At 59.1% G+C, this 56,606-nt stretch carries 55 protein-coding genes (2 of these 55 cut by a window edge); 38 read left to right on the forward strand and 17 right to left on the reverse strand.

All coding sequences use genetic code 11. The features are described 5' to 3' along the window. The 4 genes from CHU94_RS09740 to CHU94_RS09755 form a co-directional block, all read right to left on the reverse strand. On the reverse strand, window positions 1-387 hold the 5' portion of the coding sequence (locus CHU94_RS09740; RefSeq protein ID WP_094479136.1) for a YebC/PmpR family DNA-binding transcriptional regulator. Its footprint begins 327 nt before the window's first position; only the first 387 of its 714 coding nucleotides appear in the window; the start codon lies at window positions 385-387; its stop codon lies off the left edge, out of view. Window positions 388-418: 31 nt separating this feature from the next. Further along, window positions 419-1,483: an acyltransferase gene (locus CHU94_RS09745; protein ID WP_094479138.1), complete on the reverse strand. Its 1,065-nt coding sequence runs from the start codon at window positions 1,481-1,483 to the stop codon at window positions 419-421. 43 nt (window positions 1,484-1,526) lie between these two features. Then, window positions 1,527-2,450 (reverse strand): CoA transferase, encoded by a 924-nt coding sequence (locus CHU94_RS09750; protein WP_094479140.1) that lies wholly within the window; start codon window positions 2,448-2,450, stop codon window positions 1,527-1,529. Between the two features lie 72 nt (window positions 2,451-2,522). Next, a complete protein-coding gene (locus CHU94_RS09755) occupies window positions 2,523-2,981 on the reverse strand; it encodes a flavodoxin domain-containing protein (protein WP_094479142.1) in 459 nt (152 codons plus the stop codon). A 106-nt stretch (window positions 2,982-3,087) separates the two neighbouring features. Here CHU94_RS09755 and CHU94_RS09760 point away from each other — a divergent pair, with 106 nt between their 5' ends. The 9 genes from CHU94_RS09760 (at window position 3,088) to CHU94_RS09800 (ending at window position 13,084) form a co-directional block, all read left to right on the forward strand. Then, window positions 3,088-4,164: a 3'-5' exonuclease gene (locus tag CHU94_RS09760; RefSeq protein ID WP_255033895.1), complete on the forward strand. Its 1,077-nt coding sequence runs from the start codon at window positions 3,088-3,090 to the stop codon at window positions 4,162-4,164. An 8-nt stretch (window positions 4,165-4,172) separates the two neighbouring features. Next, on the forward strand, window positions 4,173-4,766 hold the full coding sequence (locus tag CHU94_RS09765) for an MOSC domain-containing protein (protein ID WP_255033896.1): 594 nt from the start codon (window positions 4,173-4,175) through the stop codon (window positions 4,764-4,766). A gap of 4 nt (window positions 4,767-4,770) precedes the next feature. Beyond that, on the forward strand, window positions 4,771-5,637 hold the full coding sequence (locus CHU94_RS09770; RefSeq protein WP_094479144.1) for a DMT family transporter: 867 nt from the start codon (window positions 4,771-4,773) through the stop codon (window positions 5,635-5,637). 189 nt (window positions 5,638-5,826) lie between these two features. Continuing rightward, the gene (locus CHU94_RS09775; RefSeq protein WP_094479146.1) at window positions 5,827-6,513 is read left to right on the forward strand and encodes a response regulator transcription factor; all 687 of its coding nucleotides are present in this window, start codon (window positions 5,827-5,829) and stop codon (window positions 6,511-6,513) included. Further along, window positions 6,510-7,610, forward strand: coding sequence for a HAMP domain-containing sensor histidine kinase (locus CHU94_RS09780; RefSeq protein WP_094479148.1), 1,101 nt, complete (start codon window positions 6,510-6,512; stop codon window positions 7,608-7,610). Before CHU94_RS09775 ends, CHU94_RS09780 begins: the two co-directional genes overlap by 4 nt. Then, window positions 7,607-8,698 carry an ABC transporter ATP-binding protein gene (locus CHU94_RS09785; RefSeq protein WP_094479150.1) on the forward strand — a complete coding sequence of 364 codons (1,092 nt, stop codon included), beginning with the start codon at window positions 7,607-7,609 and terminating at the stop codon, window positions 8,696-8,698. The genes CHU94_RS09780 and CHU94_RS09785 overlap by 4 nt, the downstream gene beginning before the upstream one ends. Next, window positions 8,695-9,720, forward strand: coding sequence for an ABC transporter substrate-binding protein (locus CHU94_RS09790; protein ID WP_094479152.1), 1,026 nt, complete (start codon window positions 8,695-8,697; stop codon window positions 9,718-9,720). The genes CHU94_RS09785 and CHU94_RS09790 overlap by 4 nt, the downstream gene beginning before the upstream one ends. A gap of 74 nt (window positions 9,721-9,794) precedes the next feature. Continuing rightward, a complete protein-coding gene (locus tag CHU94_RS09795) occupies window positions 9,795-11,996 on the forward strand; it encodes an iron ABC transporter permease (RefSeq protein ID WP_094479154.1) in 2,202 nt (733 codons plus the stop codon). A gap of 23 nt (window positions 11,997-12,019) precedes the next feature. Beyond that, the gene (locus CHU94_RS09800; protein ID WP_094479156.1) at window positions 12,020-13,084 is read left to right on the forward strand and encodes an ABC transporter ATP-binding protein; all 1,065 of its coding nucleotides are present in this window, start codon (window positions 12,020-12,022) and stop codon (window positions 13,082-13,084) included. Between the two features lie 83 nt (window positions 13,085-13,167). On the opposite strand, the gene CHU94_RS09805 is transcribed toward CHU94_RS09800, so the two are convergent. Then, window positions 13,168-14,016, reverse strand: a complete 849-nt coding sequence (locus tag CHU94_RS09805; RefSeq protein ID WP_094479158.1) for an IclR family transcriptional regulator — start codon at window positions 14,014-14,016, stop codon at window positions 13,168-13,170. Between the two features lie 148 nt (window positions 14,017-14,164). Between CHU94_RS09805 and CHU94_RS09810 the strand changes: the two genes are divergently transcribed. From CHU94_RS09810 to CHU94_RS09855, 10 genes are all read left to right on the forward strand, one after another. Then, window positions 14,165-14,926 carry an SDR family oxidoreductase gene (locus CHU94_RS09810; protein WP_094479160.1) on the forward strand — a complete coding sequence of 254 codons (762 nt, stop codon included), beginning with the start codon at window positions 14,165-14,167 and terminating at the stop codon, window positions 14,924-14,926. A 28-nt stretch (window positions 14,927-14,954) separates the two neighbouring features. Continuing rightward, the gene (locus CHU94_RS09815; RefSeq protein WP_094479402.1) at window positions 14,955-16,448 is read left to right on the forward strand and encodes a sugar ABC transporter ATP-binding protein; all 1,494 of its coding nucleotides are present in this window, start codon (window positions 14,955-14,957) and stop codon (window positions 16,446-16,448) included. A 24-nt stretch (window positions 16,449-16,472) separates the two neighbouring features. After that, window positions 16,473-17,474 carry an ABC transporter permease gene (locus tag CHU94_RS09820; RefSeq protein ID WP_094479162.1) on the forward strand — a complete coding sequence of 334 codons (1,002 nt, stop codon included), beginning with the start codon at window positions 16,473-16,475 and terminating at the stop codon, window positions 17,472-17,474. A 95-nt stretch (window positions 17,475-17,569) separates the two neighbouring features. After that, window positions 17,570-18,511 (forward strand): ABC transporter substrate-binding protein, encoded by a 942-nt coding sequence (locus tag CHU94_RS09825; RefSeq protein ID WP_094479164.1) that lies wholly within the window; start codon window positions 17,570-17,572, stop codon window positions 18,509-18,511. 130 nt (window positions 18,512-18,641) lie between these two features. Then, on the forward strand, window positions 18,642-19,496 hold the full coding sequence (locus CHU94_RS09830; protein WP_094479166.1) for a fumarylacetoacetate hydrolase family protein: 855 nt from the start codon (window positions 18,642-18,644) through the stop codon (window positions 19,494-19,496). A 1-nt stretch (window position 19,497) separates the two neighbouring features. Beyond that, window positions 19,498-20,793 carry an L-fuconate dehydratase gene (locus CHU94_RS09835; protein WP_094479168.1) on the forward strand — a complete coding sequence of 432 codons (1,296 nt, stop codon included), beginning with the start codon at window positions 19,498-19,500 and terminating at the stop codon, window positions 20,791-20,793. After that, on the forward strand, window positions 20,790-21,677 hold the full coding sequence (locus CHU94_RS09840) for an amidohydrolase (RefSeq protein WP_094479170.1): 888 nt from the start codon (window positions 20,790-20,792) through the stop codon (window positions 21,675-21,677). The genes CHU94_RS09835 and CHU94_RS09840 overlap by 4 nt, the downstream gene beginning before the upstream one ends. 21 nt (window positions 21,678-21,698) lie before the next feature. Next, on the forward strand, window positions 21,699-22,475 hold the full coding sequence (locus tag CHU94_RS09845) for an SDR family oxidoreductase (protein ID WP_094479172.1): 777 nt from the start codon (window positions 21,699-21,701) through the stop codon (window positions 22,473-22,475). Continuing rightward, on the forward strand, window positions 22,472-22,825 hold the full coding sequence (locus CHU94_RS09850; RefSeq protein WP_094479174.1) for an L-rhamnose mutarotase: 354 nt from the start codon (window positions 22,472-22,474) through the stop codon (window positions 22,823-22,825). The genes CHU94_RS09845 and CHU94_RS09850 overlap by 4 nt, the downstream gene beginning before the upstream one ends. 143 nt (window positions 22,826-22,968) lie before the next feature. Beyond that, on the forward strand, window positions 22,969-25,920 hold the full coding sequence (locus tag CHU94_RS09855) for a Tn3 family transposase (RefSeq protein ID WP_094479176.1): 2,952 nt from the start codon (window positions 22,969-22,971) through the stop codon (window positions 25,918-25,920). Between the two features lie 521 nt (window positions 25,921-26,441). Here the strand turns inward: CHU94_RS09855 and CHU94_RS09860 are convergent. The 3 genes from CHU94_RS09860 to CHU94_RS09870 all read right to left on the reverse strand — a co-directional run bounded on the left by CHU94_RS09860 (window position 26,442) and on the right by CHU94_RS09870 (window position 29,945). Further along, entirely contained in the window at window positions 26,442-27,476 is a 1,035-nt protein-coding gene (locus CHU94_RS09860; protein ID WP_094479178.1) for a DNA-binding protein, read from the reverse strand. Between the two features lie 391 nt (window positions 27,477-27,867). Beyond that, window positions 27,868-29,262 (reverse strand): heavy metal sensor histidine kinase, encoded by a 1,395-nt coding sequence (locus CHU94_RS09865; RefSeq protein ID WP_094479180.1) that lies wholly within the window; start codon window positions 29,260-29,262, stop codon window positions 27,868-27,870. Then, window positions 29,259-29,945, reverse strand: a complete 687-nt coding sequence (locus CHU94_RS09870; protein WP_094479182.1) for a heavy metal response regulator transcription factor — start codon at window positions 29,943-29,945, stop codon at window positions 29,259-29,261. The genes CHU94_RS09865 and CHU94_RS09870 overlap by 4 nt, the downstream gene beginning before the upstream one ends. A 140-nt stretch (window positions 29,946-30,085) precedes the next feature. On the opposite strand from CHU94_RS09870, the gene CHU94_RS09875 reads away from it, so the two are divergent. The 10 genes from CHU94_RS09875 to CHU94_RS09920 all read left to right on the forward strand — a co-directional run bounded on the left by CHU94_RS09875 (window position 30,086) and on the right by CHU94_RS09920 (window position 42,940). Beyond that, window positions 30,086-31,195 carry a TolC family protein gene (locus CHU94_RS09875; protein ID WP_141211434.1) on the forward strand — a complete coding sequence of 370 codons (1,110 nt, stop codon included), beginning with the start codon at window positions 30,086-30,088 and terminating at the stop codon, window positions 31,193-31,195. Between the two features lie 15 nt (window positions 31,196-31,210). Beyond that, window positions 31,211-32,623 (forward strand): multicopper oxidase family protein, encoded by a 1,413-nt coding sequence (locus tag CHU94_RS09880; RefSeq protein WP_094479186.1) that lies wholly within the window; start codon window positions 31,211-31,213, stop codon window positions 32,621-32,623. Window positions 32,624-32,661: 38 nt separating this feature from the next. After that, window positions 32,662-33,147 (forward strand): plastocyanin/azurin family copper-binding protein, encoded by a 486-nt coding sequence (locus tag CHU94_RS09885; RefSeq protein ID WP_094479188.1) that lies wholly within the window; start codon window positions 32,662-32,664, stop codon window positions 33,145-33,147. Between the two features lie 56 nt (window positions 33,148-33,203). Beyond that, window positions 33,204-33,545, forward strand: a complete 342-nt coding sequence (locus CHU94_RS09890; protein ID WP_094479190.1) for a copper-binding protein — start codon at window positions 33,204-33,206, stop codon at window positions 33,543-33,545. Between the two features lie 122 nt (window positions 33,546-33,667). Continuing rightward, window positions 33,668-34,141 carry a DUF411 domain-containing protein gene (locus tag CHU94_RS09895; RefSeq protein WP_094479192.1) on the forward strand — a complete coding sequence of 158 codons (474 nt, stop codon included), beginning with the start codon at window positions 33,668-33,670 and terminating at the stop codon, window positions 34,139-34,141. A gap of 55 nt (window positions 34,142-34,196) precedes the next feature. Then, window positions 34,197-36,545, forward strand: a complete 2,349-nt coding sequence (locus CHU94_RS09900; protein WP_094479194.1) for a heavy metal translocating P-type ATPase — start codon at window positions 34,197-34,199, stop codon at window positions 36,543-36,545. Between the two features lie 144 nt (window positions 36,546-36,689). Beyond that, window positions 36,690-36,962: a hypothetical protein gene (locus CHU94_RS09905; RefSeq protein WP_217901299.1), complete on the forward strand. Its 273-nt coding sequence runs from the start codon at window positions 36,690-36,692 to the stop codon at window positions 36,960-36,962. Window positions 36,963-37,044: 82 nt separating this feature from the next. Then, on the forward strand, window positions 37,045-38,325 hold the full coding sequence (locus CHU94_RS09910; RefSeq protein WP_094479199.1) for a TolC family protein: 1,281 nt from the start codon (window positions 37,045-37,047) through the stop codon (window positions 38,323-38,325). After that, a complete protein-coding gene (locus CHU94_RS09915) occupies window positions 38,322-39,818 on the forward strand; it encodes an efflux RND transporter periplasmic adaptor subunit (RefSeq protein ID WP_094479201.1) in 1,497 nt (498 codons plus the stop codon). Before CHU94_RS09910 ends, CHU94_RS09915 begins: the two co-directional genes overlap by 4 nt. Next, window positions 39,815-42,940, forward strand: a complete 3,126-nt coding sequence (locus CHU94_RS09920) for an efflux RND transporter permease subunit (RefSeq protein ID WP_094479203.1) — start codon at window positions 39,815-39,817, stop codon at window positions 42,938-42,940. Before CHU94_RS09915 ends, CHU94_RS09920 begins: the two co-directional genes overlap by 4 nt. A gap of 16 nt (window positions 42,941-42,956) precedes the next feature. Here the strand turns inward: CHU94_RS09920 and CHU94_RS09925 are convergent, their stop codons facing one another. Together CHU94_RS09925 and cadR are read right to left on the reverse strand one after the other, a co-directional pair. Further along, the gene (locus CHU94_RS09925; RefSeq protein WP_094479205.1) at window positions 42,957-44,018 is read right to left on the reverse strand and encodes a DMT family transporter; all 1,062 of its coding nucleotides are present in this window, start codon (window positions 44,016-44,018) and stop codon (window positions 42,957-42,959) included. A gap of 50 nt (window positions 44,019-44,068) precedes the next feature. Then, window positions 44,069-44,500, reverse strand: coding sequence for a Cd(II)/Pb(II)-responsive transcriptional regulator (cadR, locus tag CHU94_RS09930; protein ID WP_094479207.1), 432 nt, complete (start codon window positions 44,498-44,500; stop codon window positions 44,069-44,071). Between the two features lie 74 nt (window positions 44,501-44,574). Here cadR and CHU94_RS09935 point away from each other — a divergent pair, with 74 nt between their 5' ends. From CHU94_RS09935 to CHU94_RS09950, 4 genes are all read left to right on the forward strand, one after another. Next, a complete protein-coding gene (locus tag CHU94_RS09935; RefSeq protein WP_094479209.1) occupies window positions 44,575-46,869 on the forward strand; it encodes a heavy metal translocating P-type ATPase in 2,295 nt (764 codons plus the stop codon). A 25-nt stretch (window positions 46,870-46,894) separates the two neighbouring features. Continuing rightward, window positions 46,895-47,386, forward strand: a complete 492-nt coding sequence (locus CHU94_RS09940; RefSeq protein ID WP_255033911.1) for a TlpA disulfide reductase family protein — start codon at window positions 46,895-46,897, stop codon at window positions 47,384-47,386. Between the two features lie 68 nt (window positions 47,387-47,454). Next, a complete protein-coding gene (locus tag CHU94_RS09945) occupies window positions 47,455-47,829 on the forward strand; it encodes a DUF3703 domain-containing protein (RefSeq protein WP_094479213.1) in 375 nt (124 codons plus the stop codon). Between the two features lie 29 nt (window positions 47,830-47,858). Beyond that, a complete protein-coding gene (locus CHU94_RS09950; RefSeq protein ID WP_094479215.1) occupies window positions 47,859-48,317 on the forward strand; it encodes a copper chaperone PCu(A)C in 459 nt (152 codons plus the stop codon). Between the two features lie 107 nt (window positions 48,318-48,424). Here CHU94_RS09950 and CHU94_RS09955 read toward each other — a convergent pair whose 3' ends face one another. The 7 genes from CHU94_RS09955 to CHU94_RS09980 form a co-directional block, all read right to left on the reverse strand. Continuing rightward, on the reverse strand, window positions 48,425-49,660 hold the full coding sequence (locus CHU94_RS09955; protein WP_094479217.1) for a murein L,D-transpeptidase family protein: 1,236 nt from the start codon (window positions 49,658-49,660) through the stop codon (window positions 48,425-48,427). 11 nt (window positions 49,661-49,671) lie between these two features. After that, window positions 49,672-50,256, reverse strand: a complete 585-nt coding sequence (locus tag CHU94_RS09960; protein WP_176451996.1) for an SCO family protein — start codon at window positions 50,254-50,256, stop codon at window positions 49,672-49,674. Between the two features lie 55 nt (window positions 50,257-50,311). Beyond that, window positions 50,312-50,968 (reverse strand): thioredoxin domain-containing protein, encoded by a 657-nt coding sequence (locus CHU94_RS09965; RefSeq protein ID WP_094479219.1) that lies wholly within the window; start codon window positions 50,966-50,968, stop codon window positions 50,312-50,314. Next, window positions 50,965-51,381, reverse strand: a complete 417-nt coding sequence (locus CHU94_RS09970; RefSeq protein ID WP_094479221.1) for a disulfide bond formation protein B — start codon at window positions 51,379-51,381, stop codon at window positions 50,965-50,967. The genes CHU94_RS09965 and CHU94_RS09970 overlap by 4 nt, the downstream gene beginning before the upstream one ends. Continuing rightward, window positions 51,378-51,896: a signal peptidase II gene (lspA, locus tag CHU94_RS09975; RefSeq protein ID WP_176451988.1), complete on the reverse strand. Its 519-nt coding sequence runs from the start codon at window positions 51,894-51,896 to the stop codon at window positions 51,378-51,380. The genes CHU94_RS09970 and lspA overlap by 4 nt, the downstream gene beginning before the upstream one ends. A 127-nt stretch (window positions 51,897-52,023) precedes the next feature. Then, entirely contained in the window at window positions 52,024-52,377 is a 354-nt protein-coding gene (gene czcI, locus CHU94_RS19345) for a cation efflux protein, CzcI family (protein WP_141211436.1), read from the reverse strand. 30 nt (window positions 52,378-52,407) lie between these two features. After that, window positions 52,408-52,863 carry a hypothetical protein gene (locus tag CHU94_RS09980; protein WP_094479225.1) on the reverse strand — a complete coding sequence of 152 codons (456 nt, stop codon included), beginning with the start codon at window positions 52,861-52,863 and terminating at the stop codon, window positions 52,408-52,410. Between the two features lie 65 nt (window positions 52,864-52,928). Here CHU94_RS09980 and CHU94_RS09985 point away from each other — a divergent pair, with 65 nt between their 5' ends. The 5 genes from CHU94_RS09985 to CHU94_RS10005 form a co-directional block, all read left to right on the forward strand. Next, window positions 52,929-53,228: a helix-turn-helix domain-containing protein gene (locus CHU94_RS09985; RefSeq protein WP_094479227.1), complete on the forward strand. Its 300-nt coding sequence runs from the start codon at window positions 52,929-52,931 to the stop codon at window positions 53,226-53,228. An 88-nt stretch (window positions 53,229-53,316) separates the two neighbouring features. Continuing rightward, window positions 53,317-53,811: an HAD domain-containing protein gene (locus tag CHU94_RS09990; protein WP_094479229.1), complete on the forward strand. Its 495-nt coding sequence runs from the start codon at window positions 53,317-53,319 to the stop codon at window positions 53,809-53,811. Between the two features lie 54 nt (window positions 53,812-53,865). Then, window positions 53,866-54,822, forward strand: a complete 957-nt coding sequence (locus CHU94_RS09995) for a tyrosine-type recombinase/integrase (RefSeq protein WP_094479231.1) — start codon at window positions 53,866-53,868, stop codon at window positions 54,820-54,822. Beyond that, window positions 54,815-56,014, forward strand: coding sequence for a hypothetical protein (locus CHU94_RS10000; protein WP_094479233.1), 1,200 nt, complete (start codon window positions 54,815-54,817; stop codon window positions 56,012-56,014). Before CHU94_RS09995 ends, CHU94_RS10000 begins: the two co-directional genes overlap by 8 nt. A 10-nt stretch (window positions 56,015-56,024) precedes the next feature. Then, window positions 56,025-56,606 carry the 5' portion of a hypothetical protein gene (locus CHU94_RS10005; RefSeq protein WP_094479235.1) on the forward strand. Its footprint extends 183 nt past the window's final position, so the window shows 582 of its 765 coding nt (coding positions 1-582); its start codon is at window positions 56,025-56,027; its stop codon lies beyond the right edge, outside the window.

Genomic DNA, 56,606 nt, shown 5'->3' on the forward strand with positions numbered 1-56,606 from the left:
GTTGAAGTCCCAGGCCACCGAGCCGCTGGTGCCGAGCTGGCCCTTGCGGAACAACACGCGCATCTCGGGGGCGGTGCGCTTCACGTTGTCGGTCAGGCATTCCACCATCACGGCCACTTGGTGCGGGGCAAAGCCTTCGTAAATCACGTGTTCGTAGTTGACGACTTCACCGGTCAGGCCTGCCCCCTTTTTGATGGCGCGGTCCAGCGTGTCCTTGGGCATGGAGACCTTGCGGGCCTGCTCCACCACCAGGCGCAGCTTGGCGTTGGCGGCGGGGTCAGCACCGCCGCGAGCGGCCACCGTAATTTCTTTCACCAGCTTGGTAAACAGCCGGCCTTTGGCATCGGCCACCAGGGCCTTGCCCTTTGCTTTCCATTGCGCGCCCATAGCGAGTCTTTCTGAGTTGTTCGGGGGAATTTTACTTGGCAGGCTGCGCGGGCAGAGCCGCGCTGCTGCTGCGCCACTGGGCGATGCGCAGCTCCACCTGCGTGTGGAAGGCGTAGCTGGCCAGCAGCGCCAGCGCCCAGGCCACCGCGGTGAAGGGCAGGGCCCAATCGGTGTCGCCAATCTCCAGCACCGCCCACAGTGCGTTCGCCAATAGCAACACCGAGAAGTGCACCAGAAACAGCGCGTAGGAGCTGTTGCTGAGGCGGCGCACCCAGGCGTCCACCCGGCGCGGCAGGTGCATTGGTGTGCTGCCAAAACTGGCTAGCACAGTGGACACGCCCAGGGCCAGCGCAATGCGCTCGCGGAACTCCAGTGCCAGCGCACCCAGCCCGGCGGACACGGTGCCCAGGTACAGCGCCAGCGCGTAGCCGCTGTGGCGTGTGCGCAGCCCAGCCCACCACGCCAGCGCGCCCAGGCCGTAGGCGCCAAAGAAGTACAGGGCCCAGACGTCGTAGTCCGCATCCAGGTTGAACCAGGTGAGCGAGGCCACCGCCATAGCGGCCACCAGCGCACAGGCGACCCAGCGATTGCCGCGCGACAACCACAGGAGCAGTGCCAACAGGGCGTAGAGCTGGAAGTCGATGGCCACATACCAGACGCCGGCCGACAACGAGTCCACCCCCAGCACGCTGTGCAGCAGGCTGGCGTGGGCCAGCCACTGGGCCAACTGGGGGGAGGCGGGCACCAGGTCGCCGTCCAGATGCGGGCGGGCCAAGGCCGAGCACAACACGGTGATCAGCAAGGCTGCCACAAAGGGCAGCACCAGCCGTTCGTAACGCTGCCACAGGGTGCGCAGCAGGCCTTGGCGCAGGCCACCCTGGCCCAGGCTGCGTGCTGCCAGGTAGCCGGCCACGACCAAAAACACCTGCACCGCCATGCGGGCGTAGTCGATGAACCAGGCCGCTACCTCGGGGGCGGCTTGGGCGGTGGCGTCAGAAAGGGGGCCGTAGAGAGCGAAGTGGTGCAGGACGATGAACTGGGCAGCCACAATTTTGAGCAGGTCGATCAGGCGGTAGGCAGGGCGTTGCAGCGGCATCAAATCAAAAAAACAAAGCGCGCGCCTGCAAAAGCGCAGGCGCCTAGTTCATCGTGTACAGGGGGATGTCCTTGGCCGTGGCCAGGGCGTCCAGTTGTTGGCGGGTTTTGCCGGCCAGGTAGGCGGCGATGGCCGTGTGCGTCTCGGGGGCGAACATGGCCAGAATGTGCGATTGTCGCAGACCCACTTCGGCCGCCAGCGCCGCGGCAAAGTGCGGCTCCAGCGCGGCCAGCGCCACACGGCCGTCTTGGCAGGGGTAGACCCGGTAGCCCGCATGGCCGCCACCCACCGCGGCGCCGGGGGCTGTCAGGCCCCAGGTGCGCGGCAGCGCCAGGTAGCCCGCCGCCGCCGACAGCGCTACCTCTTGAACCACGCCCTTGCCCTTTTGCAGCTGCAGAAGCCGTGCCTGCAGCACGGCTTCTGAGGCCATGAGCGAGCCCGCCATGTCCGCATACAGCGTGGGCGGCAGGTCCAGGCCGGTGACCAAATCGTTTTCGGCCAGGTAGGTCAGGTCGTGGCCGGGCTCCTCAGCGCGGGCGCCGGGGGCGCCCACGATGGCTACCAGGCTGAGCTGGGGGTACTGCTTGTGTAGCGCTTTCCACTCCAGCCCCAGCTTCTTCAGGGCCGAGGGGCGAAACGATGTGAGCAGCACATCGGTCTTGGCCAGTGCCCGGTGCAGGGCCTTTTGGCCGGCTTCGGTTTTGAGGTCGGCGTGGCTGACCTTCATGCCTGCGTGCATCACGTCGTAGGCGGCGCGGTTGTACAGGCCCATGGGGTCGCCACTCGTGCCCTTGGGGGCGCTGGGGTGGGGCGGCGGCTCCAGCTTGGTGCAGCTCGCGCCCATGTCGCGGCAGCGCATCAGGGCGGCGGGCCCCGGCAGGTTCAGCGCCAGGCTGAGGATGCGCACGCCCTTGAGCGGGCGCAGGGCGGACGTTTTGGTGGCGGCGATGGGGGGCTTGGTGTTCATGAATTTGCTATCAAAATAGAAGCTGCTTGCGCAGGGGGTGCGGGCTTTGGAGGCTATTTTGATACCAAAACGCTAGCCCGCTGTCGCCAGTTGGACTGCCCAGGCTTTGAGCCAGGCCACGGCATCGTCTTCGGGCTGGCTGGTTTCCATGGCGTCCAGCCCGCAGATCTCGCCCACGCGCTGGGCGCCCAGGTCACGCAGGCGCTCGTCAAACTGCTTGCCGCCGCCCAGGTAGCTATCACCATAGCTGCTGTCACCCAGCGCCACCAGGCCGTAGCGCACATGGCCCAGGTACTTGGCCTGCGCGTCCAGCGAATGGAACAGCGCCTGTGCGTTGTCGGGCACATCGCCCACGCCGGTGGTGCTAGTGCAAATGATAAAGGTGCCGGGCTGGTCGAACACGGTGATGTCCAGCCCGTCCATGGGCAGCACGTCGATAGTGGCGCCTATGTCGTCGGCGCAGAACTGCAGGGCTTGGGCGACGCTGCTGGCATTGCCATGCATGGTGCCCACGAGGATGGTGATCTGCATACGAAGAGGTGAAAGAAGCAGAGGAAAGGGGGATTGGCGCCGATGGTAGCGGCAATAATGTCGGCCTACCCGGCAACGGGATTCCCGTCATTTGCAGGTGCCCCCCGTGACCCAACCCCAAGATTCGCAGCTGGGCTTTGCCTTTTTGGCCGAGCTGCCCACCCTGGACCTCGCGCCGCCCAAGCGCACAGCCCGCGCGGCCAAGGCCGCCCCCAAAGCCCCAAGCAGCAAAGCCGCCCCTGCACCCACCCCGTCAGCACCAGCCGCACCGGCTCCCGCGCTGGACGCCGAAGCCATGGCCCAGGCGCTGGAAGCCCACCCCGACTACCGGGTGCAGCGCCGCCTGGTGCCCCGGCTCGATTGGCCCGGTACGGCGCAGGGCGAGGTCAAACGCATCCTGGTGCTGGACACCGAAACCACCGGCTTGGATCAGGCACGCGAAAAAATCATCGAACTCGCGTTGCTGCGCGTGGACGTGGACACCGCCACCGGCCTGCCCGTGGGCGCGGTGAAGGTGTACGACGGTCTGGAAGACCCGGGCAAGCCGATTCCGCCCGAGGTGGTGGCGATCACCGGCATCACCGATGCCGATGTGCAAGGCCAGGCGCTGGACGAAGCCCGTGTGGCGGAGCTGCTAGAGGGCGTGGACGTGGTGATTGCCCACAACGCGGGCTTTGACCGCCCCTTTGTGGAGAGCCGCCTACCCGCGTTTGCCAAGGTGGCCTGGGCCTGTTCGTTTGCCGATATCGACTGGAAAGCCCAGGGCCGCAGCTCGGCCAAGTTGGAGAGCCTGGCCCAAGCGCTGGGCTTGTTTTATGACGCCCACCGGGCCGAGATGGACTGCCACGCGCTCTTGGCGGTGCTGGCCGCACCGTTGCCGCAAGGGCGTTGCACTGCGCTGGCCCACCTGCTGGAGGCGGCCCGCAACCCCAGCTACCGCCTGAGCGCAACCAACGCCCCCTTCGAGGCCAAAGACCTGCTCAAAGCGCGCGGCTACCGTTGGAACGCCGACCAGCGCGTCTGGGCCACGCGGCTGAGCGATGACGCCGCGCTGCATGCCGAATTCGACTGGCTGCGCGGTGAGGTCTACAACCACCGCCACGCTGCGGTACAGATCGAGAAGCTGGACGCGCTGGCCAAGTACTCGGCCCGCAGTGGCCTCACCAGCCACCATCAGCTCTAGGCGCTGCCGTGGCTGACCCCCAACAAGGGCTGCTGCAGAGCGTGCAGCTGGGCGTGGCCCGCAAGGTGCAGATCAGCAGGCGCAGCATCCTCACCGCCATCCACAAGACCCCGGTAGCCGGCCCGGTACCCGTGCAGCCGCTAGGTTTGCTGGGCGATGAGCAGGCCGACCTTTCGGTGCACGGCGGGCTGGACAAGGCGGTGTATGCCTACCCCAGCGAGCACTACGCCTTTTGGCAGCAGGCCCGGCGCGAGGCCGGCGTGGCCGACATGGACGATGCCTTGCCGTTTGGCAGCATGGGCGAGAACCTCACGCTGCGCGGCCTGCTGGAGACCGATGTGTGGGTGGGCGACGTGCTGCGTTTTGCCCACTGCGCGCTGCGCGTGGTGCAGCCGCGTGAACCCTGCTTCAAGTTCAACGCCGCCATGGGCTTCAACACCGCCGTCAAGGCCATGGCGCTGAGCGGGCGCTGTGGCTTCTACCTGGCGGTGAACGAGCCTGGCAGCGTGCAGGCGGGTGAATCCTTCACGGTGGAGCCTGGCCCGCGCCAGATGGGCATTCCAGAGCTCTTCAAAGCCAAACTTTTCAAACATCTGCGCTGAACGCATGGGCTCCCTCGCTTCTTTCACCCCCTTGTTCTTTGTGGCGCTGTGGAGCACCGGCTTCATCGGTGCCAAGTTTGGCCTGCCCGATGCGCAGCCGCTGACGTTTCTGAGCCTGCGCTACGCCATCGTGTTGGTGCTGATGGGGGCGCTGGCCTGGGCCACGCGCGCGCCCTGGCCGCGTACAGCGCGGGAGTGGCTGCACATCGGTGTGTCGGGCCTGCTGGTGCATGCGGTGTACCTGGGGGGTGTGTTCATTGCCATTGGCCACGGCCTGCCAGCTGGTGTGACGGCGCTGGTGGTGGGGCTGCAGCCGGTGCTCACGGCACTGGGGGCCGGTGCCTTGTTGGGCGAACGGGTGCGACCCGTGCAGTGGCTGGGTCTGGCGCTGGGCTTTGTGGGGGTGGGTTTGGTGGTGGCGCACAAGGTGGGGGCCGGTGCAAGCGGTGATGCCTTGCTCGGCATGCTGCTGCCGGTGGTGGTGGCGTTGCTGGCGATCACTGCGGGCACCCTGTACCAGAAGCGCTATTGCCAGTCGTTTGATCTGCGCACCGGCTCCGTGATCCAGTTTCTGCCGAGCTTGGTGGCCACGCTGCTGGTGGCCGGCCTGACCGAGACCCTGCAGGTGCGCTGGACGGGTGCGTTTGTGTTTGCGCTGGCCTGGCTGGTGCTGGTGCTCTCGCTGGGCGCGGTGAGTCTGCTCAATGTGTTGATTCGCAGTGGCAGCGCGGTCAATGTCGCCAGCCTGTTTTACCTGGTGCCACCGTGCACGGCGCTGATTGCCTGGGCCCTGTTTGGCGAAACGCTGACCGGCCTGGCTCTGCTGGGCATGGGCGTGACGGTGTTTGGCGTGTGGCTGGCGCGCAAGTGATGGTGTCTTAGTGAAAGTCGGCTCTAGCCCTTGTGGAATATGCGCGAACAGCTATTGAATAAATAGCAAATTGGTGCCACTCGGCCGGTGCGCAGTAGAGCGCCTGGCGCCAGGGTTTCAGTTTCCTTTCACTGCTTTACCTAGCTTTCCCTATTGCGGCAGCGGCGGGCACCGCGCACCATTCTTCCCATGCAGTTGTTATTGGTGGAAGACGATCTGGACCTGGTGGATGCGCTGAGCCGCGTGCTCGCCTCGCGCGGCCTGGCGCCGGTGTGCTGCGCCGATGGGCAGGAGGCCCTGGCCCTGGTGCGCAAGCGCAGCTTCGACGTGATCGTGCTGGACCTGAGTCTGCCGGGCATGGACGGGCTGGAGGTGCTGCAGCGCATCCGCGACGCAGGCATGCGCGTGCCGGTATTGGTCGTCACCGCCCGGGGCACCCCGGTCGAGCGTGTGCAGGGCCTCACCGTGGGTGCCGACGACTACCTCACCAAACCCTTTGACACTGAAGAGCTGGTGGCCCGCATCAAAGCCCTGGTCCGGCGCAGCCAGGGCGTGGAGGAATTCCGCTGCGGCCATCTGCAGCTGGATACAGTCACCGGAGCCGTGTTGCGCTCGGGCCGCCCGCTGGACATTGCCCCGCGGGAGGCCGCCATGCTGCGCACCCTGATGACCCGTCCGGGCCGCCCGGTCTCGCGCGATGACCTGTTTGCTGCCGTGTTTGGCGACGACGCCAGCCAGCAGGCCGACGCGGTGGACGTGCTGGCCCACCGCCTGCGCAAGCGCCTGCTGGGCACGGGCACCACGTTGCTCACCATGCGGGGCGTGGGTTACCTGCTGGTCGACGAGCTGGCCAGTCCGGCGCAGGAGCCCGCATGAACGAAGCGCCCATGCCCGGCCGGCAGGGTGCGTCTATGCGCCTGCGCATGACCGCAGCTGCCAGCGCCCTGGCTTTGCTAGCGGCGCTGGGCGGTGCCATGCTGGCCGGAGCTTTGCCGCATACCGAGGCCGCTTCTTGGTGGCTCGCGCTGCTGGCGGGCGTGGGTCTGCTGCTGGCGCTGGCCTGGTGGCTGGCCGGGCGCAGCCTGGCGCCGGTGCACCGATTGGCTGCGACCGTCGCCGCGCGCCGCCCCCATGAGACGGCCTTGCTGGAGCGCGCACCGGCGCCCGAGCTGGAGGCCTTGGTGCGCGGGCTCAACAGCCAGTGGCAGCAACAACAGACGGCGCTGGACCAGCAGCAGCGCTTCATTGCCGAAGCCTCGCACCAGCTGCGTACGCCGCTTGCCGTGCTCAAGACCCAGCTGCAGGGCACGATCGCTGGCGAGCTGCAGACGGCCGAGACCCTGCCCAAGATGTTGCGCACCGTGGACCGCGCCTCGCACCTGGCCAACCAGCTGCTCTCCAAGGCCAAGGTGGACCAGAAGCTGCAGAACGCGCAATGGGCCGATGTGGATCTGCAACAGATTGCCAGCGAGGTACTGGTGGAGTGCGCACCGCTGGTGGCACGCAAGCGCCTGGACGTGTCGCTGGAAGCGCTGCCGGTGCGCCTGCACACCGACGGCTGGTTGGTCGGTGAGCTGCTGCGCAACCTGGTGGCCAACGCGATTCACCAGAGTGCCCCGGGGAGCAGCCTGGGCGTGGTGATCCGCTACCTGCCCACCGAGGTGGAGCTGCTGGTGTGGGACAACGCGGGCGGCATTGACGAAGGCGTGCGCGAGCGCCTGTTCATGCCCTTTGAGTCCGCCAGCGGCGGCACAGGCGTGGGCCTGGGCTTGTCGATCTGCAAGCAGATTGCAGTGTCCATGCAGGCCAGCCTGGACCTCTACAACCGCATGCAACACGGTGTGGTGGTGGGCGTGGATGCCGTGGTGCGCTGGCCCTTGCCCGAGGGGCAGGCACCGGGCGCGGCGCCGTCACCAATGGCAGCCGTGCATTCACAGCCGCTCTCGCACGCCGCGCTGCGGGTGCCCGCATGAGCCAGGGGCTGCACTTGCTGGGCATTGAAAAAACCTATGCCAATGGTTACCGCGCGCTGCGCGGCGTGCACCTGCGTGTGCCCGAGCGTCGGCTGACTACCTTGCTGGGGCCGTCGGGTTGCGGCAAGAGCACCTTGCTGCGCCTGATTGCCGGGCTGGAGCGGCCTGATGCCGGCCAGATCGTGTTTCGCGGCGAAGACTTGACCCATTGCCCGGCCGACCAGCGCGATATGAGCCTGGTGTTCCAGAGTTATGCCTTGTTTCCCTATTTGTCGGTGCAAGACAACGTGCGCTACGGCCTCAAGGCACAAGGCCTGTCTGCCGCCGCGCAGGCGGAGCGGGCGGCGCAGGCCCTCGCGCTGGTGGGCTTGGGCGGGTTCGAAGACCGTATGCCGCACGAACTGTCAGGCGGTCAGCAGCAGCGCACCGCGCTGGCGCGTGCACTGGCCCTGCAGCCCGCACTGGTGTTGCTGGACGAGCCGCTGTCCAACCTGGATGCCAACCTGCGCCGCCATATCCGCGAAGACATTCGCCAGCTGCAGCAGCGGCTTGGGCTCACGGTGCTCTACGTCACCCACGACCATGCGGAGGCCATGTCGGTCAGCGACCAGGTGGTGGTGATGCAGGAGGGCCGGGTGGTGCAGATTGGCTCGCCGCGCGAGATTTACGAGCAACCCCAGACCGAGTTTGTGGCTGGCTTCATGGGCGACTCTGCGGTGTTTGAAGCGCACTGCGATGGCGCAGGCCAGATTCGCCTGGGGCCGCTCACGCTGGACCTAGGGGTACCACTGCGGCAGGGCGCGGTGCGCCTGATCGTGCGCCCGCAGGCCTGGTGCATGGCCCCGGCAGGCGCGCAAGGCCTGGCGGGCAAGGTGGAGCGCAGTGCGTACCTGGGCCGCAGCACCGAGACCTGGGTGCTCACCGCCCTGGGCAGCCTGTTGGTCATTTCCGATCAACAGGCTGCCTGCCACGCGGTGGGCGCGCCGGTCAGTCTTTTTCTTTCCCGCAAAGGGGTGAGCGTGCTCTTGCCCCAAACCCTTTCGACCCCCCAGACCATCCCGGTCTTTCAATCCAGGAGACATCCATGAAAAAAAACCAATTGCTCGTACTAGCCGCCATGGCCACGGCCGGCGTGTCTGCCCACGCCCAGGCGGGTGGCGAAGTCAACATCATTTGCTCGGGGCAGGCCCCCTGGTGCAGCATGGTGGCGGTGACGTTTGAGAAGAGCCAGGGCATCAAGGTCAACATGACACCCAAGGGTTCGGGGGAAGCTGTGGCCCAGCTCATGGCCGAGCGCGCCAACCCCAAGACCGACATCTTTTTTGGTGGCACGGGCGACCCGCATTTGGTGGCGGCCGAGCAAAACCTGACGCAGGAGTACAAGTCGCCCCTGTTGCCCAAGCTCTATGACTGGGCCCAAAGGCAGGCAGCACAGTCCGGTTACAAAACCGTGGGCATTTATTCCGGCCCACTGGGCTTTGGCTACAACACCGAACTGCTGGCCAAGAAAAAGCTGCCCGTTCCCAAGACGTGGGCGGACCTCATCAAGCCCGAGTACAAGGGCGAAATCCAGTCCGCCAACCCATCGTCCAGTGGTACGGCCTACACCATGATCGCCACGCTGGTGCAACTGATGGGCGAGGACAAGGCCTATGACTACCTGGGCAAGCTGCACAAAAACATTGCGACCTACCAGCGCTCGGGCGTGGGCCCCATCAAGGCGGTGGCGCGCGGCGAGGCGGCCATTTCCATCAGCTTTGTGCACGACGGCCCCGGTGAGAAGGCGCAAGGTTTTCCGCTGGAAACCATCACCCCCAGCGATGGTACGGGCGCAGAGATTGGCTCCATGTCCATCGTGCGTGGTGCGCGCAATCTGGAGAATGCCAAGAAGTTCTACGACTGGGCGCTGACCCCGGGCGCCCAGGCTCTTGGTGCGGCCACGCTGCAGTTCCAGCTGCCATCCAACCGCGAAACCAAGGTAGACCCGCGTGTGCCAGACTTCCGCAAGATCAAGATGATTGACTACGACTACGCCAAGTACGGCCAGGCGGCCGAGCGCAAGCGCCTGATCCAGCGCTGGGAGCGTGACGTCAACGGCCAGGGCCGCTAAGCCGCGCCAGCGCACTGCCTCCTCGCCCCCGCCGCGCCAAGCGGCGGGCTGTGCCCTGTAATTCATCGATCTCCATGACACATACACACCCGTGGCGCCTGCGCCGCGCGATCGCCCTGTGGGCGGCGCTGGGCTTGGTCGCCTTTATGCTGCTGCCCTGGTACTTCCTTCAAAACGGCGGCTTGTGGGGCGCCATGCCCGGCATCTGGGGCAAGGCAGACACCGCCAGTGCCTGGGTGCAGGCTTGGAGCCACCACCGCGTCTGGCTCTGGTCGGGCCTGGCCGGGCTGCTGCTGGCCGGTGCGGCCGCGCTCAGTGCTGAGCCACGTAGCCAAGGCCTGCTGCTGTGCAGCGGTGCCACGGTGGGCCTGGCCGGGGTCTTGCTGAGTGGCTTTGCCATTGGCATGGTGGGCTGGTCCTGGGACTGGCTCAATGCCATGTGGGGTTCCACGGAGTGGACCCAACCCGGCATGGGCTGGGGCGGTTTTGTGGTGGTGCTGAGCCTGCTGGCACTGCTGGCCATCGGCGTGGCGCGGCTGGGGGGCTTCAAGGGCGATGCCTTTGTCGCTGGCGCGGTGCTGGTATGTGCCGCGCTGCTGGCGCTGTTTGTGGTCTACCCGGTCATCAAGTCGCTCATGGGCAGCGTGCTGAATGACGAAGGCCAGTTTGCACTGGGCGCCTTGTGGGAGCGTATTGGCACGGCGCGCATCTGGGGGCTGGGCTGTGTGACCGGAGGCGGGCGCTGTGGCGTGGCCTGGAACACGCTGGGCCTGGCCTTGATGACGGCGGCCGGCACCACGTTCTTGGGCACGCTGATTGCGCTGTGGGCCGAGCGCGAGGCCAAGCGCTTGGCGCGTCCACTTAACATCCTGGCCATGTTGCCCATCATCACGCCGCCCTTTGTGGTGGGCTTGGGTCTCATCCTATTGTTTGGCCGCGCCGGGCTCTACAACCAGTTCATGGAGTGGGCCTTTGGTATTGAGCCTACGCGCTGGTTCTACGGCTTTTTTGGCGTCTGGCTGGCTCAGCTGTTTGCCTTCACACCGATTGCCTTCATGATCATGCGCGGCGTGGTGCAGGGCGTAAGCCCGTCCATGGAGGAGGCCTCGCAAACCCTGCGCGCCAACCGCATGCAAACCTTTTGGAGCGTGACGTTGCCGCTGCTCAAGCCGGGCTTGGCCAACGCCTTTCTGGTCGGCTTCATCGAGAGCATGGCGGACTTTGGCAACCCTATCGTGGTGGGCGGGCAGTTTGCGGTGCTGTCCACCGAAATCTTCTTTGCCATCGTTGGCTCCTCGCTGGACCCTGGTATGGCCGCGGCCCTCTCGCTGATCCTGACGCTGTTTGCGTTGGCGGTGTTCTTCATCCAGCGCCGGGTGCTGGGCAAGGGCAGCTACACCACGGTGGCGGGGAAAGGCGACGCTGGTTTGCCCATGCCGCTGCCAGACGGCATCCGCAAGCTGTGCCTCGGGGTAGCGGGGCCGTGGTTGCTGTTCACGCTGGTGGTCTATTTGTTTGCCTTTGCGGGCGGCTTTGTGCAGACTTGGGGGCGCGACTACACGCTCACGTTGAACCACTTCCGCACCGCGTTTGACGTGCAGTGGGGCGACTATGGCTGGGTTTGGGCCGGAACGGCCTGGAACTCGCTGTTCACTACCTTGTCATTGGCCGCCATGGCGGCGCCCATCTGCGCCGGTATGGGCCTCTTGATTGCATGGTTGCTGGCACGTACCGAGTTTCGGGGCAAGGCGACGTTTGAGTTTTCCGCTTTGCTGACCTTTGCGGTGCCGGGTACGGTGCTGGGGGTGAGCTACATCCTTGCCTTCAATGTGCCACCGGTGGAGCTGACGGGGACTGGCCTCATCATCGTGCTGTGCTTTGTGTTCCGCAATCTGCCGGTGGGCGTGCGTGCCGGTACGGCGGCCTTCAAGCAGTTGGACCGATCGCTGGATGAGGCCTCACTCATGCTGCGTGCCAACACGCTCACCACACTGCGCCTGGTGGTGCTGCCGCTCATCAAGTCGGCGCTGGTGGCGGCGCTGGTGTATTCCTTTGTGCGCTCCATCACCACGGTATCGGCGGTGATCTTTCTGGTCACGGCGAAATACGAGCTGTCCACCACCTACATCATTGGCCGCGTGGGCAATGGCGACTACGGCGTGGCGTTGGCCTATTGCACGGTGCTCATCGTGCTGATGTCGCTCAGCACGCTGCTGGTGCAGGCCCTGGTGGGCGAACGCAAGCTGGGCCGCCGGGCAACACCGGCCGCACATTGAACTACTTTTGAACGGGTATCCCCATGACACATACAAACACAGGCACGAATACAGGTATTTCTTTCCGCCAGGTCGTCAAACGTTACGGCGGTGCCGATAGTCCGTTGGTCGTGCGCGGCATCGACTTTGATGTGCCCAAGGGCACGCTGACCACCATTCTGGGCCCCTCCGGTTGCGGCAAGACCACCACGCTGCGCATGATTGCGGGCCTGGAGACGCCCAGCGGCGGGCAAATCTTCATCGATGGGCGCGACGTGACCCAGTTGGGGCCAGCCGAGCGCAATGTGAGCATGGTGTTCCAGAGTTATGCGCTGTTCCCGCACATGACGGTCCTGGGCAATGTGGCTTATGGCCTCAACGTGAGTGGCGTGCCCAAGGCGGAGGTAAGTGACCGTGCCCGCGCGGCCATGGCCATCGTGGGCCTGGCTGGCTATGAGGCGCGTTATCCGGCCGAATTGTCGGGCGGGCAGCAACAACGGGTGGCACTGGCGCGTGCCCTGGTGCTGGAGCCTTCGGTCCTGCTGTTCGACGAGCCACTGTCCAACCTGGACGCACGCTTGCGCCGCTCCATGCGCGAAGAAATTCGCGGCCTGCAGCAGCGCCTCAAGCTCACGGTGGCCTATGTCACGCACGACCAAAGCGAGGCGCTGGCGGTGAGCGACCAGATCATCGTGATGGACGGCGGCCTGATCGTGCAGGCCGGTAGTCCGCGCGAGCTGTATGAGAACCCCAAGACGGAGTTCGTGGCCGGTTTCATGGGCGAGGCCGTGCTGCTGGATGGGGTCTGCGAGTCGGAGGGCGCAGTACGCCTGGGCCCGCTCACCCTGCGCACACCGCAGCGCGTGGCCACCGGCCCGGTCAAAGTGGCGATCCGTCCCGAGGCCTGGGCGGTACATGATGGCCACGGGCACGGGCTGCTGGGCACGGTGTCCAAAGCGGCCTACCTGGGCAGCTTCCAGGAGCTGACGGTGGATACCAGTCTGGGCGAGATTTTTGTGGTGTCGTCGGACGCGCAGGGTAGCTGGAGCAGTGGCGACGCGGTGACCTTGCAGCTGTCTGAGCGCGGGGTGTCGGTGGTGGCGGTCTAGGCAGGTTGGAGGCCATTTTTTGAAAGAAATTGGCCTTTAGGCTACGTAGATACTGCGCGAGTAGCTACTGAATGTATAGCAAGTCAGGCCGCTTCGCGTGCCATGCCTTGTGTCAGTGACAGGGTGTGGGCGGCTTCGCGCAGGTAGTTTCGTACATCGGTCATTTGCGGACCCACGTGCCGGTCGATACGGCGGATGTAGGGGCAGGTGAGGGTGGCCAGTGCGGTGTTGTCCGGCCCGAGGATGGGGAATGAAATGTCGATCACCCCCAGCGTTTGCGCACTGTCGCGCTCCAGGTAGCCGCGCTCGCGGATGCTGGCCAGCGTGGCTTGTAGCTCGGCTTCGGTAATGGGTACTTCGCCATCCAGTGGCGTGTGTTCGGCCAGCATGCGGCGATAGCTGCCCTCGTCGGCATAGGCCAGCAGCAGGTGGCCCGAGGCAGTGTCCAGCAGGCCCACGCGCGCACCGCGTTGCACCGCAAAGCTCCAGCCACTGGGGCTGTTGATCTGGGCGCTGATGAGCACGTTGCCGCGGTCGTAGACCCCCATGTGGCAGGACTGTTCTGCCTTGCGGGCAAAGTCGTCCATCACCGGCAGGGCCTGGTTGATCAGGCGGCTCAGCGGCGGGTGCATATTGGCCAGCGCAAACAACTTGAGGCTGAGCGCATAGCGGTCACCAGACGCGTTGCGCATCACGTACTGCCGCGCCACGAGACGCTCCAGCATGCGGTAGATCTCACTAGCGCTGCGGTCCATCTCTTTCACGATTTCGGCGCGTGTCAGGCCGTGTGGCTGCGTCGCCAGCAACTCCAGAATGTCCAGCCCCTTGTCCAGCGCTGGCGCGCGGTAGCGGTCTTCCGGGGGCAGGCTCGATTCGTCCTGGTCTTCGGTCTTGGCGGGGCGGCCGCGCGGCTTGGCGGGAGACGTGGTCATGGTTGGGGGGCTTTCGGGTGAAGGTTTATAGCAGGGCCCTGGGGCTCTAGGGTAAGTACTAGGCCGTGGACGGACAAAGCTGCCTATGATTTCGCTTCATACATGAATAGTTTGTTCATATTTGAATTATTAAACCGGAGTCAGCAGCATGGGTCAAGGGCGTTTGCAAGGTAAAACAGTGCTCATCACGGCAGCGGCGCAAGGCATTGGCCGGGCCAGTGCCTTGGCCTGCGCTGCAGAAGGCGCCCGCGTGATTGCCACCGACATCAATCAGGCCTTTTTGGACAGCCTAGCGGCCGAGCACAGCAACATCCAGGTGGAGCTGCTGGATGTGCGCAGTGACGCCGCCGTGGCGGCCCTGGCCGCGCGCACCCCAGCACTGGACGCGCTGTTCAACTGCGCCGGCATGGTGGCCAACGGCAGCATGTTGGACTGCACCGAGGCCGACTGGGACCTGAGCTTTGACCTGAACGTCAAAAGCATGTTCCGCATGACGCGCGCCTACTTGCCCGCCATGCTGGCCAAGGCGGAAACCCAAGCCTGCAGTGTCTCCATCATCAACATGGCGTCCATGGCCTCCAGCATCAAAGGCTTTGCCAACCGCTGCGCATATGGGGCCACCAAGGCGGCAGTGATTGGCCTGACCAAGTCACTGGCGGCCGACTATGTCAAGGCCGGTTTGCGCGCCAATGCGCTGTGCCCCGGTACGGTGGACACGCCCTCGCTGCGCGGGCGCATTGCCAGCGCGGCTGACCCGGTGCAGGCCGAGAAGGATTTCATCGCGCGCCAGCCCATGGGGCGCTTGGCGGCGGTGGACGACATCACGCCTTTGGTGGTGTTTCTGGCCAGCGATGAGTCCCGCTTTGTGACGGGGCAGGCGCTGCTGGTCGACGGTGGTGTCACCATCTGATGATGTCCACTGCAACAAGGGCCTGACTGTGACAGCACTGGTTTCCGTACAAAACCTCAGCAAATCGTTTCCGGGCGTGCGTGCGCTCGATGGCGTGCGCTTTGACCTGATGCCCGGTGAGGTGCATGCCCTGATGGGCGAGAACGGCGCGGGGAAGTCCACGCTGATGAAAATCCTGGCCGGCGTCTACCGCAAGGACAGCGGCGAGGTGCTGCTGGATGGCAAGCCGGTCGAAATCGAAAGCCCGGCGCATGCGCAGTCGCTGGCCATCGGCATCATCCACCAGGAGCTGCACCTGATGGCCCACCTGACGGCGGCGCAAAACATCTTTCTGGGCCGCGAGCCGCGCAAGGCGGGCGGGCTGCTGCTGGACGAAGCGCAGCTCAACCGCGATGCGCAGGCGCTGTTCGACCGCCTCAAGCTGGCGCTGGCACCCACCACCATCATTGGCGAGCTGACGGTGGCGCGCCAGCAGATGGTGGAGATTGCCAAAGCCCTGTCGCACAAGTCGCGAGTGCTCATCATGGACGAGCCCACCGCGGCGCTGAACAACGCCGAGATTGAAGAACTCTTTCGCATCATCCGCCAGCTCAAGGCCGAGGGTGTGGGCATTGTCTACATCTCGCACAAGATGGACGAGATCCAGCGCATCGCTGACCGTATTACTGTGATGCGTGACGGTGCTTACATTGCCACCGTACCGTCTGCAACTCCCATGGCAGAGGTGATTGCGATGATGGTTGGGCGCAAGCTGGGCGCCACCGAAAAGCAGATTCCCGATACCTCGGCCAACGAGGTGTTGCTGGATGTGCGGGGCCTGAATCGGGGCCGTGCCATCCGTGACGTGAGCTTCACCGTGCGCCGTGGCGAGATTCTGGGTTTTGCCGGCCTCATGGGAGCAGGGCGCACCGAGGTGGCGCGTGCCGTGTTCGGGGCCGATCCCATCGATTCAGGGGAGGTGTGGGTGGGTGGCAAGCGCATCCGGCTGACATCGCCCGAAGATGCGGTCCAGGCCGGTATTGGCTATTTGTCGGAAGACCGTAAGCACTTCGGGCTGGCCACCGGCATGGACGTGGAGTCCAACATCACACTGCCCAGCCTCAAGCGCTGGCTGACCTGGGGGGTGTTCCTCAACCAACCCGCCATCCGTCGTATCGGCGAGCAGATGGTGGAGAAACTGCGCATCAAAACGCCGTCACTCACGCAGATTGCCAAGCTGCTGTCCGGCGGTAACCAGCAGAAGGTGGTGATTGCCAAATGGCTGGTGCAGGACTGCGAAGTGCTGATTTTTGATGAACCTACGCGCGGCATTGACGTGGGCGCCAAGAGCGAGATTTACAAGCTGCTCAATGAGCTGGCTGCGCAAGGGCGCGCCATCATCGTGATCTCCAGCGAGCTGCCCGAGGTACTGCTGCTGAGTCACCGCATTGTGGTGATGTGCGAAGGCCGCATCACCGGTGAAGTGCGCGGAGACGAAGCCACGCAGGAAAGCCTGATGGCCCTGGCCACGCGGCGTGATTGATTCGGAAAAATACAAGGTTTTGCCATGACACAAACAAATTCCTCTCCCTCCTGGCTGGCGCGCCTCTCCGGTGGCCAGGCCAAACAAAAGCTGCTGGCTTTTGCCAGCCTGATTGCCTTGATCCTGGTGTTTACCGTGCTCAAGCCCGATGCCTTCATGACGCAGGACAACATCATCGGCATCTTGCAGTCCACCACGGTGATTGGTGTGTTGGCGATCGCCAGCACCTTCATCATCATCACCTCGGGCATCGATCTGTCGGTGGGCGTGCTGATGACTTTCTGCGCCGTGATGGCGGGTGTCTTTATGGTGAACCTGGGCATGCCCATGCCACTGGGCGTGGTGTGTGCGTTGGCCATGGGGGCCTTGTCGGGCTGTGTGTCTGGTCTGGCCATCACCAAGCTCAAGGTGCCACCCTTCATTGCCACGCTGGGCATGATGATGTTGCTAAAGGGGCTGTCGCTGCTGATCACCCAGACCCGCCCGATCTACTTCAGTGATGTGGAGGGCTTTGACCAAATCTCGCTGGGTTCGTTGCTGGGGGATGTGTTTCCGTCGATGCCGATTCCCAATGGCGTGCTGATCCTGTTTCTGGTCGCCATCGTCAGCGCGGTGGTGTTGAACAAAACCGCGCTGGGCCGCTATACCTTTGCCCTGGGCAGCAACGAAGAAGCCGTGCGCCTGTCGGGGGTCAACGTGGACCGCTGGAAGGTCATCATCTACACCTTCTCGGGCGGGATCTGCGGTATTGCTGGTTTGCTGATTGCTTCCCGCCTCAATTCCGCACAGCCTGCGCTGGGCCAGGGCTACGAGCTGGATGCGATTGCTGCCGTGGTGATTGGCGGCACCTCGTTGAGCGGCGGTGTGGGCACGATTCTGGGCACCATCATCGGCGCTTTCATCATGAGCGTGCTGATCAACGGCCTGCGCATCATGTCGGTGGCGCAGGAGTGGCAAATGGTGTTGACCGGACTGATCATCATCCTGGCCGTCTACACCGACAACCTGCGCCGCAACAAGAAATAAGGAGACCGCGCCACACCCCATGCCCTTCACTTTGACCCCGTGTTTTTCCTTTCCGTGATTCCGTGTGACATAACTTTTTTCAACAGGAGACAACCATGAACGCAAAAAGAAAACTGCTGGCCCTGACGGCTGGTTTGGCACTGGCTGGTTTTTCCAGCTTCGCATCGGCCCAGGAGATTTACATCCCGCTGGTGTCCAAAGGCTTTCAGCACCAGTTCTGGCAAGCTGTGAAGCAGGGCGCTGACCAGGCTGCCAAGGATTACAAGGTGAAGGTGACCTTTGAAGGCCCTGAAACTGAGCAACAGGTGGACAAGCAGATCGACATGTTGTCGGCTGCCATGGCCAAGAAGCCCGCTGCCATCGGTTTTGCCGCGCTGGACAGCAAGGCCGCCATTCCGCTGCTGAAGAAGGCCCAGGCCGCCAAGGTGCCTGTAATTGCCTTTGACTCTGGCGTGGACAGCGACATTCCCGTGACCACCGCCACCACTAACAACGTCTCTGCCGCCGCCCTAGCTGCCGACAAGATGGCCGAGAAGATCGGTGGCGAAGGCGAAGTGGCCGTGATTGCCCACGACCAGACCAGCCGCACCGGTGTGGACCGCCGCGATGGTTTCCTGAACCAGATCAAGGCCAAGTACCCCAAGATCAAGGTGGTGGACGTGCAATACGGTGGTGATCAGCTGAAGTCCGCTGAAATCGCCAAGGCCCTGGTGCAGGCACATCCCAAGCTCAAGGGTATTTTTGGTACCAATGAGCCAGGCGCTATCGGCGCCGGCAAAGGCATCAAGGAAGCCAAGAAGACCGGCGTGACCATCATCGGGTTTGACTCCGGCAAGGCGCAGAAGGACATGATCAATGACGGCACCATTGCCGGCTCGATCACCCAGAACCCCGTGGGCATTGGCTACAAGACCGTGGAAGCCGCTGTGAAGACACTCAAGGGTGAAAAACTGCCCAAGATCATCGACACCGGTTTCTACTACTACGACAAGAGCAACATGAGCGATCCCAAAATCGCTGCCGTTCTTTACGACTGAAATCACCCCCTGAGCGGCTCTGCCGCTCCCCCCTCTCTCGCCTTTGGCGGGAGGGGGGCGCACCCGGTGGCCTGGCAGAGCCAGTTCCACGGGTGCCCTGAGTTGGAATGTTGACTAAAAAGGAAAGACTGTGAAACTTCTACGCTACGGATTGCCAGGTCAGGAAAAGCCCGGTGTATTGGATGCCCAGGGCCGCGTGCGCGACCTCTCCGGGCACATTGCTGATGTGGCCGGTGCCGCGCTGCTGCCTGAGAGCCTGGCGCGTTTGCGTGGTGTGAATATTGAGAGCCTGCCGCTGGTGGCCGGCACTCCGCAGAAAGACTTGCGCCTGGGCGCCTGCGTGGGCAACGTGGGCAAGTTCATCTGCATCGGCCTGAACTACTCTGACCATGCAGCCGAGAGCGGCATGCAGGTGCCGCCCGAGCCCGTGGTTTTCAACAAATGGACCAGCGCCATCGTGGGTCCTGACGACAACGTCGAAATTCCCCGTGGTTCGGTCAAGACCGACTGGGAGGTCGAGCTGGGTGTGGTAATTGGCAAGGGTGGCCGCTACATCGAGGAGGCCGACGCGCTGTCTCATGTGGCCGGCTATTGTGTGGTGAACGATGTGTCCGAGCGTGAATATCAGCTGGACCGCAGCGGTACTTGGGACAAGGGCAAGGGCTGCGACACCTTCGGACCTACGGGTCCCTGGCTGGTGACCGCCGATGAGGTGCCAGACCCCCAAGCCCTGAAGATGTGGCTGGAGGTGGATGGCAAGCGCTATCAGAATGGCAGCACATCCACCATGGTCTACGGCGTGAAGTTCCTCATTGCGTACCTGAGCCGCTTCATGAGCCTTCAGCCTGGCGACGTGATTTCCACCGGCACCCCGCCCGGCGTGGGCATGGGCCAGAAGCCGCCGCTGTATTTGCGCGCGGGCCAAACCATTCACCTGGGCATTGATGGCCTGGGGACCCAAACCCAGACCACCACACAGGCCTGACATGACCAAAGTCACCAATATGCGCGTCGTGGACGTGCGCTTTCCTACGTCCCAGCATCTGGATGGCTCGGATGCGATGAACCCGGATCCAGACTATTCGGCCGCTTATGTGATTCTGGAAACCGACCGGCCCGGCATGGAAGGCCACGGCCTGACCTTCACCATCGGTCGCGGTAACGAGATCTGCTGCGCCGCCATCGAGGCCATGCGCCATTTGGTGGTGGGTCTCGACATGGACTGGGTGGCCGCCGACATGGGCCGCTTCTGGCGCTACATCACCTCGGACAGCCAACTGCGCTGGATTGGTCCGGACAAGGGTGCCATTCACCTGGCTACGGGCGCGGTGGTGAATGCCGTCTGGGATCTGTGGGCCAAGCTTGAAGGCGTGCCGGTGTGGAAGCTGGTGGCGCGCATGAGCCCTGAGGAGCTGGTGAAGCTGATCGACTTCCGCTACATCAGCGACTGCATCACCCCCGAAGAAGCGCTGGCATTGCTGCGCGAGCGCGCGATAGGCAAAGAGGAGAGATGGGCTACGCTGGAGCGCGAGGGCTATCCGTGCTACACCACGTCAGCAGGCTGGCTGGGTTATGAGGACGAGAAGTTGCGCCGGCTGGCTCAAGAAGCCGTGAACGCAGGTTTCAACCACGTCAAGCTCAAAGTGGGGCGCGACAAGGCAGATGACGTTCGTCGCCTGCGTATTGCCCGGGAAGTTCTCGGTCCTGATCGTCACTTGATGATTGACGCCAACCAGGTCTGGGATGTTCCGCAAGCCATCGCATGGCTGGAAGAACTGGCCTTTGTCAAACCTTGGTTCATCGAAGAACCAACCAGCCCCGACGACATCGAAGGCCACCGCCAGATTCGTGAAGCCATGCTGGGCAAGATGAAGGTCGCCACCGGAGAGATGTGCCAGAACCGGATCATCTTCAAGCAACTCATCATGCGCGGTGCCATTGACGTGGTGCAGATCGACTCCTGCCGCCTGGGCGGTGTGAACGAGATTCTGGCGGTGATGCTGATGGCCGCCAAGTACAACTTGCCGATATGCCCGCACGCTGGGGGCGTGGGGCTGTGCGAGTACGTGCAACACCTGTCCATGATCGACTACCTGTGTATTGCCGGCACCCGTGAAGGGCGTGTCATCGAGTATGTGGACCATCTGCACGAGCACTTCAAGGAGCCGTGTGTGATCGAACACGCGGCCTACATGCCGCCCAAGGCGGCAGGTTTTTCCATCGAGATGAAGCTGGAGTCGCTGGCGCATTACACCCACCAGCCCCGGGCACTGGCCGCATGAAAATCGACACCCACCAACACTACTGGCGCTACCGGGCGGACGAATTCCCCTGGATCAGCGCCGCCATGCCAGCTTTGCAGCGCGACTGTATGCCGGTGGACTGCGAGGCCGCGATGCGGGCTGCGGGCGTGGACGCGGTGGTGGCGGTGCAGGCGCGTACCTTGGCCGCAGAGACGGACTTCCTGCTGCGCGTGGCCGACCATAACCCCGAGGTAATTGGGGTGGTAGGCTGGGCTGACTTGGCGGCGCCGGACCTGGAGCACCGGCTGGACCAGTGGGGAGCACATCCCGCTTTCAAGGGGGTGCGCCATATCCTGCAGGACGAGCCCGATGTCGGCGCTTGGGTGAACGCCCCGGCCATCAACACGGGCCTGCGGGCGCTGCAGCAGCGGGGTCTGGTGTACGACGTGCTGGTGTTTGACCACCAACTGCCTGCAGTGACTGAGTTTTGTGCCCGCCATGACCAGCACTGGTTGGTGTTGGACCACGTGGGCAAGCCTGCCGTACGGGACTGGACGCGCAACCCCGAGGTTTCGCGCCGCTGGATCAGTTGCATTCGTGAGCTGGCGACTTTGCCCCATGTGGTGTGCAAGTTGTCGGGCGCTGTGACCGAAGCGGATTGGGGCGCACACCCCGGCATCTCGCCCGAGGATGCCAAAATTATTCTGTCCTGTTTCGACCAGGCGCTGGAGTCCTTTGGGCCGCAGCGGCTGATGTTTGGTTCGGATTGGCCGGTGTGCCAGCTGGCGGCGCCGTACGAGGGCGTGCACGGTCTCGCGCACAAGTGGGCCAGCACGCGCCTGACCGTGCGCGAGCAGGACGCCTTCTGGAGCGGCAACGCGATTCGCTGCTATGGCCTGAATGTGCAGGCTCTGGCTGAATGATTTTTTCTCGCAAGGGTTTTCATGGATCTGCATTTAAAAGACAAGGTGGTCATCGTGACCGGTGGGGCCAGCGGCATTGGCGCGGCCATCTCGCTCACGTTGGCCGAAGAGGGCGCGATTCCGGTCATCCTTGGCAAGAGCCCCATGCCTGCCGAATTCGAGCAGCAGCTGAAGGCCAAGGCGGCAAAGCACCTGTTTGTGCAAGTGGAGTTATCTAATGAGGCGGCCTGCCGCGCTGCGGTCGAGCAGACGGTGGCGCGTTTTGGTCGTATTGATGGCCTGGTGAACAATGCCGGCGTGAACGACAGCGTTGGGCTGGAGGCGGGGCGCGAGGCCTTCATCGGCTCGCTGGAGCGCAATCTCATCCATTACTACGTGATGGCGCACTACTGCGTGCCGCACCTCAAGGCGGTGAAAGGCGCGATCGTGAACGTATCCTCGAAAACCGCCTTGACGGGGCAGGGTAACACCAGTGGCTACTGTGCCTCCAAGGGCGCACAGCTGTCCCTGACGCGGGAGTGGGCAGCTGCCCTGCTGAACGATGGGGTGCGGGTGAATGCGCTGATACCGGCCGAGGTGATGACCCCCTTGTACGAGCGCTGGATCCAGACCTTTGACAATCCCGCAGAAAAGCTGGCGGCGATCACCTCCAAAATCCCGTTGGGCCATCGCATGACCACTTCCGAGGAGATGGCCCGCATGTGCGTATTCCTGTTGTCCGATGCGTCCTCGCACACCACAGGGCAGTGGGTGTTTGTGGACGGTGGCTACACCCACTTGGACCGGGCTCTGTCATGAGCACGGCCGCCGCCCGTTACGCGCTGGCACTGGATTTGGTGGACGATGCCCAGCGTATCGCCGAGTACGAAAAAGCCCATGAAAAGATCTGGCCTGAGGTACGTGAACACTTGCGCGGCCAGGGCGTGTTGCAGATGGAAATTTATCGCCTGGGCACGCGACTTTTCATGGTGATGGAGGTGGATCCTGCGGTGTACAGCGCCGAGCGCATGGCCCAAGCTTCCCTGGACAATCCGGCCATCGTGCGCTGGGAAACCCTGATGTGGACCTTCCAGGCGCCTACACCCTGGACGCCTTCGGGGGAGAAGTGGGTGCCCATGGCTAAGATTTTTGACCTGGCCTCGCAGTAGTTTTGCTGGTCGGGGTAATCTAGGTTTACGTGCAAATTGTCGCGCTTTTTACCAAGGGTAAACCCTTGCATTTTGCGACCCCGATTTAGCCATTCCCTCGCCAGTTATAGTGTTCGGCAATTGCAACCCCACAGGGAGATGCTTTGGCCGGATTTCATTTGCGATTCGTCGGCTCCAAGGAGCTTCCAAAGTCCCTGTCGGACTTTGATGTCGAACAGTCTTTCAAGCTGAGTTCTGGAGACATCGCGGCAATCCGTGAACGCTTCCGGACTGACCGCAGGCTTGGGGCTGCCGTTCAGCTTGTGGTGCTTCGAGCAACCGGTCGGGTCCTCGACCGTGCCACCTATCTCCCGCGCACTCTGCTCAAGTCTTTGTGTCACTCACTTGGTTTAAGTGAAACTGCGATAGGCTCTTTGAAGACCATCTATAAGCGAGTCGCTACCCTATACGACCATCAGAAATGGGCCCGCGAAACAGCAGGAACTAGCGACGTTGATGACGCTGCTATGGCTGAGTTGACGATAACGTTGGCCGAACTGACCAAGACAGCCGCTTCTGTTGATGACTTGGTTCAAGCTGCTGAGCGATGGTTGTTTGATCGACGTTACCTTCTCCCTTCAGACCGGGTTTTGCGCGATCTCGCCCGCGAATCTTTTGCCTCCACAGAGGCCTTGGCCATGGCAGGAATCAAGAAGGAAATTCCTGCTCCAGTGCGCAAGAACATGGTTTCCGCAGTGTTCTCACCACGCCGCGGGCGCGCGGGTGGAACCATGCTGGAATGGCTCAAGACTCCACCAGGTAAACATAGCCCCACCACACTGACGGAAGTTTCAGAAAAAATCACCTATCTAAAGACGCTGGAGGTCGACAAATGGCCGTTAAGTCACATCTCCACCGCGCGTATGCGCGCATATGCCCAAGCCGTCGCGAACCGGCCGCCTTTTGACACCCGACGCCTAAGCGATGACACCCAGATGCTGGAGGTGACCTGCTTCTTGCGAGTCACCTTGTTGGATCTCACCGACACCTTGATGTATTTGACTGGGCGAAGGATAAATGATCTGCACCGACATGCCTCCGGACGGGTACTCAGCAAGCAGGCACGTACTGCGGTCGAATACCGGCAGCAGCGGGACGAAATGCGATTGATCATCCATGCGGAAGGCACCACTTCCGACGAGAAGATCGAAGCCCTCAAGAAGCTCATCCCCAACGATGAGTCCGTCGCAGCAATTGGTCACGCAGCGCTGGTTCGCCAGTCTCTGATAGACGACACCACCAAGGTGACATCCCTGCTGAACGTGTTTGCTGATTTAGAGATCAAGGGTGATGCCGCACAACGGCCTCTCAAACAGGTGATGGCCCTCAGGGAGCTCGATGCCAAAGGCATGAAGGAGCTTCCTGCTGACTTTGATGTGAGCATTGTCGATCCGGTCTGGCACGAAATGCTCAATGACAAAGACCGGAGCAAGGCATTTGCAGCCTTGAAAGCAGCAACCATGATGGCAGTTCGTCATGGTTTTCGCAGTTCCCGGCTTTGGGTGGATCACAGCTGGGATTACCGGAACCGTGAGGATTTGCTTATCCCTCCGGCGCAATGGAAGAAAGATCGGTTGCGCTTGATCAGCGCGTTGAGCCTGAATGCGGACCCAGAAAAATTCCTCACTCGACTCTACGCCCACCTGGAGGCCGGCCTGCAAGCCCTGTCCGAAGCGGTGGAGGCTGGTGAAGTCAGTATTGACGAAAGTGGCCTGGTGCATCTGCCCCAGATAGAGGCGTTGGCACAGGACAAGGCTATTGATGCGAGCCGAAACATGATGTTTGCCAGCATCGGGGAGGTTCAAATCGGCGACATCATTGTCGAAATGGATGCCGCAACCGGATTTAGCGAAGTTCTGTTGGGCCGGCGCGCAAAGACCACCCAGGAACTAGTTTCCTGCTACGCGGCACTACTGGCCCACGGTACGGAGAACGACGCCAAGGGCGTGGCCGCGATGATTCCTGGCGTTGAGGTTGCCCATATTTCTGCAGCGATGCGTTCCCTGGAAGCCCATGGACGCCTGCGCCGCGCTAATGACCGCATCGTGGAGTTCCAGCGTGAGCACTCCATCACGGCCAATTGGGGCTCCGGCACCAAGGCGTCCTCGGACATGATGGCGCTGGACGCTTCCCGGCACCTCTACAACTCCAGAACCGATCCCCGGCGTCGCACCCGAGCGATTGGTCTCTATACCCACGTCCTGGATGTCTACGGAGTTGCCCATGACGAGCCTATCGTCCACAACGAACGGCAAGGGTCTGTGGCAGTCAGCGGCGTTGAGGAGTACAACGCGGCACAGACCGATGAAAACATGCGTCTGTCCATGCTGGCGGTGGATACCCACGGGTATACCTTCGTTGCGATGACCATGAGCAAGCTGCTGGGGTTTGACCTGTGCCCCCAAATGCGTGACCTTGCGGAACGCCGGCTGTACCTCCCTCGATCCGTGAAGCTGCCAGAGAACCTGGAACGCATCGCGCTCACCAATGTGTCGGAACGTGCAATTCACAAAGGGTGGGATGAGCTGTTGCGACTGATTGCCTCTATTCGCAGCGGCCGGTTGACCCCCAAGGAAGCGCTGGAGAAAATGGGCTCCTCGGCCCAGGGCGATCCCTTGCACAAGGCGGCCGACCAGTTGGGGCGCCTATTACGGACATTGTTTTTGTGCGACTACTTCAGCAATCCTGAGTTTCGGCGGGAGATGCACACCCTGTTGAACCGCGGAGAGTCCGTCCACCAGCTGCAGCGGGCTATCTATTTCGGCAGGTTGGCTGCGGAGCGGGGACGCCGGCGGGACGAAATCCGGGCGGTTTCTGGTTCACACGCGCTCTTGACCAATCTGGTCATTGCTTGGAACACCATGAAGATGCAGCACGTCGTCGATCGCTGGCGCAAGGAAAAGCACCCGATTGAAGATGCCTGGCTACGTCGCATGGGACCGGTCCACTTCGGGCACATCAATTTCCGGGGGCTGATGGCCTTTGGCGTGGAGCGATATGCCGACGCATTGTTGGATCGGCCACCCCAAAAACGCAGGGCTAGCGGTGGTGCTTAAAATTTAAGCGTTACTGATTTGCGTGCAAATTGTAGCGGTTTCAAAATCAAAACCTATATAAATCAACAACTTGCGAGATGCTCAAATTTTAGGCGTTACTGATTTGCGTGCAAATTGTAGCGGTTAGCCTTTTTCAGCAGTCCGCCGAAGGGGCTCACATTCTGGAGAATCCAGGCACTTCCGGCACACCGTTCAGTCAGCTTTTTCACCAAAGACACTTATGGGTATTGAGTTTCCGCAATAGTTCTAAATGAAGCCACTAAGCTCAGATTTGACTATTAATGGCTTCATTTTGAGCTGTTGTCGATAGCCGTCTACCTGCATGCCTTCCGACCCAATGGGCCCCCGCAACTCGCCAGTCTCATGCCGGATCGGGAAGCTGTCGCCAATTGTTTTATTGCGCACATTAAATTTAACGTGCGCAAATAAGCCGGCAGCAAAGGGATTTCAGTGATGGCCTGAAAAGGAAAAGCCGCCAAGGTTGCGCATTGTTAAGAGGCGTGGCGGCTATGTTGGTTCGATTATAGAGTGCCGGGTTCTGGTGCTGGTGAGGTCGCGCTGAGGCGCTGCAGCATGCTTGCTACAACCCCTTCCTGAGCGAGGGTGGCGGCTTTTGCAACTGCCAAGTCCAGCTCTAGCTGTTGACTCTTGTTTTGCAGGGATTCCAGTTTCGTCTGCATGTCGTTCGCAATGGCAGTGAGCGCCTGATTGGTCGATACCTGCACCACCAGCTTTTCTCCCAACTCCTTGGTTCGTTGTTGCTCAAACGCGAGTGCATCTTTCAGGGGGCGCAGATTTCTCAACTCTTCCTGGGCCTGGTGCAATTCAGCCTGTACGCGAGATAGATCACCAATTAGTCGGACGCCTTCTTGTTGGGCCCGCATGAGTTCCTGCTGCTTGCCGGTCAGGCTATCGGTGACCTTGCGGAGTTCGGATTGCAAGTACTGGACTTGCTGATCATGTTGGCGCTGCTCCTGCTCCCGTTGTTCTTTGGCCGAGGTGCGGAAATGCTCCAAGGCCTCCCGAGCATGCTGGTGCTTTTCTTCCAGCGACTGGCGGTGCCGTTCTTCGGCTTCCAGGCGCTCTTGCAGGCCCATAACCCGTTGGTTGAGTTGCGTGGCCTCAAGGGTCTTGCTCGATAGAGCCTCCCGGGTCTTGGTGTGATCGGCCTTCTCGGCGGCGATGCTGCGCTGAGCCTGCTCCAATTGGGTGCGAACCGTTTGCCCCTCTGCTTTTAGCGTCGTGTTTTCTTTTTGCGTCCAAGCAAGACTGGCTGCACTGACGGCCAAGGCCTCGGAAGAGCGGGCATCAGCCTCTTCATTCAAGCGGGCTGCCAAGCGACCCACGAGGTCCTGGATGGCCTCGCTAACGGCCACTTTTGTGCCGGTTGCGCCGCCTTCTTCCTCCTCAATTTCCTTCAAATACCGGTGGATAGTGGTCTTCGAGCCGGTGCCCAATTCCGCACGTATGGCGTCTATGGACGGGTTTACACCGCTGGCCAGCAGCTTGTTGCGTGCCCGTACAACCTCAGACTTGTAAATTCCTGACCTGGCCATGATCCACCTTTATTTGATACTAATTACATACCACGATAATACATACTATTTCAAGAAGATTCAATGAGGATATTTTCTAAAAACTAAGGTTTGATAATGGTGGATTATCAAATGTGATCGAGTAAATCTGCCCTTTTGTTCAAGTGGTTTGCCGGAACGACCGACTTCCCTATCTGGAAATGCCCACATGGTCGCCAATGCCCGCTCAACAGATTCTTTGACTGACATTGAGCCAAGTACAACGACAAATCCAAACGCGGCTGCAGCGCACAAAGGCATTTCGTGGGAACGATGCAATCACTGCACCGTTGACTCCAATGTAGAAAGTTGCCCCCTACGGGAGCATGACCCACTCGTTACAAAGACGTCATGTCTCCACTGCGCTCTAGGTTTACTCTTGGACAAGACTTTCGGATTTGGGGAATCTGAGGGTAAAGCGCGTCACGCCAGACGTTGACGTCACGGAAATCCCACCTCCATGAGCCGCCATGATGGCGCGGGTGATCGCCAATCCCAGTCCTGCACCGTCACTTTCTGGATGGGTCCGCGATTTGTCAACGCGAAAGAACCGATCAAACAGGCGAGGCAGCATTTCCGGGCTGATACTTGGGCCATGGTTGGACACGGTGACCTCAACGCCTTCTCCCGATTGAATTTCAATGGACACAACCGTACCAGGAGAGGCATGGCGAAGCGCATTGGAGAGCAGATTGCTCAATGCCCGTCGCAGCATCAAGCGATCACCGCCAACCGTACCGCTGCCAACCAACTCCAAGAGAATATCCTTGTCTGAGGCCAGTGCCTCGTAGAAGTCGAACAGGGCCCGGGCCTCCACCTCCACAGCGATACTCTCTCGACTTGGAAGTGCTAGCCCATGCTCCGTTTTAGCCAAAAAGAGCATATCTGACACCATCCTGGCCAAGCGCTGTAGCTCCTCGGAGTTGGAAGCTAAAACGTCCTGATAGTCTTCATTGCTTCTTTTGGCAGACAGCGTGACTTGGGTTTCGGTAAGCAAATTGCTGATCGGTGTTCTGAGCTCGTGCGCCAGATCGGAAGAGAATTCAGAAAGTCGACGAAAGTCTTCCTGCAGGCGGTCCAGCATGTCGTTCAAGGTACCAGCGAGATCCGCCATTTCTACCGGGACGGCTTCTACCGGCATGCGCTCCTCAAGTTTGTTGGAGGTCACGGCTTGGGCACGTGTTCGCATAATCCGAAGTGGAGCCAACCCTCGATTGGCTGCCATCCACCCCAGCACGCCACTGAACAAAGTCGCCAGAGTCACGTAAAGCATGAGAGTGGTCTGGAAATGCGTCTGAAAATGATCATGCAATTTTGTGTCTAGGGCAACCCACACAGCCAGAGGCTCATCATTTTGCAATTCTGAGTTGATCAACATACCCAGGGCTCGGTATTGATGTCCCGCACTTTGCCAACTCTGCATTTTTTGTGACTTCAGGTCAGTTCCCACCGCACCTGCGTATCCGTTAGGAAGTTCAAACTTTGCAGTCTCATAAAGCGTTTTTCCGCTGATCTGCACATGGACAATAAGCCCTTCATGGCTGTGAAGGACTTCGTTCAAGCGGTTTTGAAGATCCTGCGGTGAGTTGGCTTTCGTTGCGACCTCTTGAATCAGGTGGATTTTGTCCTCCAGAAGACTACGGTCCAAATCTTCGAAGTGCTGATTCATCGCCAAGGAGGTTACCCATCCCAGGCCCAACAGTACGGTGGCTGAAGCCAGTGTGTAAAACAGGGTGAGACGGGTGGTCAGTGAGAAGCGCTGTGTCATGGGTTCTGTAGCGCATTTTCCAGAACATATCCCATGCCGCGTACGGTCTGGAGCAATTTGGGTTCGAACGCGTCGTCAATTTTGCTGCGCAGACGCCTTACAGCCACTTCGATGACATTGGTGTCACTGTCAAAATTCATATCCCAGACTTGAGATGCGATCAGGGATCGAGGCAGCACTTCCCCCTGTCGGCGCATCAAAAGCTCCAGTAAACCGAATTCCTTGGAGGTCAAATCGATGCGTTTGCCTGCACGTGTCACACGGCGACGCAGCAAATCCAGCTCCAGGTCAGCTACTTTCAGTGAGGTTGCCTCGACACCGGACTTGCCGCGCCGCAAGATAGTACGGACACGGGCCAGCAGCTCCGCAAATGAAAAAGGCTTGACCAGGTAGTCGTCTGCGCCCAGTTCCAAACCCTTGATTCGGTCCTCCACCTGATCTTTGGCGGTCAGGAACAAAACCGGAACTTCATTACCCTTGCGGCGCAGGTTACGCATCACCTCCCAGCCATCCATGCCTGGAAGCATCACATCCAAGATGATGAGATCGTGCTCACCCTCAAGGGCAGTGTGCAGGCCATCGTTGCCGTTGTGGACCAGATCCACAATAAAACTGGCCTCTTTCAGGCCTTGTCGCAGGTATTCGCCCGTCTTGGGTTCGTCTTCAATGATCAGTATCTTCACAGTCGGTGTCCTTTTCTCAAGTGTGCACCGGTTGACGCTGGCGTCGCCGAAGATTACAAATTTGTAATCAAAGCGACAGCTTGGTGTTGGGACCGTCTCGATAAAGTCCAGCCAGTTTTACACAAAGCCAAAGGACTCCTATGCATCGTGTTCCGATCCTGCGACGCAAACCACTGTGGTTAGCAACGCTCGCCCTATGTACCTTTGTGGGTACAGCATCAGCCCAACAGGCCGTGCAAGAGCCTGTGGAACAGGGCACCATTGACTGGCGCAAAGCCAATGATGAGGTCTCTCAGTTCAAGCGGGGGCATGCGGATGTTCTCAAGTGGGAGCAAGCCAATGACGCAACGACCAAAGACGCTCCTGCTATGGCGCCCGACTTGTGGCTCAAAACGGCGGACGCAGCCGTTCGGCAGGCGTGGCGTGCACGCCCTGAATTGACTACTTCTTTGTCCCAGCTGGGTACAGCCAATCAAGAGCGTATTGCCCAAGGGCGGTGGTTGGAGGTCGATCCCAGTGTGCGTCGCCATGTGGACGACTTTGACTCCGTTCTTGACGTCGCGGTGGACACTCGTAAGGCTTGGTGGAATGCGGTGGCCGCTCAAGCTGGACTGAAACTTCAACAGGACATGCAAGAGGCTTCGTCAGCTGCAGCCGAACTGGCCCGTCGCATGGCTCGCGTCGGCAACTGGAGTCGTATGGAGCAGGCCCAGTCTCAATCAAAACTGGGTAACGTCAAGCTACAAACCCTGAAATCGGCGGCAGAAGCCAAGCAGGCACAGATTGCGTTGCTCAAGACACTCAAGTTGTGGGGCATTTCCTCTAGCGTGGGCCTACCTGACTCTCTGCCGGAGGTCCCTGAACAGCCTATTGCCGCGGAGGCCGTCCAAAAAGGTCTGAAAGCCGTACGTGCGGTACTTCCGCGTTCCGAAGGTCTGCGTGTCCAGGGAACGGCACAACAGGCATTCGGCATTTACAACGCGAGCTACGCGGCTGCCCGTTTGTCACAGGACGAACAAAAGCTGCGTCAGTTCATCTATGACGAAACCGTACTTCGGTACAACGGAATGCTGCTTAGCGTCTGGGATCTGCTGACGGAGACGGCGACCCAACTGCAATCAAGCGTCACTTCTATCAACACCAAACGCGACCTCCTCATTGCGGAAGCTGATTTGCACTGGGTACTGCAGGGCGGTGAACCCGCCAACTTTGTGAGCATCGGTGCGGGTGGCGGTGCTTCGGCTGAGTAACAAATAGGAAAAACCATGGATCAATCCAATTCTCGTCGTCGATTCTTCGCAGGTGCTGCAACCGCCGTTGCTGGCATCACGGTCGCTCGTTCCGCATTGGCCACTTTGCCTGAACCCGTCATTCAGACATCCGTCAACACCGCACCACCACTGATCCCCACCAATGGCCGTCCCTACAACCCCGTGGTAACACTCAATGGTTGGACCCTGCCATGGCGTATGAATAACGGTGTCAAGGAGTTTCACCTGGTAGCAGAGCCGGTTGAGCGAGAGGTCTCCCCTGGCTTCAAAGTCAATATGTGGGGCTACAACGGCCAAAGTCCCGGCCCCACCATTGAGGTGGTGGAAGGCGACCGCGTTCGAATCTTCGTCACCAACAAGCTTCCTGAGCACACGACCATCCATTGGCATGGTCAGCGACTGCCCAGCGGGATGGATGGTGTTGGTGGCCTGAACCAGAAGGCTATACCCGTTGGCAAGACCTATATGTACGAGTTTGTCGCGCGCCGGCCGGGGACATTCATGTACCACCCGCATGCGGACGAAATGGTCCAGATGGCCATGGGCATGATGGGCTTCTGGGTCACGCACCCCAAGGAAAAGCACCCCCATATCAGTGATGTGGATCGGGACTTCTGTTTCTTGCTGAACGCCTTTGATGTCGAGCCTGGAACCAAAACGCCCAAGATCAACACCATGTTGGATTTCAACATCTGGTCTTGGAACAGCCGTGTCTTCCCGGGCATCGATACGCTCAATGTGCGCCACAACGACCGGGTTCGCATCCGTGTGGGCAACCTGACAATGACCAACCACCCCATTCACATCCACGGCCACGAATTCTTGGTCACAGGGACTGACGGGGGCCCGACACCGCCCACATCGCGCTGGTATGAGGTCACGACCGATGTGGCCGTGGGGCAAATGCGCCAGATTGAATTCGTTGCCGACGAAGAAGGTGACTGGGCCATGCATTGCCACAAGAGCCACCACACCATGAACGCCATGGGACACACGGTTCCCACGATGGTTGGAGTGGATCACCGAGGTCTGGTTAAAAAAATCCAGAAAGTCTCCCCAGACTACATGCTCATGGGCGAGCGCGGCATGGCAGACATGGGTGAAATGGAAATGCCCATTCCTGAAAACACCGCTCCGATGATGACTGGCCAGGCCCAGTTTGGGCCGGTTGAAATGGGCGGCATGTTCAGTGTGCTCAAAGTCCGCAAGGATCAGAAGCCCGGAGACTACAGTGATCCAGGCCCTTACAAGTACCCCCCAGGGACTGTTGCTCAGGAATACACAGGTCCTCTGTCAGAACCCGCCCGTTTGCGCTCCGAAATCAGTTCGGGCAAAGCCGCAAACGATCAACCATCGCCAGCCACCGTAATGAATGCGAAGAAACCCAAGGCGCATTCTGGTCACTAATTTTTCAACGTCACTATTTTTTAACCCAAGGACCCACCATGAAATTTGCAAAGACCTTTTCCACCATCCTCGTAGCCGCCAGCTTTGCGGCAATTTCCACCGGCGCACTGGCAAGTGGCAGCCACGCAGGTGGTCATAGCGAGGAGACCGCTATTGGAAAAGCTGGCGTCGCCTCTAAAGCCACCCGCACCGTAACAGTGGAAATGGCCGACAGCATGCGCTATACCCCCTCCGAGATTCAGGTCAAGAAGGGTGAGACCGTTCGCTTTGTTGTAAAGAATGTGGGGAAGGTTCGTCACGAGCTGAGTCTGGGAACAGAAAAAGAACTGTTGGAGCATCTGGAGCAGATGAAAAAGAACCCCGGCATGGAGCATGACGAACCTAGCAAGATCACGCTCGATGCAGGCAAACAAGGCGAAATCGTTTGGCAGTTTACAAAGGCGGGAACAGTCAATTTTGCTTGTTTGATGCCCGGCCACTTTGAGGCCGGCATGAAGGGGCAAGTGAAGGTCGGGGCCAAGTAAACGGCACCGATGTGTCGAGAAGCAAGTCGATTTCAACCCACAAAGGATCATTCAACATGACACGAATCAAACACACACTCGTCGCTGCGGCTGCAGTTCTGGCAACGCTAGTCGGCGTGCCCAGTATTGCCAATGCGCAAATGGACCAGAACAAAATGGATGCAACACAGATGGCACCCATGACGGACGGCGAAATCCGCAAAGTGGATAAAGACGCTGGCAAGGTCACCATTAAGCATGGAGCGATCAAAAATCTCGACATGCCGGGAATGACCATGATCTTTACCGCCAAAGAGAAATCGCTGCTGGACAAGGTGCAACCGGGCGATAAGGTCAAGTTCGCAGTCATCAATGACGGCGGAAAAATGGTGGTCACCGATATACAGACGGTCAAATAAGACTACTTATTCGCAAGTGAGGCTTGCACGCAATTTCCGGAAATGACAAGGCGCCGACATGGCGCTTTGTCATTTGTCAAAGCGGGAATGCTGCTTTACATCCAAACTACCGAGGATCGGCCATGAGCACTCCATTTAAGACACAACTGCAGCGCCGAATGCTGCTCGCATCCGTTTTGGTTCTGGCTTTGCCATGCGCACATGCCACCAGCCACAGCACCTCCATCGAGGTCTGGAAAGACCCCAACTGTGGGTGTTGCAAGGACTGGGTTGCCCATCTGGAAAAGTCTGGCTTCACAGTCAAGGTCAACCAGAACGGCAACGATGTGGTGCGCGAGCGATTGGGCATGCCGCGGCAATTGGGCTCTTGCCACACGGCATTGGTCGGTGGCTACGTCATTGAAGGGCACGTCCCGGCGAATGACGTCAAGCGGTTGCTGAAGGAGAAACCTGCCGCGATCGGCTTGTCCGTGCCGGGAATGCCGGTGGGCTCGCCAGGTATGGATGGAGCTGTGTATGGTGGACGCAAAGATCCCTATGACGTCTTGCTGGTTTCCAAAGATGGCAGTTCGCGCGTGTTTCAAGGCTATCGCTGAGTAGGCACTCGGTGGGTTTGAGGTGTTTTGGTAGATTTTTAGGGAGCTAGAAAAAATGGACCATTCAAAGCATAGCGAGCATCAACACATTGATCATCCGCAGGCTGCACCGCCCAACGACGAAAACGCGCTTAAAGATCCGGTCTGTGGGATGAAGGTAACTGCCCAGTCACCCCATCATTCCGAACACATGGGGCACAGTTTTTTCTTTTGCGGCCCCAAGTGCAAAGCGAAGTTCGACGCCACTCCCATGCAGTACATGGGAGTGCCCCAGGAGAAACCAGCCGCACAGCCAGTGGCAGCGGGAACGGTTTACACCTGCCCCATGCATCCGGAAATACGCCAAGACCATCCGGGGAGTTGCCCCAAATGCGGGATGGCGTTGGAGCCTGTGATGCCCTCTTTGGACGACGAAGAGAATCCAGAGTTGCTGGATTTTCAGCATCGCTTTTGGTGGACGCTGCCGCTCACGGCGGTCGTTTTCGTACTGGCGATGTTTGGACACCGTTTGCAGTGGATGGACATGGCAGTACAGAGCTGGGTGGAGTTCGCACTGGCCACCCCCATCGTGGTGTGGGCGGGATGGCCATTCTTTGTACGCTCAGTGCAATCCTTCGTCAATCGCAGTCCCAATATGTGGACGCTCATTGGTCTGGGCACGGGGGCGGCATACCTTTACAGCATAGTGGCCACCATCGCTCCAGGGGTGTTTCCGGATTCCTTTGTGTCTATGGGCCGGGTCGCCGTGTACTTTGAAGCGGCGGCCGTCATCATCTCCCTAACCCTTTTGGGCCAGATGCTGGAGCTCAAGGCCCGTTCCCAGACCTCCGCAGCCATCAAATCCTTGCTCGGTCTTGCACCCAAAACGGCACGGCGCATCAAAGCTGATGGCACAGAAGAGGACATTGAACTGACCCACGTCCACCTTGGGGATCTGCTGCGTGTGCGTCCCGGAGAGAAGGTGCCCGTGGATGGCGTGGTCACAGAAGGTAGCAGCGCGGTCGACGAATCCATGCTGACCGGGGAACCTCTGCCAGTGACCAAGCGGGTGGGAGACAAGGTCATAGGCGCGACCATCAACACCAGCGGTGCCCTGGTCATGAAGTCGGAGAAAGTTGGATCTGACACCGTGCTGTCCCAAATCGTGCAGATGGTGGCTCTGGCCCAACGATCCAGGGCGCCCATGCAGCGCATGGCCGACGTTGTGGCAGGCTACTTTGTGGTCGTCGTGGTCAGCATTGCCGTGCTGACCTTTCTGGGCTGGGGCCTGTTAGGCCCCGAACCCAGTTGGGTGTATGGCCTGATCAACGCGGTCGCCGTCCTGATCATTGCCTGTCCATGCGCGCTGGGCCTGGCGACCCCCATGTCCATCATGGTGGCCACTGGCAAAGGCGCGACAAATGGAGTGTTGTTCCGTGACGCGGCTGCTATCGAGAACCTGCGCAAGGTGGACACCCTCATCATCGACAAAACCGGGACTTTGACCGAAGGTCGTCCGACCTTTGAGAAGGCTATTCCCAGCGAGGGATATGAGGCCGATGAAGTTCTACGTTTGGCGGCCAGCCTGGATCAGGGCAGCGAGCACCCCTTGGCTGCGGCCATTGTGGCGGCAGCGCGTGAGCGCAAGCTGGTGCTGGACAAACCCGAGAACTTTGAATCAGGATCCGGCATTGGCGTTCAAGGCCAGGAGGGTGGACGCCACCTGGTGCTGGGCAACACGGCGCTGATGCAGCAGATCAACATCTCCGTGGACGCCCTGACAACCCAAGCCGAATCTTTGCGTGCCCAAGGTGCCAGCGTGATGCATTTGGCCATTGACGGCAAATTGGCTGGGCTGCTGGCGGTGTCTGATCCGATCAAGGCCAGCACCATGGAGGCGCTGACAGCCCTCAAAGCCTCCGGCCTGCGCATCGTGATGGCGACGGGTGATGGCATCACCACGGCCAAGGCCGTGGGCGTCAAGCTCGGAATCGAAGAGGTGCATGGCGAAGTCAAACCCCAGGACAAACTGATCCTGGTCGAGCGACTGCAGAAGGAAGGTCGCATCGTGGCTATGGCCGGTGACGGTATCAACGATGCGCCAGCGCTGGCGAGAGCCAATGTGGGTATTGCCATGGGAACCGGAACGGATGTTGCGATGAACAGTGCCCAGGTCACTCTGGTAAAGGGTGACTTGCGTGGTATTTCCATTGCGCTTGCGCTGTCCAACGCCACCGTGGGCAACATGAAGCAAAACCTGATGTTTGCCTTCCTGTACAACGCCTTGGGAATTCCAGTGGCGGCTGGTTTGCTCTACCCATTCACGGGCTGGCTTCTGTCGCCCATGATCGCTGCCCTGGCCATGAGCTTCAGTTCGGCATCCGTCATTGGAAATGCCCTGCGTTTGCGTGGCAAATCGCTATAGCTGACGACTTGTTTGGCGTTGGACTTTCACTTCGGGTTTAATCAGATCGTGCGCACCGTCCGCTTTCTACTTCTGATGCTGCTGAGCCTGGCAATCCCTCTGGCGGGATATGCGGGCTTGGGCGTGCCGAAGATGCCATGCCCCATGGAAATGGCCGCAATGGCAGAGCAGCAGCTCAGTGGCGATATGGAAGATGCATCAGCCACCCCAATGGGCGAGTGCTGCAATGACATGGAAACCTTGCTCAAAACGGGCAAGACCTGCAAGGTAGGCCAGGACTGCAAGATCGGCAGCTTGGGACTGTCTGTCCATTTCCCCGCAATACCCGAAGTCTTCAGCAAAGACACGTTCTTAGGACGTCTGAACGACCGAGCTATAGAGCCTCGCCCCATCCCAATCTGGCGGCCGCCAGCCTGACCCCAACCCCTTGAATCCGTGCCTTGCCGTCTTTGTATGGCCAGGTCATCGCGCGTAAGCGCAGCATTTCAGGAGTTGGGACATGCCTTGTTCCGTTCACCCCATTGGGCACCGCCTCAGCCGTACGCTGATTGCGAGTGTCTTTCCGCTTGCCGTGGCTCTGCCACTGTGGGCCTCTCCGCTGTCTTTTGAGCAGGCACTGTCCCTGTCCACCCAAGAAGCGCCAACTTTGGTGGCATCCCAGGCCAGGGTGGATTCAGCACGCGCAGCTGCTATCCCCGCCGGGGAGCTTCCCGACCCGAAGCTGGCGGTTGGTGTAGAGAATTTTCCCATTGCCGGGCCAGACCGCTATAGCCTGACCGGCGATTTCATGACGATGCAACGCATCGCCTACATGCAGGACGTTCCCAATCGCAGCAAGCGGGACGCCCGCGTGGCAGTTGCCCAGGCCAGAGTCCAGCAGGCCGAATCCGCGCAGCAGCTCTCCAAGCTGTCTCTGCGCCGGGAAACTGCCGTGGCCTGGATTCGTCGCTACACCCTGGAGCAGCAAATGTCACTGTTCGACGGTCTCTTCCAACAAAACAAGCTTCTGGAATCTGCCGTCCAGGCACAACTGGCCGGCGGGCGCGGCTCTATCACCGATGTGTTGATGCCCAGGCAGGAGGTAGCCATGTTATCGGAGCGTCTGGATGAACTGCGGGCTCAGCGCGCACAGGCCATTGCCGCACTGCAGCGCTGGATTGGAACTGCCGCCAGTGAAGCACTGGAAGGAGAGCCACCCAGTTGGCCTCTGGACCGTGATGCTCTGGCTCACCGTATTCAAAACCACCCCGATGTCAACCTGCTCAGCAGCTCCAGTCGCGTGCTGGATGCTGAACTGCAGGAGGCACAGGCCGCTAAAAAGGCCGATTGGGGTGTGGAGCTGGCCTACCAGCGCCGCGGGGAGCAGTTTGGTGACATGGTCTCGGTAAAAGTAACTTTTGACCTGCCCACTGCGCCGGCCAAACGCCAGGATCCGCAAATCGCCGCCAAACAACTGGAGCGACTGGGACTGGATGCCGAACTGGAGCTTCTGAGGCGCGAACACCTGCAGGAACTCGATACCCAATGGGCTGAGTTGGAGCGACTGAACCTCGCACTAAACCGCAACCAGACCATCCTGCAACCCCTGATGCGCGACAAGGTTGCCTTGACCCTCGCCGCGTACCAATCCGGCAAAGGCACCTTGCTGGAGCACTTGGCCGCGCGCCGGGAATCCCTGGAAACTCAACTGCGCTTTCTGACCCTGCAGGGGGAACGCCAAGCGATCAGTGCGCGCCTGCACTTCACCAACGATGCCTCATTGGCCGGAGGTTCGCAATGAACACCCAAAATCTTCAAAAGAATCTGACCCTCACCGCAATTGGCCTGCTGATCTTGGGCCTGGGTGTTGCCGGAGGTGTTTGGTGGACCAAGCGCAATGCCAATATGGCACCTGGGAGCACTGAATCTGCCAAGTCTGAACGCAAAGTGCTGTACTGGTACGACCCCATGAAACCGGATGCCAAGTTCGACAAGCCTGGGCCATCCCCGTTCATGGACATGCAGCTCGTAGCGCGCTACGCGGACGAAGGCGCTGCTGACACTGGCGCGCTGACGATTTCCACGCGTGCCAGCCAAAGCTTGGGGATGCGTGTAGCCACAGTATTGGAGCAGGATCTATCCAGCACGGTGGAAGTCGCTGGAACCCTTCAGCTCAGCGAGCGGGATGTGAGCATCGTCCAGGCCCGTACCAGTGGTTTTGTAGAGCGTGTTTACCCGCGCGCGCCGGGAGATGTCATCGCAGCAGGCAGCCCTCTGGCCGACGTCCTCAACCCGGAGTGGATAGGCGCACAGCAGGAGTTTCTGGCTGTCAAGACCATGGGCGATGCCGCGCTGATCCAGGCTGCCCGCCAGCGCTTGGCGTTGCTGGGCATGCCCCCCACCGTCATCCAGCGCGTGGACGACAGCAATCGCACCATGGCGGTGACCACCATCACAGCGCCCACCTCGGGCGTGCTATCCGAGCTGATGGTGCGACAAGGTATGAGCCTGAGCCCCGGCATGACCCTGGCCCGCATCACAGGACTGGGCACGGTCTGGCTGGAGCTGGCCCTGCCGCAGGCCCAGGCCTCCAACTTGGCAATCGGGCAAGTGGTGGAAGCCCGACTCACTGCCGCTCCTGATACTGTCCTGAAGGGCAAGGTGACATCGGTCTTGGCAGAAACCAACCCGGACACCCGAACCCTGCGCGTCAGGGTCGAACTGCCCAACCCGGGCCAAAAGCTGCGTGCGGGCATGCTGGCCACGGCCACCTTGTACGGCCCCACCGAATCAGTCCTGCTGGTGCCATCGGACGCCGTGATTCGCACCGGCAAGCGCGCCTTGGTTTACTTGGCCGAAGAAGGCGGCCAGTTCAAACCGGTCGATGTGCAAATAGGTGCTGAGCGCGATGGGCAGTTGGTCATACGCCAAGGCCTTAGTGCCGGTCAAAAAGTGGTGGCGTCTGGTCAGTTTCTATTGGACTCGGAGGCCAGCATGCGAGGGATCGTCACGCAGCCAAGCCAACCGGCTGAATCCATGGCGCTTCCTGCGGCCTCTATGGACAAGGGCGCTGTCTTTGAAACCAGTGGCGTGATCGAAGAACTGGATGCGTCCAATATCAAACTGCGGCACCAAGCCGTGCCGGCCCTCAAATGGCCTGCCATGATCATGGGCTTCAAGCGCGCCAAAGATCTGCAGTCATCCGGCTTCAAGGTCGGAGACACCGTGCAGTTCCAGTTCAAGGCCACCGGTGATGAATACGAGGTGGTGACGCTCAAAGGAGCAAAACCATGATCGCCAGTGTCATCCGCTGGTCGGTCTCCAATCGCTTTCTGGTGCTGCTGGCCACGGTGTTTCTCGCAGGCGCAGGCTTATGGGCGGTACGGTCCACGCCCATCGATGCCTTGCCGGACCTGTCCGACGTACAGGTCATCATCCGCACCAGCTACCCCGGTCAGGCCCCGCAGATTGTGGAAAACCAAGTCACCTACCCATTGGCGACCACCATGCTGTCTGTGCCCGGAGCCAAGACGGTACGGGGTTTTTCCTTCTTTGGAGACTCCTTCGTCTACATCCTGTTTGACGACTCCACCGATCTCTATTGGGCGCGCTCTCGCGTCCTGGAGTACCTCAACCAAGTACAGGGACGATTGCCAGCAGGTGCCAAGTCCGCCCTGGGGCCCGATGCCACCGGTGTAGGTTGGATCTACCAATACGCGCTGGTGGACCGCACGGGTGGGCATGACTTGTCACAACTGCGGGCACTGCAGGACTGGTTTCTGAAGTTCGAGCTCAAGACCCTACCCAATGTTGCAGAAGTGGCCAGCGTGGGTGGCATGGTCAAGCAGTACCAGGTCGTGCTGGACCCGCTCAAACTCAATGGTTATGGCATCACCTATGAGCAGGTGCGCCAAGCTCTGATGAATGGCAATCAGGAAACGGGCGGTTCAGTGCTGGAACTGGCGGAGGCCGAGTACATGGTGAGGGTTAATGGCTACCTGCGCACCCTGGACGACTTCCGGTCTATCCCGCTCTCCAGCCGCGGCAACGTTGCCGTTCGGCTGGGTGACGTGGCGACGGTGCAAATTGGGCCAGAAATGCGTCGTGGCGTGGCTGAGCTTGATGGAGAGGGAGAAGTGGCGGGTGGCGTCGTCTTGCTGCGCTCCGGCAAGAATGCCCAGGAAACCATACGCGCGGTTAAAGCCAAGCTGGCCGACTTACAGAAAAGCCTACCGCCAGGCGTGGAGGTTGTCACCACCTACGACCGCAGTGCGCTCATTGAACGGGCCATCGACAATCTTTCCGTCAAGCTGCTGGAAGAGTTTGTGGTCGTGGCGCTGGTGTGTGTGCTGTTTCTGGGCCATCTGCGCTCCGCACTGGTCGCCATCATCTCCTTGCCGCTGGGTATCGTGGCGGCCTTTGTGGTGATGCATATCCAGGGTATCAACGCCAACATCATGTCCCTGGGCGGCATTGCCATCGCCATCGGAGCCATGGTGGATGCGGCCGTGGTGATGATCGAGAACGCCCACAAGAAGCTGGAGACTTGGCAACATGCCCACCCAGAGCAGGCCTTGGAAGGCCAGGAGCGGTGGGACGTCATCACCGAAGCGGCCATAGAGGTTGGGCCGGCTTTGTTTTTCTCCCTGCTGATCATCACCTTGTCCTTCATTCCGGTGTTCACGCTGGAAGCCCAGGAGGGGCGCCTGTTTGGTCCCTTGGCTTTCACCAAAACCTATGCCATGGCGGCGGCCGCTGGACTTTCTGTGACGTTGATCCCCATCCTGATGGGGTACTGGATCCGTGGGCGTATCCCGGATGAACAACGCAACCCGATCACACGGGCCTTGATCACGGTGTACCGCCCCGCGCTGGAGTGGGTGCTGCAACGCCCCAAGGCTACGTTGATCATTGCCGTTTTAGTCTCTGCCACCACGCTGTGGCCCGTGAGCCAGTTGGGTGGGGAGTTCCTGCCACCTCTAGACGAAGGAGATCTGCTCTATATGCCTTCGGCGTTGCCAGGGCTGTCGGCGCAGAAAGCTTCGGAACTGCTGCAAATCACCAACCGCATGATCAAGACCGTGCCCGAGGTGGAGCGCGTCTTTGGCAAGGCTGGGCGTGCTGAGACCGCCACTGACCCGGCGCCTATGGAGATGTTCGAGACCACCGTGCAGCTCAAACCACGTGACCAATGGCGTACCGGTATGACGCCGGAGAAACTGATCGAGGCACTGGACCAGGCCGTCAAAGTACCTGGACTGTCCAACATCTGGATCCCACCGATCCGTAACCGCATCGACATGCTCGCCACCGGTGTCAAAAGCCCCATCGGTGTCAAAGTCAACGGGACTGACCTGGCCACCATCGACCGCATCGCCAGCCAGATCGAACAGGTGGCCAAAGGCGTGCCTGGTGTGTCGAGTGCTTTGGCCGAACGCTTGACGGGAGGTCGTTACGTGGATGTTCAGATCGATCGAGTGGCGGCCGGGCGCTATGGCTTAAATATCAATGATGTGCAAACACTGGTCTCTGGCGCCATTGGCGGGGAGAACGTGGCAGAGACCATTGAGGGTTTGGCTCGCTTCCCCATCAATTTGCGCTATCCCAGAGAGTGGAGAGACACCCCCGAGAAACTGGTTCAGCTCCCGATCCTGACGCCCTCGGGACAGCAGATCACCCTGGGCACGGTCGCCAAAGTCAGGATCACTGATGGTCCGCCCATGCTCAAAACTGAAAATGCGCGTCCCTCCAATTGGGTCTATGTGGACGTGCGCGGACGCGATCTGGCGTCCGTCGCCAATGATTTGCGCCAGGCGGTGAGTCAGCAGGTAACGCTGGCGCCTGGCGTCAGCATCACTTATTCAGGGCAGTTCGAGTTCCTGGAGCGTGCCAATGCCCGGCTCAAGGTGGTGGTGCCGGCCACTTTGCTCATCATCTTCGTATTGCTGTACCTGACCTTCAACCGACTGGACGAAGCGGCATTGATCATGGCCACACTGCCATTTGCGCTGACGGGTGGTGTCTGGTTTCTGTACCTGATGGGCTACCACCTGTCGGTTGCCACCGGCGTCGGGTTTATTGCGCTTGCCGGTGTGGCGGCCGAGTTTGGGGTGGTGATGCTGCTCTACCTCAAGCAAGCCTTGGCGGAACGGGAGCGTCGAGGCGAGGAGCCGGGCGTTGCCATGGTTCTGGACGCCATTCGCGAAGGTGCCGTGCTCCGGGTGCGCCCCAAGGCCATGACGGTGGCTGTGATCCTGGCGGGTCTGATTCCCATCGTGTGGGGCAGCGGTACTGGCTCGGAGGTGATGAGTCGGATTGCGGCACCCATGCTGGGAGGGATGATTACGGCGCCGTTGTTGTCGCTGTTCATCATCCCCGCGGCTTACCGTTTGATGCGGGTTCGATCGACTGGATAGACCACCTCCACCCACATTAGCGGTGCGCGTGGCGGTGGTGAATATCCGGAAAATGCCCGTGACTGTGCTGGATTTCAGTATGTTGATGCACATGCGAATGGGGCCCCACGCCATCCCACTCGAAATCGTGACTGTGCTGGTGGTGTTCATCGTGCCGATGCTTGTGCCCATGGTTCAGTGCGGTGTGCTGATGCTCATGGACGTGGCGTTCGGTGAGGTGCAACCAGACCCCCGCGGCCATCAGTCCTGTTGCCAGCCAAAACGCAAAGCTGGTGGGCTCCCCAAGCATCGCAATAGAGAGTGCTGCCCCCACAAAGGGTGCTGTCGAAAAGTAAGCGCCTGTGCGAGCGGCTCCCAACCCGCGCAGGGCCAAGACGAAGAGCACCAGGCTCAGGCCATAGCCAAAAAAGCCGATCACCATGGCCGCTGAAATATGGCCTGCTGAGGGAAACTCTGCTCCCAACGACACGCCCAGGACGATGTTGACGCAGCCTGCCACCAGGCCTTTGCTGCCCGCAATAAAGAGCGCGTCGGACGCTGAGACTTTGCGCGTGAGGTTGTTGTCAATCGCCCATGCCATGCAGGCACCGACCAGGGCCAACGGTCCAATGACAGAGGTCACCGTTTCGCTGCCGGACCAGGCCAGTACCGCACCACCTAGAACGATCAGCAGCATGCCAAACACAATGCGACGATCCGTTTGCTCCCGAAACACCACCCACGCGAGTACTGCGGTGAGCACGGACTCCAGATTCAAGAAGAGTGAGGTTGTTGCTGCCGCAGTGTGCGCGAGCCCCACCATCAGTAGCAATGGGCCAACCACACCTCCGAATGTGATTGCACCCAACAACCAAGGCCACTCCTGCCTAGGTAGACCGCTGGATTTCCATCCACGATCGCGAATCAAGCGGATCATGGACAGACCCAATCCACTTCCCAAATACAGCAGTCCAGCCAATAGAAACGGCGAGAAAGCGGAAAATCCCTCGCCAATCAGCTGTTTTGCGAACGGTGTGCTGGCCCCGAACAAAATTGCGGCACCCAAGGCAGGTAGCGCGGCACGGTGTAGAAGGTTCATTCGTGTATTTTTCGATGCGTGTGGTTCGGCCTGCTTCGGAAGGTGTCGTCTCAACCGAGATGGGTGTGGCGTTCGACTTTGGCTTCCGTCTCCATAGTAGCCAGACCTTGCATGATTCCACAGGCATCGACCGCCTGCTCCGAGACACACCGCTGCCGAAGCGCACCCAATTGCTTTTTGAGATGGGTGAGTTCTCGAATACGTTCATCGACGTGGGCAATGTGTTGGTCGAAGACCGCATTGATGGCGCCACAACCGTCTGCAGGTTGGTCCGCCAGATTGAGCAGCGTATGGATTTCTTCCTGGCTCATGTCCAGTGCCCGGCAATTGCGTATGAAACGCAGGCGTTCAACGTGTTCGGGCCCATACACCCGGAAGTTCCCCGACGTGCGCGCCGGCTCGGGAAGCAGGCCGGATTTCTCGTAATAGCGCACGGTTTCCACCGTGCACTGCGCCACCAAGGCTAATTCACCGATTTTCATGACCGATCCTAGAAATGTCTTGACTCTATAGTAACTTCAGGTTGTGTAATCGGGCAACTTCATCGGAAAAGCCCATGTCAGACGCCCACAAACACGATTCCCATGGTCACGACCACGACCATTCCCATAGCCACGCGCATGCAAGTGATTCCTGCTGTGCGCCCGCTGAACCCGCGCAATCGGCAGCCCCTGCCGCAGCTTGTTGCGGCACGCATGCTGCGCCGGACATTCAACCTTCGGCGCAACTCAGTAAACCATCGACTAGTGCTGATGGTGTTCAGACGCCCATTCGCATCATGCAAATGGACTGCCCCACAGAAGAGGGACTGTTGCGCAAGAAGCTGGGGGGCATGCCAGGTGTGACAGGGCTGGAGTTCAACCTGATGCAACGCGTACTGACGGTGACCCATGCTCCCAAGGAAATTGAACCGATTCTGGCCGCCGTGCGCTCGTTGGGTTTCACTCCCGAGATAGCCAACAGCGCGTCCTCTCAGGAGGAGCCCATGCCTGAACCCGTCAAACCTTGGTGGCCCTTGGCATTTGCCGGGGCAGCAGCAATTGCCTCGGAAGTAGTTGAATGGACTGGCTTGCCCACGTGGATGGCGGCAGTTTTGGCTCTGGTGGCTGTATTGGCCTGCGGAATCACCACTTATAAGAAAGGCTGGATTGCCATTCGCAATGGCAACCTCAACATCAATGCCTTGATGAGCATCGCTGTAACAGGTGCGCTTTTCCTGGGGCAGTGGCCCGAAGCGGCTATGGTGATGGTGTTGTTCACAATTGCGGAACTAATCGAGGCCAAGTCGCTGGATCGGGCCCGAAATGCCATTCGCGGATTGATGCAATTGACGCCGGAACGCGCGACAGTCTTGCAGGCAGACGGCAATTGGCAGGACGTGGCTGCCAAATCGGTTGCAGTGGACGCACGCGTCCGTATCAAACCTGGGGAGCGCATCGCACTGGACGGAAAAATCGTCAGCGGTCGCTCGGCTATCAACCAAGCCCCTATTACCGGTGAAAGCCTTCCTGTAGAAAAAGCCGAGGGTGACCCGGTGTTTGCCGGCACCATCAACGAATCGGGTTCCTTTGAGTACACAGTGACAGCTGCCGCCAATGACAGCACGCTGGCCCGCATCATCCACGCAGTGGAAGAAGCGCAAGGCGCACGTGCGCCCACCCAGCGCTTTGTCGACCAATTCGCCCGAATCTACACACCCGTGGTATTCGCCATTGCCTTGGCAGTCGCCATCTTGCCGCCACTGCTGATGGGGGGAGATTGGTTCACCTGGATTTATAAGGCGCTGGTTTTGCTGGTGATCGCTTGCCCCTGCGCCTTGGTCATCTCCACCCCAGTGACCATCGTCAGTGGGCTGGCAGCTGCTGCACGCCAGGGCATTCTCGTGAAAGGTGGCGTCTATCTGGAAGAAGGACGCAAGCTGAAGTGGTTGGCGCTTGACAAGACCGGCACCATCACGCACGGCAAGCCTGCGCAGACGGACTTTGTGGTGCTCAGCGGGATGAGCGAGACAGAGTTGCGCAGTCTGGCAGCCAGCCTGGCCGGTCGCTCGGATCACCCAGTGTCCAAAGCGATCACCGAGGCCGCTAAGCGCGACAACGTTGCCCTGCGCAATGTTGATGCATTTGAAGCCCTGCCTGGACGTGGCACCAAGGGCGTCATCGACGGAAAGCCCTTCTATTTGGGCAATCACCGCCTGATCCACGAGCAAGGTCGCTGCTCCGACGCACTGGAAGCCCGTTTGTCGGCCTTGGAAGAGCAAGGCAAGACGGTCATTCTTCTGGCAGATGAGCATGAAGTGCACGGCATGTTTGCTGTGGCCGATACGGTCAAAGACAGCAGCCGGCAAGCCATTGCCGAATTGCATGACTTGGGCATCAAGACGGTCATGCTGACTGGAGACAACGCCCACACCGCCAAAGCCATTGCCGCCCAAGTCGGAATCGACGAAGCACGTGGCGATCTACTGCCTGAAGACAAACTCAAAGCCATAGAAAGCAAGGTCGGTCTGGGTGGTTCCATCGGGATGGTGGGAGATGGCATCAACGATGCGCCAGCTTTGGCAAGAGCAGACATAGGTTTTGCGATGGGCGCAGCTGGTACTGGTACGGCCATTGAAACCGCTGACGTGGCTCTGATGGACGATGACCTGCGCAAACTTCCTCGTTTTATTCGCCTGTCGCGACACACCCATGCAGTGCTCGTACAGAACATTGTTTTGGCACTGGGAATCAAGGCTGTTTTCCTGGTGTTGACGCTTACGGGTGCAGGCACGATGTGGATGGCCGTATTCGCCGATGTCGGCGCCAGTTTGCTTGTCGTCGGCAACGGCCTACGCTTACTGCGTAAATAGAAGAAAAGGAGCGCAAGTCATGTCCATGAACAGAAGAACAGCGCTGATAGCGCCTTTGGCTACGGCCGTTGGTTTCAGCGGTCTATCAGGATGCGCTCTGAGCGATAACGCACCAGATTCCAGCTTTTTGTTGTTGGACGGCAGCTACACCAATATGGGCAAGCTCAGAGGCAAAGTCCTATTGATCAACTTTTGGGCCACAACCTGCACGACGTGCGTGAAGGAAATGCCTGAAATTGTGAACACATACACAAAGTTCCAAAGCAAAGGATTTGAAACGGTCGCAGTTGCCATGCAATACGACCCCGTGAACTGGGTCGTCAACTTCACCAATACCCGCCAGCTGCCATTCAAAGTCGCACTGGACAACACGGGTGAAAACGCGAAGCAATGGGGGGATATCAAGATCACTCCAACGACCTTTATTGTGGACAAGAAAGGCAAGATCGTGAAGAAGTATGTCGGTGCACCAGATTTTGTGGCACTCCATGCATTATTGGAAAACCTGTTGGCTTAAGGATGAAGGCTTCTAACGCTGGCTCAGATATTGATCATCAAACCTACATTCCCACATAGAGATTCACCATGGAAACGCCTAAACCAGAGACCACCAGAAACAGTATTGACGTGTTCGAGCATTTGTTGACGAGGGCACGAAACACGCCAATGGATCAACTTGAGCAGCGTTGGCATCTGCTGGAAGCTGCGCACATTGTTGGACAAACCCGCTTTGAACCTCATTTGAGGGTGCACGTGGCGATGCTGAATCTAGCTTGGCAATCAAAAGACCTTCCGGAGTTGGCAGGGCAGTTGTTCAGAATCACTCTGGTTCCTGTGGGGCATTTAGTCGGGCGTCTACCGATTGGGAATCCCGGTCGCGCAAATGTCAGTGCATTTGAGCCGATGCAGCCCTCTTCCAAAATATTGCAGACAATCGCGGAATCACGCCAGTCGTTGTGAGGCTTGAAACTCAAATGAGCCCATCCTCAATGACCTCCATCAAGCTTCGCGTTTTTGTTGCATTGTTGGTTTTTCAGATGTTCGGAGCGACGTCGATTCGAGCTCAGGTTATGGTCGATGACGCTTGGGTAAGGGCTACGGTTCGTGGCCAACAGGCAACAGGCGCATTTATGCGTATTTCGACGAAGAAGGATGTCAAACTAGTTGAAGCACGAACGCCAAACGCCGGGTTTGTGGAGATTCACCAGATGCTTTTAGAGCAAGGGGTTATGTCCATGCGACCTTTAAAAGGACTATTGATTCCGGCAGGCGAACCTGTGGAATTCAAGTCAGGCGGTTATCACTTGATGCTCATGGATCTCAAGCAACCAGTACGAGCGGGCTTTGAGGTACAACTAACTCTGGTGTTTGAAAGCAACGACGGTAAACGTGAGTCCGTTTACGTTCATGCCCCGATAGCAAACTCATCCCCGCACGAAAAGAAATAGCCGCAAAAACCCCGCTGCAGATTTGCTCTCCCATTCCTTTAGTAAGCAAGAAATGCCACCAAGTGGGCACAAAGGCACTAGCACCCAAGATCCTCAAAGGAAATTGGCTATCCCAGTACACCCTCGTAAATGATCTTCCATGCTTCTGAGCGTTTCTGCCAGTACTGCCTGACCGTGCGTCCAGTACGCTCGCCCTGCACCAGTTCTCCGAAGGTAGCCACCAAAATCTCAGCCTCATCCGTCCAGCGGATCAGCGACACGTCGTTGAGCTGAATCGGTTTTCGGCCAAGCCTGACCATTTCAGCGCGCACACCCTTGCCAAATGCATTCAGATCTTTGCCATCCGCACTAAAGTCGCTGGCGTAATACTTCAGAATCTCACTCACATTCCCAGAGCTTTTGGCAGAGGCCCAGCTCAGCAAAGTACCTTCCAACTGTTGGCGTTCAGACTGGAGATCAGTGGGCCGAACCCACTTAAAGTTTTTGCCAATCAAGACCGGGGTAGTTCGAATTTCCACAGTGCTAATAATGCGATCCAGATCAGGATTGGCCATCGCTACGCAGCCCTCAGTTGCCTGGGGCTCTCGTGTGAACTGGCTCGATGGATTTCCATGAAGCCAAATGCCACTGCCAGTCTTTCCTCTTCGCATATCCAATACGTTGGGATAACTGACGGGCAGTGCTCCCGTCCCATACAGATCGGGAAGGCTCTTGGGATCTAGGCTGCTGGTAATGAAATAAACCCCCAGTGGGGTGCGCAAATCGCCCTCAACATTTTTACCTACACCCGCCTTACCAACGGAGATGTAGTAGTCGGCCAGCAAACGGGTTCTGTTGCCAGCGTTCTCAAAAAGATACAGACGTGCCTTAGCGGTATCTACTGCAATGGCATGCTTATTTCTTTTGGACAAGCCCACAAACTGGGCGGGTATGGCGTCGACGGGAGGACGCTGCTGCAATGCCGCTATGCGCAACTGAGACTCCGCCCTCAAAGCTCGCAGGTTGTTTGCTGCGGTCTGCTCAAGGTCACTGGGAACATCACCAATCTGGCGAATCGGACGCGACAGGGTAGTTAGCAGATCCCCGTACACCAGTTGCGCCAACTGAAAATGTGGATACGCTTTCACAAGCGCTTCGGCTTTCCCAAGGGCCTCACGAGTGTCCGCTGTCCCGATCAGGCGATAGACTTCAATAAGCCGGGCTTCCGCTATTCCGTCCGAACTTGCGGGACTGGTTGATTTTTCAACCTTGGGCTTGGATCGTGGTTGTGCATATGCAGGCACTGCCATCGCTGCACAGACCATCACAACAATGACACGTTTAAGAGAAATACCAGTACGCATACCAAACCCTATCAGCTGACTTTTAGCAGCTTCTGAATATCGTCCTTGAGCACGCTTGCCTCGGTCCCATACTGGGAAAACAACCGTACCTGCCCCTGAGTGTCAAAAATGAACTTTCCTGCCGAGTGGTCCATGCTGTAAGAGGTCGGTGTCTTTCCTTCGACTTTCTTGTAATAAAGCTTGAACTCCGCGGCCAAAGAAGGCAGCTCAGCCGGCTCGGGCCGCAGTGCCAGAAAAGTCGGATCGAAATTTGACATGTACTCTTTAAGGAGCGGCAGGGTGTCGCGCTCAGGATCCACCGTGATGAACACTACTTGCAGCGCATCACCTTGCTCGCCAAGAAGTCGCTTCACTTCCGCCATCGTGGTCATGGAAGTCGGGCAAACATCCGGGCATTGGGTGAATCCAAAAAATACGACCGTAACCTTGCCCCGAAACTCCGCGAGTCCCCTGACTTTGCCGTTGTGGTCTTTCAGGTGAAAGTCCTGTGCGTATTTCGCCCCTGTGATGTCCGTGTTTTTGAAGGTCTGTGCTTCGGGGGTGCAAGCAATTAATGCAGGCGATACCAAGCCCACAAACAGCCCCCCCAACATCATTCGTCGTGCAATGTCGGTGTGCTCATGTCCATTGTGAGTGCTCATCATCGCTGGCTCACTTCTTAGTTTTGGCCAGCTCTTCAGCCACCAATGCCTGCAATTGCTCAGGACCAAAACTGGGCAGGCCTCGACCGTTCACAAAAAACGTTGGTGTCTTCGTGACCTCCAATGCGGTCAAGTCCTGTATGTCCTGTGCCAACAAAGCTTCAATTTCGCTGGACTTTGCATCAATCAGGGCTTTTTGAATGTCCAATCCGGCTTTTTCAGCAGCTTGGTAGGCCACTTCCAGATTGGGCTTTCCGTGATCCGCCCACATGGGTTGCGCTGCCAGTACCATTTCCAAAACAGGTAAGTATTTGTCCTGCTTCTTGGCCGCTTCCAACAGCTTTACCACTTGGTCGGATCCTTGATGAAACGGCGCATACCGCAGCACCAAACGAATGTCGCTGGGGTGTTTGCGCATCAGGTCTTTCACCAGTGGGTAAAAAGCTCTGCATGTCTCACACGCGGGATCAAAAAATTCGACGATCGTCACGGGAGCGTTCACAGGCCCAAGCACCGTAGAGTTGGGTCGAATCAGCCTGCTTGCCGCTTGGCTCACTTTGTCCATTTGGGAGTTCTGGACACGCTGCTGGTAGACATACATACCGAACGCAAAGAAGGCTGCAACGATACCCACGAGAATTGCAACGGTTATTTTTTTTGATTTCATTTGGATGTTTTCTTGAGATAAAAGGCGAGCAAAACAGAGATGAGAAGAAAGGCAACCAAGGAGAGCCAAGGGATTTGGAGACCGTTCAGGATGTCAAGCTTTTGATTTGCGCACGAAACGCCAGCACCGCAGGGAATCCAAGCCTTTGGAATCCAACCGGCCACTAGCAGCGTGTGATAGCCAGATATCAGAGTCCCGGCCAATGCCAAAGGCAAGGCATAAACTGCACCCTGGCGATCGTTGCTGTAACTAGCAATACCCAGAATCACAGCCAAGGGGAACATCGCGATACGCTGGTACCAGCACAAAGTACAGGGCGTCATCAGCATCACTTCGCCAATGAAAAGAGCCCCGGCTGTCGACAACATTGCGAGCAGCCATGCGGTCAAAAGTAGTAGCCAAGTGGACTTCATCGGCTCTCCTCACGTAGACCTGTAGCTTTGCGCTTTGAAATGGCGATTGACAGCCCAACCCAGGCGACCATGGCGCAGACAATGAATACGTCTGCCAAGTTAAACGCTGGCCAGTGGAGCGATCTCCAGTGGACATCCAGAAAATCGACGACGGCGCCTGTCTGGACACGATCAATCAAGTTCCCACCACCACCGGCGGCGACTCCAGCACCTATCCAACGTTCAGCGGGGTCGATTTTTTTGAGTAGACATAGCACCGTTATTGGCACCACCACCAGGACACTGAGAGAGATGAAAAACCAACGCTGCCAGCCACCTGCATCGGCAAGGATGGAAAACGCCGCCCCGGTATTGAGAAGGTGCACGAAGTTAAACCACGAGGTGACTTCAATCGAGCCCCCCAAAGGGATGATTGAAGCAAAGAAAACTTTGGTGATTTGATCCAACAAGATCAACGCCAACACCACAGCTATCCAGACCCAACGCGGATATACGCGCCAAAAAGCTTGCGCCACAAACAACTCCTCCAACAGGCTTCAATCACAATCGGCGAAATCGCCAGATCAAGAATCCAGGGGAAGAAAAGTTACGGTACGCGGACCGGCAAGGCGCCGGTCAATGCTTCAACTGAAACGCCCCTGGTTAAACCAGGGAAACCCATTGCGGGCGTTCGGGTAAGTCTTGGTAGCGGGCCAAATACAAAGTGGCTTTGACAACGATCCGCACGGGTTCTGCAATCAGTCGCAAAGTTTGCGACGAGCTTTGAAACGCCACGGAACAATTCGCATGGCAAACGCCGCAGTCGTTTTCAAGAGATCCAACTTCTGAGGAAACAACACCATCATCATCCGAGAGGGAACCGGCGTGTTTGTGAGTGTGATGACCAATGTGTCGGATTGAAGACTTGCTCTCGTGCTGGCAATAGGTACTCACTGCAGCCCATGTCAGCTGCAAGGGCAAAAGCACCAATAGAAAGACCAGAAGCCAGCGTCGCATGCCAGCGAGTTTAGCAGCTACCCCAAGAGATCAATTGGTGAACTTGAATTTCATCGCATCCAACTGAAACTCATCTGCGTTGAGACCAACAAACGAAGCAGAATATTTCTTGCCAGTCGTCGTTTCAAAGACATCCATGGGGATGTACTCGGTATGCGGCTCACGTCCGGACCAAACCACGCCAACCTGATCCATTTTCCAGGTGTCGGTCCCGTTGACATGTCCAGGGGTAAGAATGTGCACAGACTTCAAATGGATACCGCTTTCCGGCCCCATGTTGATCAGTTGTTCCACTCCACTGAAATCTGCAAATAGCATGGTGCGACCGCAGGCGAACTCCTCATCTCCAGGTGCTTCAAACTGCTCGAAGTAAGCCAGAAACCACGTTTGCTGCAAGGCAAGCTCAGCAGCGGTCCATACAGTCTCGTCGCGTTCACAGAACAAGTTTGAAACAGGGGAGCGAAATGCGGCGCGAGTGAGGAACATATGAACTCAAAATGAACACTATAGATTGTAGCTCTATAGAGTTCATTGCTAATTAATCGGAGTGCATGTCAAATGCCAACAGACCTCGAAATAACTTCGCAACTGCACTTCGCGCCATTCGTCGCTCAAAGGGGTTGAGCCAAGAGTCTTTCGGCCTTGTTTCAAGTCGGACCTATGTCAGCACCCTGGAGAGGAACATCCAATCGCCAACGCTGAACAAGGTGGATGCTCTGGCGGAAGTCATGGGAGTTCACCCCCTGACGCTGCTTGCCATGTCCTACCTTCGTAAATCAGACACATCTTCTGTGGACAAACTCTTGGCACAGGTTTCTGCTCAGCTATCAGAGCTGGAAAAAAAGCCTTGAAAAGGCCTGGCAGATCCCTGATAGATAGGGATTTAAACCTAAGCCAGTCTGGATAGACTTGGATGCATCACCAATTCGATGCGCCACCATGCTCTATTCAAGCCCAGGCAAAGGGGCAGTTTCAGCCGTACAGATTCTCTTCCTGGATTTCGACGGGGTAATGCACCCTGAGTTTTGCCATGAGTCCAAGCATTTTGTGCATCAGGACAACTTTGAAACCGTCATGCGTGCAGCGCCCCATGTTGATCTGGTGATTTCCAGCACGTGGCGCCACAAACGTTCCTTGGATGAACTCAAGGCATTGTTTACCGCAGATGTGAGGGCTCGGATTGTTGGCGCTACGCCGCTTTATGCGCAACTGGATGAAGTTCCAGATACTCTGCAGGGTTACGAACGAGAGGCTGAGTGCAGAGCTTGGCTACGGCAGCATGGACGCGCTGCGCAGGAGTGGCTTGCCGTGGACGATCGGTCCTGGAATTTCCGACCATTCAACCCTAATGTTTTCCTGGTAGACGGAGAAGTGGGGTTGGATGCTGACTCCGCTGCGAAACTTGCAGCCCGCATCCATGGTGCAGTGGCGTGATGATTGCCGTCATGGTCACACCAATGTTTTTTCAAAGCACCACCGGCTGATGCCATGAGCACTGTTGACGACTATCTCAAAGCCGCAGAGCGCAAAAATACGCTGCTTAGCTACGCCTCGGCGATCCGGCATTTTGAGGAGGAATGGAAGGGACTACTGCCAGCCAGTAGCGACGCCATTGCCCGCTACTTGGCGACCTACGCGCCGACGCTTTCCGGAAACACGCTGCGCCACCGATTGGCGGCGCTATCGCGCTGGCACCTCGATCAGGGATTCGCCGATCCGACCAAATCCACCACGATTCGGCAGTTGCTCAAGGGAATCCGGACCGTGCACAACACCCCGGAACATCGGGCGCGGCCGCTCGATCTGGAGGTTTTGGAGCGGGTGGACCGTTGGCTAACCGAAAGCATAGAACGATCCCAGCGTCAGGGTGATCACGCCTCAACGCTGAGATTCACTCGTGACCGAAGCCTAATCTTGCTGGGATTTTGGCGGGGATTCCGGTCTGAGGAGCTGGCCCGCCTCACTGTTGAGAACGTCCAAATCGTGTCCACAGAGGGTATGACCTGCTATCTGGATCGCAGCAAGGGGGACCGCCAGGCACTGGGCAAGACGTACAAGTGCCCATCCTTGTCCAAGCTATGCCCCGTCACGGCATTTGCCCAATGGGTCGCGCTGGCCAAGCTGGACCATGGTCCGGTGTACAGAGGTGTTGATCGGTGGGGCCACTTGTCCAGCAAGGCCATGCATCCCAACAGCTTGATCCCTCTGCTGCGCAACATGCTTTCTCTGGCAGGTGTGCAGCAAGTGAAGGAGTACAGCAGTCACTCTTTGAGGCGTGGCTTTGCGGGTTGGGCCAACGCCAGTGGCTGGGATATCAAGGAATTGATGGAGTATGTTGGCTGGACGGATATCAAGTCTGCCATGCGCTATCTGGACACTCCCGATGCCGAGTTGCAAAGCCGGTTTGAGCAGGGACTAGAAAAGGGCAACTCCAAGAATGAGTAGAAAAATATCCGCAAAGTTACTTGAGCAGATCTATCAAGCGCTTTCTGAAAAGAATGGCCGCTTTGGTGACCTTGCCCAATACGCGCCTCTCGATGACACCATCATTGCGCGCGGGTGGGTCTACAACATTGAGTTGGAGGATTTGCTTCTTGCAACGGATTCGCGGGTCGCCCATCTCGATCTGAATCGGTTGACGGAGTACCTTGAGATCCCGTGGCGCACGGTTTACAAACGTCCAAGGTACCTTTCGGCCGGTGCGGTGGCAACCAATGCGCTCACCCTGGCCGATGCAGCATGCCTGTTTGTCCGGATGGAAGAAATGGGCTTTGACAGTCATCCCGACCGCCTGGTAGAGCACGGACTTCGTGCTCAAAAGGACTTGTCGCACATCACGGACAGCGAATGGGCCTTGTTGTCCTACCCGAAGCGGCGCCTGAAGGAAGAGTTTTCTGCCCGTTCTGATGAGCAGAACGATGACGGTGAATGGATACCCCGCAACTGGAAAGACGCCGTGGGACGCCGGATCGAATTCACCTTGATGGGGAAGCAGCCACACTTGTTGACAGTCATAGGGCCGAAGTACCGAAGGCCTGCGCCACAGGTAAGTACCGTCTGTCCAACCTGTGGATGCCGCTATACCAAGGGTGACCCAGAAGGTGCACTGTTCCACCGGTCAGAACATGCTCGGGTCATGCGGTTCATGAACCCTCGGCCGCTTGCCGCCTTCGGAACCAGACTTGAGAAGCATGCCGATCCAGAACTGGTGATTGGCGATTCACCCATATGGATGCACCGGGAAGTCCATCAACGTGCACTCCAGTTCAAACGTGAGTTTCAGTACGATTTCCTTCAATGGGAAGGCTCCCTGAGAAAAAAGAACCTGCGCCAGGAAAGCCATGGCTACCTGCTCGCCGATCACACACACACGTATGGACCGGGTGCGGCCGTAGGCGCCTGCGCCTTTTGGCATGAAGGTGACAAGTGGCGGATGCGATGGATATGGGTGTGCCCATCCATGCGTCGTTCAGGCGTTCTGGCCAGGCGTTGGGCAGAGTTTCTGCAGCGGTACGGTGATTTTGAAATCGACACACCGTTGTCGGATGCCATGGCCGCGTTTGTGAACAAGCACGGGACTGCGAAGCAAAAGCAGTATTTGCAGGCCCAGCCACCGACCGAATCCTCTGACCTGTAGCCAATCCAATATGCAGCTTCCACCAGCGCCCAGCCAAGAAGAAATCGTCACCAAGTTCAATCTGGAGATTCTGAAATCCCCCGCGGACCTAGTTGTCAGAAACGGCGATATCGCGATGACCAAGAGTGGCGATCTGATGCTGAATGACGAGCATTACAGCGCTATGCGTCGGTTTGTCAGTACATGGCGCTTCAACGCGCCCATGCTCAAATCACTTTTTGACCTAACCATGGCCGTGAGTTTGCGATCCAAAGATCTGAAAAGAAGCCTGGATCAAGTTGCCGACCATCACCTAGGTTCAAATCACAAACCTTTTCCACCTGGTTCAACCGCTTTCTCGCGCCGGCTTGCGTTGAATGAGGAAATCGCAGCAAATATGTTGGGTTCTGATTCCTGTGCCGGCGCAATTCTGCTGAACTTGACGGGTTTTCTCCAGGCTTTGAGAGACGACATCAATACAGCACGCCTCGATTGGGAGGGCACTGCGCCGTTGATCCATGGGCATTCGGTGGGAGCTGTTCTTGCGGCGGCTTCAAACTACTTTCGGCATTGGGACGAGTGGAGAAAGACATCGCCACCCACGACAAGACAG

Origin of the sequence: Rhodoferax sp. TH121, from assembly GCF_002251855.1 — a bacterium.
Taxonomy (GTDB): Bacteria; Pseudomonadota; Gammaproteobacteria; order Burkholderiales; family Burkholderiaceae_C; genus Allorhodoferax.

What these genes read in the sequence shown, in the direction of transcription:
- CHU94_RS09985 (WP_094479227.1), top strand. Translation starts at nt 52,929, where the DNA reads ATGTCAAATGCCAACAGACCTCGAAATAACTTCGCAACTGCACTTCGC.
- CHU94_RS09915 (WP_094479201.1), top strand. Translation starts at nt 38,322, where the DNA reads ATGAACACCCAAAATCTTCAAAAGAATCTGACCCTCACCGCAATTGGC.
- CHU94_RS09850 (WP_094479174.1), top strand. Translation starts at nt 22,472, where the DNA reads ATGAGCACGGCCGCCGCCCGTTACGCGCTGGCACTGGATTTGGTGGAC.
- CHU94_RS09890 (WP_094479190.1), top strand. Translation starts at nt 33,204, where the DNA reads ATGACACGAATCAAACACACACTCGTCGCTGCGGCTGCAGTTCTGGCA.
- cadR (WP_094479207.1), bottom strand. Translation starts at nt 44,500, where the DNA reads ATGAAAATCGGTGAATTAGCCTTGGTGGCGCAGTGCACGGTGGAAACC.
- CHU94_RS09960 (WP_176451996.1), bottom strand. Translation starts at nt 50,256, where the DNA reads ATGATGTTGGGGGGGCTGTTTGTGGGCTTGGTATCGCCTGCATTAATT.
- CHU94_RS09875 (WP_141211434.1), top strand. Translation starts at nt 30,086, where the DNA reads ATGCATCGTGTTCCGATCCTGCGACGCAAACCACTGTGGTTAGCAACG.
- CHU94_RS09955 (WP_094479217.1), bottom strand. Translation starts at nt 49,660, where the DNA reads ATGCGTACTGGTATTTCTCTTAAACGTGTCATTGTTGTGATGGTCTGT.
- CHU94_RS09965 (WP_094479219.1), bottom strand. Translation starts at nt 50,968, where the DNA reads ATGAAATCAAAAAAAATAACCGTTGCAATTCTCGTGGGTATCGTTGCA.
- CHU94_RS09795 (WP_094479154.1), top strand. Translation starts at nt 9,795, where the DNA reads ATGACACATACACACCCGTGGCGCCTGCGCCGCGCGATCGCCCTGTGG.
- CHU94_RS09860 (WP_094479178.1), bottom strand. Translation starts at nt 27,476, where the DNA reads ATGGCCAGGTCAGGAATTTACAAGTCTGAGGTTGTACGGGCACGCAAC.
- CHU94_RS09935 (WP_094479209.1), top strand. Translation starts at nt 44,575, where the DNA reads ATGTCAGACGCCCACAAACACGATTCCCATGGTCACGACCACGACCAT.
- CHU94_RS09970 (WP_094479221.1), bottom strand. Translation starts at nt 51,381, where the DNA reads ATGAAGTCCACTTGGCTACTACTTTTGACCGCATGGCTGCTCGCAATG.
- CHU94_RS09785 (WP_094479150.1), top strand. Translation starts at nt 7,607, where the DNA reads ATGAGCCAGGGGCTGCACTTGCTGGGCATTGAAAAAACCTATGCCAAT.
- CHU94_RS09905 (WP_217901299.1), top strand. Translation starts at nt 36,690, where the DNA reads ATGGAAATGGCCGCAATGGCAGAGCAGCAGCTCAGTGGCGATATGGAA.
- CHU94_RS09825 (WP_094479164.1), top strand. Translation starts at nt 17,570, where the DNA reads ATGAACGCAAAAAGAAAACTGCTGGCCCTGACGGCTGGTTTGGCACTG.
- CHU94_RS09865 (WP_094479180.1), bottom strand. Translation starts at nt 29,262, where the DNA reads ATGACACAGCGCTTCTCACTGACCACCCGTCTCACCCTGTTTTACACA.
- CHU94_RS09840 (WP_094479170.1), top strand. Translation starts at nt 20,790, where the DNA reads ATGAAAATCGACACCCACCAACACTACTGGCGCTACCGGGCGGACGAA.
- CHU94_RS09820 (WP_094479162.1), top strand. Translation starts at nt 16,473, where the DNA reads ATGACACAAACAAATTCCTCTCCCTCCTGGCTGGCGCGCCTCTCCGGT.
- CHU94_RS09810 (WP_094479160.1), top strand. Translation starts at nt 14,165, where the DNA reads ATGGGTCAAGGGCGTTTGCAAGGTAAAACAGTGCTCATCACGGCAGCG.
- CHU94_RS09775 (WP_094479146.1), top strand. Translation starts at nt 5,827, where the DNA reads ATGCAGTTGTTATTGGTGGAAGACGATCTGGACCTGGTGGATGCGCTG.
- CHU94_RS09995 (WP_094479231.1), top strand. Translation starts at nt 53,866, where the DNA reads ATGAGCACTGTTGACGACTATCTCAAAGCCGCAGAGCGCAAAAATACG.
- CHU94_RS09805 (WP_094479158.1), bottom strand. Translation starts at nt 14,016, where the DNA reads ATGACCACGTCTCCCGCCAAGCCGCGCGGCCGCCCCGCCAAGACCGAA.
- CHU94_RS09800 (WP_094479156.1), top strand. Translation starts at nt 12,020, where the DNA reads ATGACACATACAAACACAGGCACGAATACAGGTATTTCTTTCCGCCAG.
- CHU94_RS09895 (WP_094479192.1), top strand. Translation starts at nt 33,668, where the DNA reads ATGAGCACTCCATTTAAGACACAACTGCAGCGCCGAATGCTGCTCGCA.
- CHU94_RS09940 (WP_255033911.1), top strand. Translation starts at nt 46,895, where the DNA reads ATGAACAGAAGAACAGCGCTGATAGCGCCTTTGGCTACGGCCGTTGGT.
- CHU94_RS09900 (WP_094479194.1), top strand. Translation starts at nt 34,197, where the DNA reads ATGGACCATTCAAAGCATAGCGAGCATCAACACATTGATCATCCGCAG.
- CHU94_RS09835 (WP_094479168.1), top strand. Translation starts at nt 19,498, where the DNA reads ATGACCAAAGTCACCAATATGCGCGTCGTGGACGTGCGCTTTCCTACG.
- CHU94_RS09920 (WP_094479203.1), top strand. Translation starts at nt 39,815, where the DNA reads ATGATCGCCAGTGTCATCCGCTGGTCGGTCTCCAATCGCTTTCTGGTG.
- CHU94_RS10000 (WP_094479233.1), top strand. Translation starts at nt 54,815, where the DNA reads ATGAGTAGAAAAATATCCGCAAAGTTACTTGAGCAGATCTATCAAGCG.
- CHU94_RS09880 (WP_094479186.1), top strand. Translation starts at nt 31,211, where the DNA reads ATGGATCAATCCAATTCTCGTCGTCGATTCTTCGCAGGTGCTGCAACC.
- CHU94_RS09945 (WP_094479213.1), top strand. Translation starts at nt 47,455, where the DNA reads ATGGAAACGCCTAAACCAGAGACCACCAGAAACAGTATTGACGTGTTC.
- CHU94_RS09990 (WP_094479229.1), top strand. Translation starts at nt 53,317, where the DNA reads ATGCTCTATTCAAGCCCAGGCAAAGGGGCAGTTTCAGCCGTACAGATT.
- CHU94_RS09885 (WP_094479188.1), top strand. Translation starts at nt 32,662, where the DNA reads ATGAAATTTGCAAAGACCTTTTCCACCATCCTCGTAGCCGCCAGCTTT.
- CHU94_RS09950 (WP_094479215.1), top strand. Translation starts at nt 47,859, where the DNA reads ATGACCTCCATCAAGCTTCGCGTTTTTGTTGCATTGTTGGTTTTTCAG.
- CHU94_RS09845 (WP_094479172.1), top strand. Translation starts at nt 21,699, where the DNA reads ATGGATCTGCATTTAAAAGACAAGGTGGTCATCGTGACCGGTGGGGCC.
- CHU94_RS09780 (WP_094479148.1), top strand. Translation starts at nt 6,510, where the DNA reads ATGAACGAAGCGCCCATGCCCGGCCGGCAGGGTGCGTCTATGCGCCTG.
- CHU94_RS09790 (WP_094479152.1), top strand. Translation starts at nt 8,695, where the DNA reads ATGAAAAAAAACCAATTGCTCGTACTAGCCGCCATGGCCACGGCCGGC.
- czcI (WP_141211436.1), bottom strand. Translation starts at nt 52,377, where the DNA reads ATGCGACGCTGGCTTCTGGTCTTTCTATTGGTGCTTTTGCCCTTGCAG.
- CHU94_RS09745 (WP_094479138.1), bottom strand. Translation starts at nt 1,483, where the DNA reads ATGCCGCTGCAACGCCCTGCCTACCGCCTGATCGACCTGCTCAAAATT.
- CHU94_RS09750 (WP_094479140.1), bottom strand. Translation starts at nt 2,450, where the DNA reads ATGAACACCAAGCCCCCCATCGCCGCCACCAAAACGTCCGCCCTGCGC.
- CHU94_RS09755 (WP_094479142.1), bottom strand. Translation starts at nt 2,981, where the DNA reads ATGCAGATCACCATCCTCGTGGGCACCATGCATGGCAATGCCAGCAGC.
- CHU94_RS09910 (WP_094479199.1), top strand. Translation starts at nt 37,045, where the DNA reads ATGCCTTGTTCCGTTCACCCCATTGGGCACCGCCTCAGCCGTACGCTG.
- CHU94_RS09980 (WP_094479225.1), bottom strand. Translation starts at nt 52,863, where the DNA reads ATGTTCCTCACTCGCGCCGCATTTCGCTCCCCTGTTTCAAACTTGTTC.
- CHU94_RS09925 (WP_094479205.1), bottom strand. Translation starts at nt 44,018, where the DNA reads ATGAACCTTCTACACCGTGCCGCGCTACCTGCCTTGGGTGCCGCAATT.
- CHU94_RS09770 (WP_094479144.1), top strand. Translation starts at nt 4,771, where the DNA reads ATGGGCTCCCTCGCTTCTTTCACCCCCTTGTTCTTTGTGGCGCTGTGG.